At 64.3% G+C, this 57,671-nt stretch carries 53 protein-coding genes and 1 tRNA gene (2 of these 54 cut by a window edge); 16 read left to right on the plus strand and 38 right to left on the minus strand.

The window, feature by feature from the left end; translation table 11 throughout:
• The 8 genes from ACLL97_RS09560 to ACLL97_RS09595 form a co-directional block, all read right to left on the minus strand.
• On the minus strand, nucleotides 1–644 hold the 5' portion of the coding sequence (locus tag ACLL97_RS09560; RefSeq protein ID WP_411280239.1) for an aminotransferase class I/II-fold pyridoxal phosphate-dependent enzyme. Its footprint begins 541 nt before the window's first position; only the first 644 of its 1,185 coding nucleotides appear in the window; the start codon lies at nucleotides 642–644; the stop codon falls past the left edge of the window.
• A gap of 28 nt (nucleotides 645–672) precedes the next feature.
• The gene (locus ACLL97_RS09565; protein ID WP_411280240.1) at nucleotides 673–1,866 is read right to left on the minus strand and encodes a homogentisate 1,2-dioxygenase; all 1,194 of its coding nucleotides are present in this window, start codon (nucleotides 1,864–1,866) and stop codon (nucleotides 673–675) included.
• A 173-nt stretch (nucleotides 1,867–2,039) separates the two neighbouring features.
• On the minus strand, nucleotides 2,040–2,519 hold the full coding sequence (locus tag ACLL97_RS09570; protein WP_411280241.1) for a PEP-CTERM sorting domain-containing protein: 480 nt from the start codon (nucleotides 2,517–2,519) through the stop codon (nucleotides 2,040–2,042).
• 380 nt (nucleotides 2,520–2,899) lie between these two features.
• On the minus strand, nucleotides 2,900–4,024 hold the full coding sequence (gene hppD, locus ACLL97_RS09575; RefSeq protein ID WP_411280242.1) for a 4-hydroxyphenylpyruvate dioxygenase: 1,125 nt from the start codon (nucleotides 4,022–4,024) through the stop codon (nucleotides 2,900–2,902).
• 222 nt (nucleotides 4,025–4,246) lie between these two features.
• The gene (locus tag ACLL97_RS09580) at nucleotides 4,247–6,274 is read right to left on the minus strand and encodes an acetoacetate--CoA ligase (protein WP_411280243.1); all 2,028 of its coding nucleotides are present in this window, start codon (nucleotides 6,272–6,274) and stop codon (nucleotides 4,247–4,249) included.
• Nucleotides 6,271–6,570 (minus strand): hypothetical protein, encoded by a 300-nt coding sequence (locus ACLL97_RS09585; protein ID WP_411280244.1) that lies wholly within the window; start codon nucleotides 6,568–6,570, stop codon nucleotides 6,271–6,273. Before ACLL97_RS09585 ends, ACLL97_RS09580 begins: the two co-directional genes overlap by 4 nt.
• Nucleotides 6,571–6,608: 38 nt before the next feature.
• Nucleotides 6,609–7,220: a hypothetical protein gene (locus ACLL97_RS09590; RefSeq protein ID WP_411280245.1), complete on the minus strand. Its 612-nt coding sequence runs from the start codon at nucleotides 7,218–7,220 to the stop codon at nucleotides 6,609–6,611.
• Between the two features lie 8 nt (nucleotides 7,221–7,228).
• Nucleotides 7,229–8,758, minus strand: coding sequence for a class I adenylate-forming enzyme family protein (locus ACLL97_RS09595; protein WP_411280246.1), 1,530 nt, complete (start codon nucleotides 8,756–8,758; stop codon nucleotides 7,229–7,231).
• A gap of 127 nt (nucleotides 8,759–8,885) precedes the next feature.
• On the opposite strand from ACLL97_RS09595, the gene ACLL97_RS09600 reads away from it, so the two are divergent.
• On the plus strand, nucleotides 8,886–9,095 hold the full coding sequence (locus ACLL97_RS09600; protein WP_411280247.1) for a hypothetical protein: 210 nt from the start codon (nucleotides 8,886–8,888) through the stop codon (nucleotides 9,093–9,095).
• 18 nt (nucleotides 9,096–9,113) lie between these two features.
• Nucleotides 9,114–10,031, plus strand: coding sequence for a LysM peptidoglycan-binding domain-containing protein (locus ACLL97_RS09605; RefSeq protein WP_411280248.1), 918 nt, complete (start codon nucleotides 9,114–9,116; stop codon nucleotides 10,029–10,031).
• A 9-nt stretch (nucleotides 10,032–10,040) separates the two neighbouring features.
• Here ACLL97_RS09605 and ACLL97_RS09610 read toward each other — a convergent pair whose 3' ends face one another.
• The 5 genes from ACLL97_RS09610 to ACLL97_RS09630 form a co-directional block, all read right to left on the minus strand.
• Nucleotides 10,041–11,027 (minus strand): deoxyhypusine synthase family protein, encoded by a 987-nt coding sequence (locus tag ACLL97_RS09610; protein WP_411280249.1) that lies wholly within the window; start codon nucleotides 11,025–11,027, stop codon nucleotides 10,041–10,043.
• A gap of 64 nt (nucleotides 11,028–11,091) precedes the next feature.
• Nucleotides 11,092–12,939: a tetratricopeptide repeat protein gene (locus ACLL97_RS09615; RefSeq protein WP_411280250.1), complete on the minus strand. Its 1,848-nt coding sequence runs from the start codon at nucleotides 12,937–12,939 to the stop codon at nucleotides 11,092–11,094.
• Nucleotides 12,940–12,994: 55 nt separating this feature from the next.
• Complete coding sequence (locus ACLL97_RS09620; RefSeq protein ID WP_411280251.1) at nucleotides 12,995–13,285, minus strand: hypothetical protein; 291 nt, start codon at nucleotides 13,283–13,285, stop codon at nucleotides 12,995–12,997.
• A 140-nt stretch (nucleotides 13,286–13,425) separates the two neighbouring features.
• Nucleotides 13,426–14,367 carry an alpha/beta hydrolase gene (locus tag ACLL97_RS09625; RefSeq protein ID WP_411280252.1) on the minus strand — a complete coding sequence of 314 codons (942 nt, stop codon included), beginning with the start codon at nucleotides 14,365–14,367 and terminating at the stop codon, nucleotides 13,426–13,428.
• Nucleotides 14,368–14,488: 121 nt separating this feature from the next.
• Nucleotides 14,489–15,343, minus strand: coding sequence for a LytR/AlgR family response regulator transcription factor (locus ACLL97_RS09630; RefSeq protein WP_411280253.1), 855 nt, complete (start codon nucleotides 15,341–15,343; stop codon nucleotides 14,489–14,491).
• A 285-nt stretch (nucleotides 15,344–15,628) separates the two neighbouring features.
• Here ACLL97_RS09630 and ACLL97_RS09635 point away from each other — a divergent pair, with 285 nt between their 5' ends.
• Together ACLL97_RS09635 and ACLL97_RS09640 are read left to right on the plus strand one after the other, a co-directional pair.
• Nucleotides 15,629–16,777 carry a sensor histidine kinase gene (locus ACLL97_RS09635; RefSeq protein WP_411280254.1) on the plus strand — a complete coding sequence of 383 codons (1,149 nt, stop codon included), beginning with the start codon at nucleotides 15,629–15,631 and terminating at the stop codon, nucleotides 16,775–16,777.
• Nucleotides 16,778–16,803: 26 nt separating this feature from the next.
• The gene (locus ACLL97_RS09640) at nucleotides 16,804–17,559 is read left to right on the plus strand and encodes an SIMPL domain-containing protein (protein WP_411280255.1); all 756 of its coding nucleotides are present in this window, start codon (nucleotides 16,804–16,806) and stop codon (nucleotides 17,557–17,559) included.
• A 212-nt stretch (nucleotides 17,560–17,771) separates the two neighbouring features.
• On the opposite strand, the gene ACLL97_RS09645 is transcribed toward ACLL97_RS09640, so the two are convergent.
• Nucleotides 17,772–17,960, minus strand: coding sequence for a hypothetical protein (locus ACLL97_RS09645; RefSeq protein ID WP_411280256.1), 189 nt, complete (start codon nucleotides 17,958–17,960; stop codon nucleotides 17,772–17,774).
• Between the two features lie 324 nt (nucleotides 17,961–18,284).
• Nucleotides 18,285–19,481: an acyl-CoA dehydrogenase family protein gene (locus ACLL97_RS09650; protein ID WP_411280257.1), complete on the minus strand. Its 1,197-nt coding sequence runs from the start codon at nucleotides 19,479–19,481 to the stop codon at nucleotides 18,285–18,287.
• Nucleotides 19,482–19,562: 81 nt separating this feature from the next.
• Here ACLL97_RS09650 and ACLL97_RS09655 point away from each other — a divergent pair, with 81 nt between their 5' ends.
• Entirely contained in the window at nucleotides 19,563–20,303 is a 741-nt protein-coding gene (locus ACLL97_RS09655; protein WP_411280258.1) for a pseudouridine synthase, read from the plus strand.
• A gap of 18 nt (nucleotides 20,304–20,321) precedes the next feature.
• On the opposite strand, the gene ACLL97_RS09660 is transcribed toward ACLL97_RS09655, so the two are convergent.
• The 19 genes from ACLL97_RS09660 to ACLL97_RS09750 all read right to left on the minus strand — a co-directional run bounded on the left by ACLL97_RS09660 (nucleotide 20,322) and on the right by ACLL97_RS09750 (nucleotide 39,792).
• Nucleotides 20,322–21,524 (minus strand): methyltransferase, encoded by a 1,203-nt coding sequence (locus tag ACLL97_RS09660; RefSeq protein WP_411280259.1) that lies wholly within the window; start codon nucleotides 21,522–21,524, stop codon nucleotides 20,322–20,324.
• 32 nt (nucleotides 21,525–21,556) lie between these two features.
• The gene (locus ACLL97_RS09665) at nucleotides 21,557–22,000 is read right to left on the minus strand and encodes a hypothetical protein (RefSeq protein ID WP_411280260.1); all 444 of its coding nucleotides are present in this window, start codon (nucleotides 21,998–22,000) and stop codon (nucleotides 21,557–21,559) included.
• Nucleotides 22,001–22,600: a transmembrane anchor protein gene (locus ACLL97_RS09670; RefSeq protein WP_411280261.1), complete on the minus strand. Its 600-nt coding sequence runs from the start codon at nucleotides 22,598–22,600 to the stop codon at nucleotides 22,001–22,003.
• Between the two features lie 9 nt (nucleotides 22,601–22,609).
• Complete coding sequence (locus ACLL97_RS09675) at nucleotides 22,610–23,263, minus strand: HupE/UreJ family protein (RefSeq protein WP_411280305.1); 654 nt, start codon at nucleotides 23,261–23,263, stop codon at nucleotides 22,610–22,612.
• 230 nt (nucleotides 23,264–23,493) lie between these two features.
• Nucleotides 23,494–24,030 carry an arsenate reductase ArsC gene (locus tag ACLL97_RS09680; protein WP_411280262.1) on the minus strand — a complete coding sequence of 179 codons (537 nt, stop codon included), beginning with the start codon at nucleotides 24,028–24,030 and terminating at the stop codon, nucleotides 23,494–23,496.
• Nucleotides 24,027–25,145, minus strand: a complete 1,119-nt coding sequence (arsB, locus tag ACLL97_RS09685; RefSeq protein ID WP_411280263.1) for an ACR3 family arsenite efflux transporter — start codon at nucleotides 25,143–25,145, stop codon at nucleotides 24,027–24,029. The genes ACLL97_RS09680 and arsB overlap by 4 nt, the downstream gene beginning before the upstream one ends.
• A gap of 5 nt (nucleotides 25,146–25,150) precedes the next feature.
• Nucleotides 25,151–25,552 carry an ArsR/SmtB family transcription factor gene (locus tag ACLL97_RS09690; RefSeq protein WP_411280264.1) on the minus strand — a complete coding sequence of 134 codons (402 nt, stop codon included), beginning with the start codon at nucleotides 25,550–25,552 and terminating at the stop codon, nucleotides 25,151–25,153.
• 101 nt (nucleotides 25,553–25,653) lie between these two features.
• Nucleotides 25,654–25,899: a hypothetical protein gene (locus ACLL97_RS09695; protein ID WP_411280265.1), complete on the minus strand. Its 246-nt coding sequence runs from the start codon at nucleotides 25,897–25,899 to the stop codon at nucleotides 25,654–25,656.
• A gap of 266 nt (nucleotides 25,900–26,165) precedes the next feature.
• Nucleotides 26,166–26,378: a hypothetical protein gene (locus ACLL97_RS09700; protein ID WP_411280266.1), complete on the minus strand. Its 213-nt coding sequence runs from the start codon at nucleotides 26,376–26,378 to the stop codon at nucleotides 26,166–26,168.
• Between the two features lie 495 nt (nucleotides 26,379–26,873).
• Nucleotides 26,874–27,047 carry a hypothetical protein gene (locus ACLL97_RS09705; protein WP_411280267.1) on the minus strand — a complete coding sequence of 58 codons (174 nt, stop codon included), beginning with the start codon at nucleotides 27,045–27,047 and terminating at the stop codon, nucleotides 26,874–26,876.
• 61 nt (nucleotides 27,048–27,108) lie between these two features.
• A tRNA-Ile gene (locus ACLL97_RS09710) sits at nucleotides 27,109–27,182 on the minus strand.
• Between the two features lie 144 nt (nucleotides 27,183–27,326).
• Complete coding sequence (locus ACLL97_RS09715) at nucleotides 27,327–27,647, minus strand: hypothetical protein (RefSeq protein ID WP_411280268.1); 321 nt, start codon at nucleotides 27,645–27,647, stop codon at nucleotides 27,327–27,329.
• A 166-nt stretch (nucleotides 27,648–27,813) separates the two neighbouring features.
• Complete coding sequence (gene typA / locus ACLL97_RS09720; protein WP_411280269.1) at nucleotides 27,814–29,649, minus strand: translational GTPase TypA; 1,836 nt, start codon at nucleotides 29,647–29,649, stop codon at nucleotides 27,814–27,816.
• A 69-nt stretch (nucleotides 29,650–29,718) separates the two neighbouring features.
• Nucleotides 29,719–30,618 (minus strand): 4-hydroxythreonine-4-phosphate dehydrogenase PdxA, encoded by a 900-nt coding sequence (pdxA, locus tag ACLL97_RS09725; protein ID WP_411280270.1) that lies wholly within the window; start codon nucleotides 30,616–30,618, stop codon nucleotides 29,719–29,721.
• A gap of 10 nt (nucleotides 30,619–30,628) precedes the next feature.
• On the minus strand, nucleotides 30,629–32,032 hold the full coding sequence (locus ACLL97_RS09730) for a peptidylprolyl isomerase (RefSeq protein WP_411280271.1): 1,404 nt from the start codon (nucleotides 32,030–32,032) through the stop codon (nucleotides 30,629–30,631).
• Nucleotides 32,033–32,083: 51 nt separating this feature from the next.
• Nucleotides 32,084–33,523: a peptidylprolyl isomerase gene (locus ACLL97_RS09735; protein ID WP_411280272.1), complete on the minus strand. Its 1,440-nt coding sequence runs from the start codon at nucleotides 33,521–33,523 to the stop codon at nucleotides 32,084–32,086.
• Nucleotides 33,524–33,593: 70 nt separating this feature from the next.
• Entirely contained in the window at nucleotides 33,594–36,905 is a 3,312-nt protein-coding gene (mfd, locus tag ACLL97_RS09740; protein WP_411280273.1) for a transcription-repair coupling factor, read from the minus strand.
• Nucleotides 36,905–38,827: a BatA domain-containing protein gene (locus ACLL97_RS09745; RefSeq protein ID WP_411280274.1), complete on the minus strand. Its 1,923-nt coding sequence runs from the start codon at nucleotides 38,825–38,827 to the stop codon at nucleotides 36,905–36,907. Before ACLL97_RS09745 ends, mfd begins: the two co-directional genes overlap by 1 nt.
• Nucleotides 38,828–38,883: 56 nt before the next feature.
• A complete protein-coding gene (locus ACLL97_RS09750) occupies nucleotides 38,884–39,792 on the minus strand; it encodes a DUF58 domain-containing protein (protein ID WP_411280275.1) in 909 nt (302 codons plus the stop codon).
• 135 nt (nucleotides 39,793–39,927) lie between these two features.
• Here ACLL97_RS09750 and ACLL97_RS09755 point away from each other — a divergent pair, with 135 nt between their 5' ends.
• Entirely contained in the window at nucleotides 39,928–40,812 is an 885-nt protein-coding gene (locus tag ACLL97_RS09755; protein WP_411280276.1) for a hypothetical protein, read from the plus strand.
• Between the two features lie 45 nt (nucleotides 40,813–40,857).
• Nucleotides 40,858–42,378 (plus strand): alpha/beta hydrolase-fold protein, encoded by a 1,521-nt coding sequence (locus tag ACLL97_RS09760; RefSeq protein WP_411280277.1) that lies wholly within the window; start codon nucleotides 40,858–40,860, stop codon nucleotides 42,376–42,378.
• 11 nt (nucleotides 42,379–42,389) lie between these two features.
• Here ACLL97_RS09760 and ACLL97_RS09765 read toward each other — a convergent pair whose 3' ends face one another.
• Genes ACLL97_RS09765 through ACLL97_RS09780 form a run of 4 tightly spaced genes read right to left on the minus strand, consistent with a single transcriptional unit; the run spans nucleotide 42,390 to nucleotide 43,784 of the window.
• Nucleotides 42,390–42,917, minus strand: coding sequence for a nucleoside deaminase (locus ACLL97_RS09765; protein WP_411280278.1), 528 nt, complete (start codon nucleotides 42,915–42,917; stop codon nucleotides 42,390–42,392).
• 17 nt (nucleotides 42,918–42,934) lie between these two features.
• Entirely contained in the window at nucleotides 42,935–43,222 is a 288-nt protein-coding gene (locus tag ACLL97_RS09770; protein WP_411280279.1) for a hypothetical protein, read from the minus strand.
• 59 nt (nucleotides 43,223–43,281) lie between these two features.
• Complete coding sequence (locus ACLL97_RS09775) at nucleotides 43,282–43,440, minus strand: hypothetical protein (protein WP_411280280.1); 159 nt, start codon at nucleotides 43,438–43,440, stop codon at nucleotides 43,282–43,284.
• 8 nt (nucleotides 43,441–43,448) lie between these two features.
• Nucleotides 43,449–43,784, minus strand: a complete 336-nt coding sequence (locus tag ACLL97_RS09780) for a hypothetical protein (RefSeq protein WP_411280281.1) — start codon at nucleotides 43,782–43,784, stop codon at nucleotides 43,449–43,451.
• A gap of 456 nt (nucleotides 43,785–44,240) precedes the next feature.
• Here ACLL97_RS09780 and ACLL97_RS09785 point away from each other — a divergent pair, with 456 nt between their 5' ends.
• The 9 genes from ACLL97_RS09785 to ACLL97_RS09825 form a co-directional block, all read left to right on the plus strand.
• A complete protein-coding gene (locus ACLL97_RS09785) occupies nucleotides 44,241–45,380 on the plus strand; it encodes a glycosyltransferase family 87 protein (RefSeq protein ID WP_411280282.1) in 1,140 nt (379 codons plus the stop codon).
• A gap of 188 nt (nucleotides 45,381–45,568) precedes the next feature.
• A complete protein-coding gene (locus ACLL97_RS09790; protein ID WP_411280283.1) occupies nucleotides 45,569–47,917 on the plus strand; it encodes an outer membrane protein assembly factor in 2,349 nt (782 codons plus the stop codon).
• A complete protein-coding gene (locus ACLL97_RS09795) occupies nucleotides 47,917–52,533 on the plus strand; it encodes a translocation/assembly module TamB domain-containing protein (RefSeq protein ID WP_411280284.1) in 4,617 nt (1,538 codons plus the stop codon). Before ACLL97_RS09790 ends, ACLL97_RS09795 begins: the two co-directional genes overlap by 1 nt.
• An 85-nt stretch (nucleotides 52,534–52,618) precedes the next feature.
• A complete protein-coding gene (locus ACLL97_RS09800; protein ID WP_411280285.1) occupies nucleotides 52,619–52,825 on the plus strand; it encodes a hypothetical protein in 207 nt (68 codons plus the stop codon).
• Nucleotides 52,826–52,829: 4 nt separating this feature from the next.
• On the plus strand, nucleotides 52,830–53,309 hold the full coding sequence (locus ACLL97_RS09805; RefSeq protein WP_411280286.1) for a phage holin family protein: 480 nt from the start codon (nucleotides 52,830–52,832) through the stop codon (nucleotides 53,307–53,309).
• Between the two features lie 11 nt (nucleotides 53,310–53,320).
• On the plus strand, nucleotides 53,321–54,043 hold the full coding sequence (locus ACLL97_RS09810; RefSeq protein WP_411280287.1) for a hypothetical protein: 723 nt from the start codon (nucleotides 53,321–53,323) through the stop codon (nucleotides 54,041–54,043).
• Entirely contained in the window at nucleotides 54,040–54,990 is a 951-nt protein-coding gene (locus ACLL97_RS09815; RefSeq protein ID WP_411280288.1) for a DUF3618 domain-containing protein, read from the plus strand. Before ACLL97_RS09810 ends, ACLL97_RS09815 begins: the two co-directional genes overlap by 4 nt.
• Before the next feature lie 170 nt (nucleotides 54,991–55,160).
• The gene (gene lepA / locus ACLL97_RS09820; RefSeq protein ID WP_411280289.1) at nucleotides 55,161–56,957 is read left to right on the plus strand and encodes a translation elongation factor 4; all 1,797 of its coding nucleotides are present in this window, start codon (nucleotides 55,161–55,163) and stop codon (nucleotides 56,955–56,957) included.
• 80 nt (nucleotides 56,958–57,037) lie between these two features.
• Nucleotides 57,038–57,671, plus strand: partial view of a glycosyltransferase family 9 protein gene (locus ACLL97_RS09825; protein ID WP_411280290.1) — the 5' portion only. 401 nt of this gene lie beyond the right edge of the window; the window shows 634 of its 1,035 coding nt (coding positions 1–634); its start codon is at nucleotides 57,038–57,040; the stop codon falls past the right edge of the window.

Raw genomic sequence — 57,671 nt, forward strand, 5'->3', positions numbered from 1 at the left:
CCGTCGAAGCCCATTTCCGAGTATGCGTTGTCGTACACCAGCAGGATATCGCGTTCCCTACACACTTCCACCACCCGTTCGAGGTAGTCGCGGGGGGCGATCGCCGCGGTCGGATTGTTGGGATAATTCAGGTACAGAATGCGCGCGCGCGACAGCACGTTCTCCGGGATCTCGTCGACGTCCACCAGGAAGTTCGTGCGTGGCCGTAGCGCGTACACATAGGGAGTGGCATCGCTGAGCAACGTGCCACCCAGATATGCTTGATACGCCGGATCCGGGATGATGGCCACATCGCCCGGGCCCGCGAAAGCAAAGGCGATATGCGCCAATCCCTCTTTGCTGCCGAGGAGCGGCACGATCTCGGTCATCGGATCGACGCGCTGTCCGAACCGGGTGTACATCCACGCCGCCACTGCCTCGCGGTAGCGCACGAGCCCCAGACCGAATCCGTACCGCTGCATCGCGGGCACCTCAGCCGCCCGCTGCAAGGCGGACACTGCGGCCGCGGGGGGCGCGAGATCCGCGTCGCCCGCACCGAGATCGATGACATCGACCCCGGCTTCGAGCAGCGCCTTCTTCCGCGCCGGAATGTGTGCGAGCGGATAGGCAGGAAAAGATGAAAAGCGTGTGGACAGGCGCGGCATGACAGTGAGGCGGAAGGTCGGAACGGAATTACGACGTGGGCGGACTGTACTGCGCGTGCTGCGCGTCAATCCAACTCTTGTGATACGCCGGATCCTCGATGGCCATCGCGAGTTTGGCGATCTTGAGTGGCTTGAAGCTATCCATCATCACGGCGAGTTCATTGGTATACTTGGCGCCGATCGACGCCTCCGTACGGCCCGGATGCGGGCCGTGGGCCAATCCATCCGGGTGATGCGTGATCGAGCCGTACTCGATGCCTTTCCGGCTCATGAACTCACTCGACGCGTAGAACAGCACTTCGTCAGAATCGACGTTGCTGTGGTTGTACGGCGCCGGAATGGCTTCAGGATCGAAATCGTACGGTCGTGGACAGAATGAGCAGATGACGAACCCGTCTCCCTGGAACGTCTGGTGCACCGGGGGCGGCTGGTGAATGCGTCCAACGATCGGCTCGAAATCGTGAATGCTGAAAATCCACGGATAGTAATAACCGTCCCATCCCACGACATCGAACGGATGGTGATCGAGCACGAGTTCGTTCAGCGCGTCGTACTGCTTCACGAGAATCGAGAAATCACCCAGCTCGTCGTGCGCCGCGAGCTGCAGGGGTCGGCGGATATCGCGCTCAGAGAACGGCGCGCCCTCCAGCATCTGTCCGAAGTCATTGCGGTAGCGTGAGGGCACGCGGATATGTCCACGACTCTCCATGACCAACAACTTCGTGGTGCCCGCGGCGAGATCATGACGCCAACGATGCGTGATGTTTCGATGAATAACCACGTAGTCGCCGGACTTGTATGGCAGTTCACCAAAGACCGATTCCAGCACGCCAGAGCCCTCGACGACGTACACCACTTCATCCGCCTGCGAGTTGCGGAAGAAATGCGTATCGTTCGTGTCGGGCTCGACGTAGAGCATCACGATGTCACTGTTGAACAACATCGGAAGGCGATCGAGCGTGGCCGACCCGCCGGTCTTTGTGCGCGACGTGAGGAAGTGTCGATGACGCAGCGACGTGTCCAGATCGGCCTCGAGAACGAAGTCGCGCACTTTGCGCGCCGACTTGTACGTGGTAGGCGGATGCGTGTGATAGAGCAGCGACGAGGTTCCGACGAACCCCTCGTGCCCCATCAACTCCTCGGCGTACAGTCCGCCGTCGGGACGCCGAAAGACGATGTGTCGCTTGCGCGGCACGGAGCCCAGCTGGTGGTAGAACGGCATGAAGGACGGCCTCTGGTGCGGGCGGCCGACGCGACACCGGATGGCAGTCGTGCGCCGACGAATGAATGCCTTCAATCTGGCCGAATAGGCGAAGCGGCGGGAGGGTTATCCCCCCGCCGCCGGCACATTGCACATATCTCGGATTTACCAGCGCCAGCCAAACTCGGAGCGACTCAGCGGCGGCGCACAGTCCGCCGACGCAAAAACAGCAACGACGACAACCCGACTGCCAGCAGCGCGACCGTACTCGGCTCGGGCACGGTGGTCACGAGAGGCGCCGCAAGGTCGACCGACGCCGCGCGCGCCGAGATCGCATTTTCGGGACCGATCGTCTGTCGCGGCGGCATCAACCGTGAGGCCTCTGCCGCTGCCGCCGGAATACCCGCTTGGTCGGCGTACTCGGCACTCCACGACGCCGCCATCGCTGCCGCAACAGAGCTGCTCCCCGGTGCAACCCAAGGCGGTGCTTGGCCCGCGCCGTCTCGTGCAGGAGGCACCAGTGGCACAATCGCAGACACGTCGGCCGCAGGGGTCGCCTCATCCTGATCGGCCTTCGGAACGCGCCGGCCTTTTAACGGGGCGAGCGGGACGCCATCCGTGCCCACCCGTCGCGACCAGCCATAGTCACTGAGGTCGGTTTGCTCAGTGGCCATTCCCACCGAGCGTGCATCCGCTAAAACGAATGAAGTCGATGGGCGAAGCGCCGAACCCGACCGGCCAAATCGCGAAAGGTCTGACCGACGAATTCCGAATGCGGCGCAGCCACCGGCACAATTCCAGGCGGTCGCCGGCGACGCATTCTCGCTGGCCGACCCGAAGCCAACGAAACTGCCGCCGAGCCCGAGCAGCGATACGACGGCACCTGTGGTGGAGGTCGAATCGTCCCGTTCCTGCGCTCCAGCGGGCGCCACAGTAACAAGCGCCGCTATGGCAATAAACGGTATGGTGCGATGCAACAGCTGCATCATCGGTGATCTCCTTGAGTACAGGTTCACCGGCCATACATAGCACAACTCATGCCGAGCGCAGCACGCTAGAGGTTGCCGCGCAGTTCCTGCTCGCGCTCGATGGCTTCAAACAATGCCTTGAAATTGCCCTTTCCGAAACTCTTGGCGCCCTTTCGCTGGATGATTTCGTAGAACAACGTCGGACGATCCTCGACCGGTTTCGTGAAGATCTGCAGCAGGTAGCCATCGGGATCACGATCCACCAGGATCCCCAACGCCGCCAGGGCGTCGATATCCTCGTCGATCTGTCCGACGCGCTCCCGCAACTCGGCATAGTACGAGGTGGGCACCGAGAGAAACTCCACGCCGCGATCACGCAGCGCGGTCACCGTGGCCAGAATGTCGTCGGTGGCGAGCGCCAGGTGCTGCGCGCCCGGTCCTCCGTAAAAATCGAGATACTCCTCGATCTGCGATTTCTTCTTGCCCGACGCCGGCTCGTTGATCGGGAATTTGATCTTGTCGTCGCCGTTCGCCATCACCTTGGACATCAGCGACGAATACTCAGTGCTGATGTCGTCGTCGTCGAAGGTAATGAGATTGCGGAAGCCCATCACGTTGGCGTAGTAGTCGACCCACCGATTCATCTGGCCAAGTTCGACGTTGCCGACGCAATGATCGACGTACTTGAGGCCCACACTTGCGGGCTGAAAGCGCGCCGACAACTCCCGGAATCCGGGCAGAAAAAAGCCACGATAATTGCGTCGCTCCACGAACGAGTGAATCGTGTCACCGTAGGTGCCGATGGCCGCGACGACCACGTCGCCGTGTTCGTCGGAGAACTGCTGCGGCTCCTGAACCGCGATAGCCCCTCGTGCGATTGCGGTCGCGTAGGCGGCGCGTGCGTCGTCCACCCACAGCGCGTAGTCGCGGATGCCGTCGCCATGCTTGTGCACGTGCGCCGCGATTGCCGAGGTGGGGTCGAGCGCCGTCGTCAGCACGAGGCGGATCTTCCCCTGCTGCATCAGATAGCTGCAGCGATCGCGCACACCGGTTTCCGGGCCGCGATAGCCTACCAGCTGATAGCCGAACGCCGCGCGGTAATAGTGGCTCGCCTGCTTTGCGTTGCCAACATAGAACTCGACATAGTCGGTGCCGTTGATCGGGAACGCATCATGCTCAATCCCCTGTTCAGGGATAGTCATCGTCGCCATGGGGCACACCTCAGTAGTGATGGATGGACAGTCGGACACGCGAAATCGCGCCGACCGAGGGCAGCCATCACCGACTCAGATATGCGAACGAGGCAGCGCGCCGATCCAGGCGCGTTGCCGTTGGTCTTCCGAAAGCGGATTCTTGCACATGGGACGATGCTCCACGAACAGGGCTGGTCCGGCAGTATTCTGCAAAGATAACCCGCCGCGGCGCGCAGGGGCCTAAAACCGGAGTTCGGGGAGGTCGGCAAAGAGCGACAGCGCGGCCGGGTTCGCCAGCGCGTCGGCGTTTTTGACCGGTCGGCCATGCACAACATCGCGGACGGCCAGTTCGGTGATCTTACCGCTGATCGTGCGGGGAATATCCGCCACCGCCACGATCACCTTCGGGACGTGGTGTGGGCTGGCGTGCTCGCGTATGCGTAGACGGATCGCCCGCTGCAGGTCGTCCGTGAGGTGCTCACCTTCGCGCAGGCGCACGAACAGCACCACGCGCGAGTGGTCGCCATCGACGCCGACGCGCTGCTCGATAACGAGCGATTCGAGTATGGACGGAATCTGCTCGACTTGGCGATAGATCTCCGCGGTGCCGATTCGCACACCGCCGGGATTGAGTGTCGCGTCGCTGCGTCCGTGAATGATCACGCCGTCGTGCGCCGTGATTTCCGCCCAATCACCATGGCGCCAGACACCGGAGAAATGTTCGAAGTACGCGGCGCGGTACAAGGCGCCGTCCGGATCGTTCCAGAAGGCCACGGGCATACTTGGGAACGGACGCGTGCACACGAGCTCCCCGGGCGTTTCACGCACCGGCGTGCCCTCGTCGCCGAACACCTCGACCGCCATGCCGAGTCCACGCATCTGCAGCTCACCGCGGTACACCGGTCCCGTGGGATCGCCGAGCGCGAAGCAGCTCACGATGTCGGTGCCGCCACTGATGCTGGCCAGACGCAGGTCCGACTTGACCTGCGCGTACACAAAATCGTAGCTATGCGCCGCCAGCGGGCTCCCGGTGGAAAGAATCGCCCGCAGCGACGAGAGGTCAAACTGCGCACGCGGTTGCGCACCTGCTTTTTCGAGCACCGCGAGATACTTGGCGCTCGTGCCGAACACCGATACGCGTTCCGCGGCCGCCATCTGCCATAGAATGTCCGCCGACGGCGACAATGGTGCGCCGTCGTACAGCACAATGGTGCTCCCGATTGCCAGCGCCGACACCAGCCAGTTCCACATCATCCAGCCACAGGTGGTGAAGTAGAAAATGACGTCCTCCGGCCCGAGGTCAGTGTGCAACGCGAGCTCCTTCCAATGCTGCAGCAGCGTGCCACCTGCGCTATGCACCATGCACTTGGGTAGTCCTGTCGTGCCTGACGAGTACATGATGTACAATGGATGATCGAACGGCAGGCGCGTAAAGGTCGGCTCGCGCTCCGACGAATACCGCGCCAGCATGTCGGTGAACGTGACTGCACCGGGCACCGATGCGATCGCCGGCGTGCCGCTTACATACGGTACCACCCACACCGCCGCGAGCGACGGGAGCGACGCCACGATCTCACGCACTCGGGGCAAGCAGTCGATCACCTTCCCGGCGTACCAGTAACCGTCGGCGACGATCAGCACCTTGGGTGCAATCTGTCCGAATCGATCGAGCGCGCCCTTCGGGCCGAAGTCCGGCGAACAGGACGACCAGACCGCGCCGAGCGACGTGGCCGCCAACATCGCGATCACCGCCTGTGGCAGATTCGGCAGATAGCCGACCACGCGATCGCCCGCGCCCACACCGGCGGCGGCGAGCGCGGCCGCGGTGGCTGCCACCTGCTCCGCTAAGTCGGCGAAGGAGACCCGCTGCTGCGCTCCCTGCTCATTCCAGGACACGATCGCCGTCCCGCCGTCGCGACGACGCAACAGATGCTCCGCGAAATTGAGACGCGTGTCGGTGAACCAGCGCGGGCCGCCCTGCGAGTCTGGTGGCGCCATGCGTTCACCGCCAATCAGCACCGCACTCCAAGGCGCATCAGGCGAACCCGGTCCGTCGGCCATAATGTCGGCCGCGCGCCAGATCTCGGCCCAGAACGACGCGGGGTGCTGCACCGACCAGCGCTGCAACGCGTGCGCATCATGCACCGATGCGTCGATAATCCCGCGAGCTCGGAGATCGAGACGGAATTGTGTGACCCGCGCACGCTGCACAGCCTCCGCCGACGGCGTCCAGATCGGCGTGCCTTCAACTGCCTTGTGGCCCGTCATTTGACGGCGTCGCGCGCTAGCTGCACGGTGTGGCAGGTGGGCCCATGCGACTCACAATACCACCCGTGCCGGTCGTGAAAGATCAGATGCGGCGCATCGTTGGGTCGTAGACGCACACGCACCAGATGCTCGACGCCAGTCTGTGCTCCGACGACGAGGCGCGGATCGAGCACATCGACGACCGGGCGTACCGGGAACAAGTCGAGTTGTGGCGGCGCGATCGCGGCCTTCGCATCGGCGGACGCGCGCGCGCGCTTGGTACGCTTGGGGGCGGGAGCCCGCTCGGAGCGCGTCATGGAGCTGTTCGGACCAGCGGAAGCATACCCAATGCTCGCTAGGTCGTGCTCCGTGCGCCAGCCGTTGCGCTCTCGACCTGCCATGAGAGTTCCCATTCACAGAATGCATCCCCGTCGATGGAGCAACGCACGTGACGCACCCGGGCACTCTCCCCGCCGGCCAGCGCGACCGCCTGGCGCAATCCTCCCGTTTGGCGCCGACAAAAGATAGTCGTCACGGGATCGAAACCCACCAACCGCAGCACGGCACGTCCGAGCACATCTTCCACCACTTCCATGTCGCCGGGCTGGTAGTACAGTCGAAAGAGCGAAATGCTCTGGGTGAGAAACTCACGAGGCGTCGGCTTCCGAAGAATGCCGCCGTACAAGTGCACGCCCAGCGATCCGATCGACGCCTCGCCCGCCTGCTCCGCCCAATCGCGTAGCACGGGACGATACTGCAAAATCCAGCGATCCGCCGCCAGCCACAGGGTGACCAGTACGTCGTACGGCAGCTCGTGCGTCGACGTAGCGCCGATGACGGCCGCGCGCGTATCGGCGTCGAGTTCAGCCATCAGCTGCGCCGGCATTTCCTCCCCGGCCGTCGCGGCCAGGAACGCCAGCGTACTCTGGACGGCGGAACCCTTGGCGCGCGCGGACGGACTCGTCATCGGGCGCCTCAGCATTCCGCAATGAGCATGGCCGCAGCGCGCCGATCGATTTTCCCCGATCCAAGCCGCGGTATCGCGTCTACGAACACCACTCGCTTCGGCACCTTGTATCCGGCCAACCGCAGTCGCGCTTCGCTGGTGACTTTGCCTTCGTCGAGCGCGGCATCACGACGTACGATAAGCGCACATCCCACTTCACCCCAACGGACGTCGGGCACGCCGATCACAATGGCTTCGATGACGCCAGGGCAGTCGAGCAGCACGGCTTCCACTTCCCCCGGGAATACATTCTCCCCACCCGAAATGAACATCTCTTTGCGACGACCTCGGATTCGGTGGACCCCTTCCGCATCACGACTCGCGAGATCACCCGTACGGAGCCAGCCGTCCGCCGTCATGACGTCCGCCGTTTTGTCGGGCGATCGAAAGTACCCGCTAAACATCTGCGGCCCGCGCAGTTCCAGTTCACCGATGTCGTCGGTGCCCGCAAGCGATCCATCGTCGGCGCGCAGTCGCATCTGCAGAAACGGAATCGGCCACCCGGTGGAGCCGTCCTTCTCAAATGCGGTTTGCTCGTTGGTGGCAAAACAGTTGGGACCGCATTCCGTGAGACCGTAACCCTCACGAAATCCGTATCCCGCCGCACGCACCAAATCCTTCGTCCCCTGCGGACAGGGCGCGCCGCCAGAGAAAAACCACCGCAACTTCGGCAATGATCGACCCCAACCGGCACAATCACGCATCATCGCAAACTGCGTGGGGACGCCAAAGGTCACCGTGACGCCGTAACGATCGAGCACGTCGAGATACGCGGCGGGTTCGAACGCCCCCATGAGCACGATGGCACCGCCACGCGACAGCAGCGTGGTCGTGAACACGTGCCAACCGCCGGTGTGAAAGAACGGCGTGGCCGCCGGGCCGATATCGTCGGCGCCGAGTCGCCAGCCGATCGTGGTGGCCATCGCATTCCACAGCAGTTGGCGATGCGGCAGCATCACGCCCTTGGGGACGCCGGTGCTGCCCGAGGTGTATAGCAGCATCGTCGTATCATCCTGACTACGGTCCGGACAGCGCGGTGCGACCTCGTCGGCAACGGCGCGCTGCATCGTCGGGACGTCATGATCGAGATCGAACACCCGTGGCGCGGCACCGCCGTCGACATGCGCGAGCGACTCTTCCAACAACGCCCGCGACGCATCCTCACAAAACACGACGTCCGGCTCGGCGTCGCCGAGGACGCGCGCAAGCTCGACGCCCGACAGTCGCCAATTGAGCGGGACCAAGATCGCGCCCAACCGGATGCAGCCGAAGAACATCGGGATGAAGTCGTAGCGATTCTGCGCGAGAATACCCACGCGATCGCCGACCTGCACGCGCTGACGCGCGAGCAGCGCATGCCAGCGATCTGCATCGCGATCGACCTCGCGATAGCTGTAGCGTCGTGCGGTGGCCGAGTCGATGATGGCCGTTCGCGTACCGTCCACCGTAGACCACCAGGCGACAGGATCGAACAGATCGGGCAGCTGCGGATACGTCATCGGAGCGAAAAAGGGCGTACCGGGCAGCAGGACGCGCGTGCTGCGCGATGAAGGCGGCGATCAGGTGACTCGCGTGAGGACCGGCACTGTCGGTGAAGGTACCGCTGGGCGAACCGCCCGACCATGCGTGTCCGAGTTCATCGACACGCACACGGGTGACCACCACCCGTCCATCGGCCGCACGCCACTGTCGTTCTCGTACGGTATAGCCGTGGTCAACCCGTACCGGGAGGTCGGCTTCAACGAGAGGCGACTGCCCCGCCTCGTGCCGCAGCACGTCATGCAGCGCCGCAAACTGACGCGCCGTCTCGTCGCCGTTACGCACACGGACCCCTAGTGGGGTATTCTTTACCCAATGGCCACCCACGACCCGTCTCCGAACACACGGTCGAACTCGACTGCGACTGACGATCTGAGCGTGCCGGCCGAGCGCGCTACGGCGTCCGCTACGGCGTCCGATCCGGCGTCCAAACTGTCGACGAGCAGCGCACGCGGGCGAGGCTGGTTCCGGGCTGGCGACGCCGCGCCGCCAACGCGACGTCAACGCAGTGCTTGGGTGCGGTTGCTGGTGGCGCTGACGAGCAGCACGGCGCTGCTGGGCACGGCTGGCTTGGTGGCTGCCGCCGCTATCGTTCCCCCGATCGGCGCCCGCCGTACCGCTCGCGAGGCCGCGCAGCAGGAGGTCGTGTCGCAGCTGGGTCCCGAAGAGCGCGTGGTGGCGCGCGCCTTCGCCTCACAACGGCGCTGGACGGACATGTGGCGCGAGTCATTCGGTGTGGTCGTCGCGACCGACCGTCGGCTGCTGTACGTGGGCGCCCCGCCCACCCCGCTGCTGCGTCCTCGCGAAGACGGGCCCATGGAGCTGCTGGTGGAGAGCTATCCGTACGACGCAGCCTTCACGTTTGAGCCGCGCACCCTCTTTCGCGGATACGGGCGGGGACTCACGTTGCGCACCCCGTCAGCTCAGGTCAACTTCATCGTCGACGACGGCTCGTGGACGTCGGCGCTTCGGGTGTCCAATGCGAGCGCAGCGGCGCGCAAAGCGGTTACGCGCGACGAAGAAGTGCTCACCGCCACGACGCGCGCTCCCGCTCCGCCGGCCGCGCTGTACGTGCCGTATATCGTACGGCGCGGCGAAACACTCACCGGCCTCGCGCGCCGCTTCCGGTCATCGCCGGAGGTCCTCCGTCAGCTGAATCAGCTTGCCACCGACGACATCAAAGTGGGACAGCGACTGCGGGTGCCCAAGGTCGAGGTGGACACCCCTCCGTAGCGCGGCCGCTTACTGACCGAGCACGATCGCGAACACCAATGGCGCCACGATGCTCGCGTCGCTCTCGATAATGTACTTGGGCGTTTCGATGCCGAGCTTGCCCCACGTGATCTTCTCGTTCGGCACGGCACCCGAGTACGAACCGTACGACGTCGTCGAATCGCTGATCTGACAGAAGTAGCCCCACAGCGGCACTTCGGTTCGCTGCAGGTCCTGATGCAGCATCGGAACGACACAGATCGGGAAGTCACCGGCGATGCCGCCGCCGATCTGGAAGAAGCCCATCGTCGAATCCTTTGTGACTTCGGTGTAGTGCTCGGCCAGATACATCATGTACTGAATGCCGCCCTTCACCGTATGCACGTTTTTGATGTTGCCGTCGATCACGTGCGACGCAAAGATGTTGCCCGTTGTCGAGTCTTCCCAGCCCGGCACGATAATCGGCAGGTTCTTCTGGGCGGCAGCCAACATCCACGAGTTCTTCGGATCGATCTGATAGAATTCCTCGAGCTTGCCGCTGAGCAGAATGCGGTACATGAACTCGTGCGGGAAGAAACTCTCGCCGGCCTGGTCGGCGGCGGTCCACTCGTCGAGAATCGCCTTCTCGATCCGACGAATCGCTTCCGCCTCCGGAATGCAGGTGTCGGTCACGCGATTGAAGTGCTTCTCGAGCAACTTCTGCTCGTCTGCCGGCGTGAGGTCGCGATAGTTCGGCACGCGCTCGTAGTGATCGTGCGCGACCAGATTGTAAATGTCTTCTTCGAGATTCGCGCCCGTGCACGTGATCGCGTGGACTTTGTCCTGCCGGATCATTTCGGCCAATGACAGCCCCAGTTCCGCCGTGCTCATCGCACCGGCGAGCGTAATCATCATTTTGTTGCCGGCCTCGAGATGGCGTATGTAGCCATCGGCGGCATCAATGAGAGCGGCCGCGTTGAAGTGGCGGTAGTGATGACGGAGAAACGCCGTGACGGGCGCGGACGTGGACTGGGTCATGAGATGAACGACTCTGTTCGGAATGGGACAGCGCCGCCCGGAGGCGGACGGCGCCGGTCGCAATCTAATCGGCCCCGGTCGTGTGGCGTGCGCCGACCGCGATCGGGCCGTTGGCCGATCGCCCGCTGCGACGGAGCCCCAACCACGCTGCCCCGAGGCCGAAGGCGATCGCGACGACGCCCGAGCCGGACATCGCCGAACCGGCGGCAATGATGACGCACAGCAGCGCAGCGATGCGCATACCCGCCCCCTCGTCGCGCGGCGGCGGAAGGTAGGCGCTGGCCGCGCTCGCCACGTCCCAGCCTCGACCGTCCGGCTCCATCGGCCCGACCGCCGCCGCCAATGGCGTCACGCGACTCGACGTCATGTGACTCGGTGTGGAGTGACTCGGTGTGGAGTGACTCGGTGTCAATTCGCGAGGACGCTCGATCCAGCCATGCATCGCACGCTCCGCCGTCCGATCGGGACAACGCTCCTCGAGCAGCGCAAGGCCGAGTCGCACCGGAATGAGCGGTCCCTTGACTGGCTCGCCCTGCACCAGCGCCTCGTAATCCCCCGTGCCGAAACGCATCACCGGTGAATCGCGATCGTCTCGTGGTAGCGTCTCCACGGGGCGTTGCGCGCACGCCTCGAGCAGGCGCCGCTGAGCGTCCGGAATGCTCGTTCCAAGCCGACGCAGGACACGCGCGGCGTCGTCGTACCGCTCGGCCTGCATCGGCGGCAGCCACTGGGAGAGTAGGACGTCCAGCGGCGAGGCGCCGTCGGTGGCGCGCGCGGACGGCGCCGCGTTGTTGTTGAGTGTGAAGATGATTGCCGTGAGCAGCCCGCGGGCCGCATGCGCCTGCTCCGGGGCGCAAACGCCGGTCATCGAGCCGCCGGCACTGAACGCGCGGATCAGCATACGCCCCTCGCGCACCGTTTCCGACAGCGACAACGTCGCGAACTGGGCGCCGAGACGTGCGATTGCCCGCTCGGCTGCATTGCCAATCACATCCCCGGCCGGAATACGTGCGTCAGTCCCGGCCAACTCCATTTCGGACGCCGCGTGCTCCACGGTCCAATCGCCGTCGTCCAACGTCGTGTCTCGCGCTACCGCGCTGAACGCTTCGAATGCCTCGTGGTCGCCGGTCGTGAATGGTGACGATTCAGTTACGAGACCGCCGAAAGCAGTGCGCGACGCACTCCGGGTATGATCGGCCGCGATCGACCGCAACGTCGTGCGCGCGAACTCTACGGCGGGATGATCCGGGAATGCCCGCATGACCTGCTGCAGCAAACGTTCCGCCTCGCGTTGGTTGCTCTGTCGCGCAAGCACGATAATCTGCTGCACCAGCAGGACCGGGTGCGTTGTGTGCGGTTCGATGGCCGCCGCAATCGCGCCGCGGGCGCCGGACACGTCGCCGCTGGCCAGCCGCGCCAGCGATTGCATGAAGCGCAGGGCGACCGACGACGGCTTGAGCTGCAACGCCTCGGTGGAGACCCTCTCCGCTTCGCCGGGAAGCCCCAGCACGACCAGCGCGCCGCAGCGGAGATACCAGCCCTCCTCGGTCAGCTGCGCGCGCTCCCACACGCCATCCAACGTCGCCAGCGACTCGGCGGCCAGGCCGCGAAGGAGCGCGCCGCGCGCCGTCTCGAGGCCGACGTCGAGCGCCACCGGCGCCACCGTTCGGCGTTCCACCAACAGATCGGTCGTGCCAACGAGGTCGAGGAGGTCGAGGCCGCTGCGTGCCAGCGGCGACGGCAGCGTAGACGCGCCGCGCGTGCCGGTGGGAGCCACGGGCGCCAGCGCCGTCGAGGGCGTGACCGAGCCTACGGGCCCAAGGGTCATCGCCCTTGGAGGCACGGCCGGGCCGATCGGCGACGACGGCGATAGGCGCGGCGTACCGCCTATGCCAGGGAGATCCGGGGGCATGTGGAAGAAGTATCGGCTGCGTCGCCCCGGAATTTCATAAACTTCGCGCTTCGGATCACAGGAGGGCTCCGATCAGGGCTTCCTCATGATCCACCCGGCTGTAGCCATGGATCTCCTCGAACCATCGATACGCGCCCCCGTTGCGGTCGAGGGCAATCCGTCGCCCGGTCGCGCTGTACTGGTACCGCCGCAACTCTCCCACATCGGCGGGTCCGTCGACGAACCCGATGAACCAGAAGGAGGCGGTGGCGTCGATCGCGGCGGTCCCGAACACCAGCGCGAGGGCGCGCTGTAGTGGGTACCAATCCGGGGGACGATATAGCGGAAAAATGTCGGCGTTGCTCACGGTCGTTGCACGCTGGACGCCTCGTGCCGTGCGGCGTCACGATCCGTCACAGCGAGGGACGCCGCTATTCCAACGCTTGAGCCCGTGGTGGTGCGCGGCACACGAACATGAAGCGGCGTTCGTGTCGTACGACACGTGAGCTACGTTCGCGCGCGTACGAAGCGTGTCGTGGCGTCGAGCGAGGCGCGCGCCTCCGGCAGCACCGCCGCGAAGAATTGCCAGACATGCGGCACGTGCGGCCAGAGCTGCAGCTCGACATCCACGCCGGCATCACGCGCGGCGGTGGCGACACGAATCGCGTCGTCACGAAGCACTTCGTCTTCGCTGGCGTGCACCAGCATCGGCGGCAGCCCGCGAAAGTCGCCATACAACGGTGAAATCAACGGCGAAGTCGGATCGGCGTCGCCGACATAGAAACGGGCAGCGCGACGAATCGTCTCGCCGGCGAACATCGCGCACCGTTCAGAGTTCTCGTCGAGCGAACGGCCGGTCGCGGCCAGATCGGTCCACGGACTAAAGGTCACGAGACCGGCGGGATTCGGCCACTGCTCGTCGCGGATCGACAGCGCGAGCGACAGCGCGAGCCCGCCGCCGGCCGAGTCGCCGGCAATTATGATCTGCGCCGGCGCGATGCGCTCCACGTCGAGCAGATATCGGTAAGCGGCCCTGGCGTCGTCGAGCGCCGCCGGAAATGGGTGTTCAGGAGCCAGACGATAGCGTGGTACGAACGCCCGCCCACGCACGCGACGCACGAGCGACGACACGAGGGGGCGGTGCGTTTCCGGTGAACAGGCAATGAACCCGCCGCCGTGCAGATACAGCAGCACCGGGGCACTATCGGCGTGTCCGGGCCATGACACGATCTCCCCGCCCGGCCATCCCTGCACTGCCGCGCGCAGTTCAACGGAGGCGCCGGTGGCACGCGCCATCCAGCGACGCGCCGCCCGCGGCCGGCCCATTTCGCGCCGCACCCACAACGGGTCGATCGGCGCGAAGGCGTGCCGACGCATGCGCGCGCGCACGAGCACGTAAACGATTCTGGACTGCCAACTGATCGGGGCGGCGGACGGAACGGTCGACATCAGTCTCACTCGAGCTCGCATGAACCCTGCAAACGATGATAGGCATCGCGTCGCACCATCGAGGGGCTGTCGAATGATACTCGTGACTGGCGCGTCGGGTCGCAGCGACGTCGCGAACAGCTTACACGCCGACTTGTTTCTCCACGCGATCGCGGTAGTGGCGACTGAGCCGGAGACGGGTGCCATCTTCGAGGATGACCACGTAGTCACCGGAGAACCACTGCTGCATTTCGCGCACGCGATTCAGATTCACGATCGTAGAGCGATGAATCCGCGCGAACAGGCGCGGGTCCAGCGTTTCTTCAAGATGGCTGATGCGTTCGCGGATCGTGTGCGCGGTTTTACTCACGTGCAGTCGCACGTAATTGCGATCGGCTTCGATCCAGTCAATCTCGGTCGTCTTCACGAAGAACATGCGACCATCCTGCTTCACCAGAATGCGGCTGGCATATCGTCCGCCATTCGCGGCGGCCGCGCCGCTGGCGCCCGCCCACGCATGGCCCGGCGCAGCTCCGTTGCCCGCCGCACCGGCAACGCCCGCGGCGAGATCCCCCCGCGCGTCGGCGAGTCGTCGCACCGTTTCCAGCAGTTCGCCGAGACGTTCAGCCGCAACCGCATTTGCGCGCTGCTTCCGCGCCTTGTCGAACGCGGCTTTGAATCGCTCTTCATCGACCGGCTTCAGGACATAATCCACCGCGTGCACGTCGAAGGCACGCTGCGCATGCTCGTCGTACGCGGTGATGAACAAGACCATCGGCACGTGGCCGCCGTCGAGTTCGCGGAGGACGCCAAACCCGTCGAGCCCCGGCATCTGGACGTCGAGACAGACCAGATCCGGTTGCAGCTCGCGAATCATCGCGACGGCCTCGTGTCCGCTCTCGGCCTCGCCGACCACCTCGACATCCGCTTCCGTCTGCACGAGTCGGCGAACACGCTGCCGCGCCAGACTTTCATCGTCAACGATCAGAACTCGCACGTGCACCGTCTCCACCTCCGTTCCACAGGCCGACGGCGCTCGTTCGGCGCGCCGGGAGGAGCAGCGCACATGACGTCGATCGATTGATCCGGCGAAACGGCCTCAGCGACAAATCCCGTTTCGGGAATGAACGGATGGTTGCACCAAGTACCGCGAAAGGAAAGTGCAGCCTCAAAGCTGCACGGCCCTGCCGATCGGGTATACTACGTTCTGTTGCCCGTGAAGTTCCAGTCGATCGCAGCGCATCCATTGGGTGGATGGCGAAAACACTCCAGCCGCCGTTTCATGGTGTCCTCGATTCAGCCCGTCACGATCGCCGATGAAGGCGTGCGCCTGCGACGTGTCACGCGCCTCCTGTGTGCCGTCGTGTGGGTCATTCCAGCCGTTCTGGCGGCCCTACAGCTCGCGCTGATCGGTGATGCGTCTGGAACCCAGTACAACGTCACCACCGCCCTGCTCTGGCAGGGGGCATCCTGGATGTTGTGGGGGCTGTGGTCGCAGGTAGTGCTCACTCTCGTGGAACGGGTCAAACTGGACACCGCGCGAATCCTGCCCTGGATCGCCATGCACGTGGCCGTGAGCGCCGTGATTTGCGCGGTGAACGTCCTCGCTATCGCCTGGCTCGATCATGTGTTCGGGGCCATCGGTCAGGTTACCAGTTATGCGTTCGCGGTCCGGGTGGTGCTGGTGAACCATCTCGACTTTCAGGTCGTGCTGTACTGGGCGGTCGTGGGCGCCGCGTACATGGTGGAGTTTGTACGGCGCTATCGCGAACGCGACCGCGCGGCCACCGCCCTCGAGCAGAAGCTGGCGAGCACCCAACTCGAAGCGCTCCGCATGCAACTCAACCCGCATTTTCTATTCAACGCGCTCAATTCAGTGGCCGAACTGATGGAGATGGACGTCCGCGAAGCGCAACGGACGCTGACTCGCGTGGCCGATCTCCTACGCCTGTCGCTCCGCAGTGCGGGCTCGTCGCTGATCCCGGTGTGGCAGGAAATCGAATTGGTCGAGCTCTATCTCCAGATTGCCCGCGTCCGCTACGGGCAAGGGCTTGACGCCGACATCACCGTCGATCCGTCGGCGGTGGACGACATGCTCCCCAGCTTTCTCCTGCAACCGCTGGTCGAGAACGCCCTCAAGCACGGCCTCGCGCCCGGCCATCCGGATCAGACGATCGAAGTGCATGTGAAACGCCATGGCGTCATGCTGGAGATCATCGTCGAAGACAACGGCCGTGGTCTCGACGGACTGCTGACTACTAGCGGGCGCTTTCTCGCGGCCACGCCATCGGTGGACGGTCTTGGCATTGGCCTCACCAACACGCGGATGCGACTCACGATGCTGTACGGCGACCGGTACGCCTTTCGCATGAGCAATCACGCCTCGGGCGGCTGCCGCGTAGAAATTCGCATTCCTGTCCACGATCGCTGACGCTCCATTCCCAGGCTTCCCACGGCATGCATACCACCACGTCCGCCTCGTCCGCCTCGTCCGGCCGCATCATCGCGGCCCTGTTGCTCGCCACCGGTGTCGCCGTCGGCGGTTTCCTCGTCGGCAGCGGCGTCGCGCGCATGCGCACCTCCGATCGCACGGTGTCCGTGAAGGGTGTTGCCGAGCGCGAGGCCAAGGCCGATCTCGCGATCTGGCCGCTTCGGCTCGTCGTCACCGACGATGATCTCGTACGGGCCAACACGGCGCTCGAGCGCAACGTGCAGCAGGTGCGCGCCTTTCTCACTGCGCAGGGACTGGACTCCATCGGCACCGAAGTGAGCGTGCAGGAGTTCTCCGTGCAGGATGCACGCACGGTGGGCGGCTACCAGAACACGGGCCGCTATGTCATCCGGCAGACGCTCGTGGTGCGCTCGACTCGCGTGGACCTCGTGCAGACGGCCAGCCAGCGCGTGCCGGACCTGGTGCGCAACGGCGTCGTGTTGTCATCGGGGCAGGAATACGGCGGTGGCGGTCCGACGTTTGTCTTTACGAAGCTCAACGATCTCAAGAACCCGATGATCGCCGAAGCCACGTCACGAGCGCGCGAATCAGCGCAGCAGTTCGCGCGCGACTCCAAGAGCATCCTCTCCGGCATTCGCAGCGCCAATCAGGGGGTATTCGAGATTCTCCCGCGCGATCAGGCGATGGGAATCTCCGAGGAGAGTCAGATCACGAAGCGTGTCCGCGTGGTGACCACCGTCGTGTACGGACTCGCGAACTGAAATCGAGCTGAACGGTCGCGCCCTGAACCACCGATCGGCCGAAGAATCGCTGAAGGTACCGCCACGACAACAGATCGTTGTTCGCGAGGATCCGTGGTGAATCAGTGCGCTGCTACCGCAGCACGACAGCCTCGCGGGCGAGCCGTGCGGCGTTCGAGCCGATCTGCGGCAGCGTCGTGCGTGTCGAACGTTGGCATAGCCGCGCCGCCGTCTCACTCAACATCATTCGAGCGACGCCAGCGTGAGCGCGGCGACGCGGCGGTCGGCTCCCCCGACGACGCCGGGGGAACGATGCGAACGCGCGTGCCGCCGCCGACGCGCGAGTCGAGGGTGATCAACCCTCCCGCGCTGTGAACGATCCCGAACACGGTAGACAGTCCGCGCCCGGTGCCGGTGCCCACGTCCTTGGTAGTGAAGAACGGTTCTTGGATTCTCGAACACGAGGAATTGGACGCGGGCGTCTTCGATCGACCGCACTGCGCCCGTCATCACGACGTGCTTGCAGTACGAGTGCGACAGCGGCGTAACGCGACACACGGCGATTTCACCCAGCACTCCGCTCGCGTCTGGAAAGAATTGCCCTTGATCATCCACCAGCGACACGAGCACGACGGCCACGTCGAGCGCCTGCGCGGCCACGCGCGTCAGGCTGTCGTACGCGGATTCCGGATACTTTCGCGGACGGGTGGCGTCCCGCAACAGATGACGTCGCGAGATCACGCGCTTCAGACAAACGCCGAATAGCCGGTGACCGCCCGTCCCACGATCATCGCGTTGATCTCGTTCGACCCCTCGTAGGAGTAGATCGCCTCGGCGTCGGCGAACAACCGCGCCACGTGGAACTCGAGGAGAATCCCGTTGCCACCCATCGACTCGCGCGCCAGCTGCACCACCTCGCGGCACTTGGCCGCACAGAACTGCTTGGCCAGCGCCGACATCTCGTCTTTAGGCCCCAGCCGATCCTGCAACTCCGACGCGCGCAGCGCGAGGCCGATCATCGCGGTGAGATTCCCCAGCATCTTGACCATCATCATCTGTATCAGCTGAAAGCTGCCGATCGGCTTCCCGAACTGTGTGCGCTCTTGCGCGTAGCGGAGCGAGTGCTCGTAGGCGCCCATCGCGCATCCGACGCCCTGCCATGCCGTGCCGCACCGCGCTGTCACCAACACCCGCTGCGTGTCGGCGAAACTGTTGGCGCGCTGCAAGCGGTCGTGCTCGGCCACCCGGACGTTGGTGAGCGTGATCAATCCGTTCAGCACCGTGCGCTGGGCAATCTTGCCCTGCATGGTGGCGGCCGAGTATCCGGGCAGCGACGTGCGCACGATGAAACCCTTTACGGACTGATCGGCCTCGTCACGCGCCCAGACGATGACGATGTCGCACCACGTGGAGTTGCCAATCCACTTTTTCTGACCATTCAATACCCACGTGTTGCCGTCGCGACGGCAGGTGGTGGTGAGGCCTCGCGCCACACCCGAGCCGACGTCGGGTTCAGTGAGCCCGAACGCCCCCACCATGTCCCATCGGCGTAGGGGCGGCAACCACTCGGCCTGCTGTTCGGCCGATCCACAGAGCGCGATCGATCCCATGCACAACCCGGCGTGGACCCCGAAAAACGTGGCCAGCGACGGGTCGACCCGCGCAAATTCCATCGACAGCAGACCGTCCATCACTGTGGCCGTGCCGGCACGCTCCGGCGTGTACGCGTCGCTCAGCAGATCGAGCTCTTGCATCTTGCCCACCAAATACTCGCGCGGAAATTCCGCCCGCTCCCAGTAGCCGTTCGCTTGTGGCTCCCATTCGCCGCTCATGAACTCGCGGAGCCGCAGGCGCGCCGTGTTCACCTCATCAGGCAGGGTCGAAAACCAGTCGTAGAAATCGCCGTTGATCGGCGGTCGCGGGCGGGAGGACGATGTGCTCATTGGGCGCTGGGAAAGAGGAGACCGCGGTGCATTATACTCCCTTGTACACCCTCATCGCCGCATGCCCCTGAACCCTACGTCATGACGCTGTCCCGCTACCTTGTTGCTCTTGGCTATGGCACCCGCAAGGAGGCTGAGCGGATCGTGCGGCAGCGGCGCGTGACCACGTTGGCCGGCGCGGTGCTTCGTGACGCGGATGTGTACGCCCACGACGATGTGTTCGTGGACGGTACGCCGCTCGACGCTCCACCGGGCTCGGTCATTCTGCTGCACAAGCCGATGGGCTACGTGTGCTCGCTGAACGATCGGCCGCCGATGATTTACGAGCTGCTCCCAGCGAACTATCCGAAGCGGACGCCGGTGATGGCGTCGATCGGTCGGCTCGATGCGGACACGTCCGGACTGCTGCTGATTACCGACGACGGCCCGCTCAATCACCTGTTGGCGTCACCGAAGTCTCACGTGCCGAAGCGCTACGCGATGACGCTGGCGGAGCCGGTGCGCGGCGACGAGGCCGATTTACTGGCCAGTGGCACACTGTTGCTGAAGGGCGAGAACGCGCCGTTGCTCCCGGCGGTATTCACCGCGACGGGCGAGAGGAGCGCCGAGGTCACGATCAGCGAGGGGCGCTACCACCAGGTGCGGCGCATGATGGCCGCGATCGGCAATCATGTGCATGCGCTGCAGCGGGTGTCGATCGGTCCGCTCGCCTTAGGCGAGCTGACCGTGGGGCAGTGGCGCCTGCTCGGCGCCGGTGAGATTCACACGCTTCGCGCCGCAGCGCTCGAGTGCAAGGCGTTGGCGAAGTCAGCGAAGTCGTAAAGCGTCGCTCACGCGCCCTTATCGGGTGGCGCCCAGCACCTTGAACCGTCGTCCATCGTGCAGGGTGCGTACGTGGCCGAAGCGGTCGGCGATCACCTTCTCGTACGGGAGTGTGCGATTCGCCACCAGGTACAAGCGACCACCCACGTTCAGGTGAGCATGGGCATCGGCGATGAACTGCTGCGGCACCATGAGATCAGTCGCCTTGCCTTGGTGAAAGGGCGGATTGGACACCACCACGTCGAACCGCTCATCGCCTACCGCTCCCCCCACGTCGCTTGCCCGGACCTCGGCGTTGACGAGGTCGGCCCTCGCAATGCCACGCGCCGCGCAGCGCGCGGCTTCCGCATCAGCATCTACCATCAGCACGCGACCCGTCCGCGACAGCGCGGCGGCCGTGAGCCCCAGCGCGCCGGCGCCGCAGCCCAGATCGAGCACCGATTCGCCGGCACCAATGTCCATCAGATCCCCCAGAATCTGCGTAGCCTCGTCGAGATGCTCCCACGAGAAGACCCCGGGACGCGAGAACAGCGTGTGGTCGATTCCCTTCAGCGTTACCGACACCTCACGGAAGTGGTCGGGATCGAGATACGGCGACGTCCCTTCGGCAATCGACGCCGGCGCGACCTGCACTTTCGTGGCAACCGCCATTCGGTGCCCGCTGTGCTGCGCTTCCAAACGGGCCGCTCCAAAGATCGACTCCAGTAGACGCACCGCCGGCTTCGCCCCTTCGTCATTCGCACCGGCGAGGTAGCACTTGCCGCCAATACGGAGCGCGTGGAACGCCTCCCAGATGAGCTGCTGCAGCGCGAGCCTGTCGGTGGACACGCGAATCGTGACCACGTCCGCGGCCAGCGCGAGCGGAAATGCGTGCGTGCCATGGGCGTGCACCACATGGGAGCCGGCGATGCCATTGACGGCCATGGTCCGCTCGGTGGCCTGCACCGACGGCAGCGAACGATCAGAACACCAGAGCACCGACGCCCCGCCGGCCACCGCGGCCGCCGCCGGCACCATGCCGTTGCCGCAGTTCAGATGGACAGACGTGTTCCGTGCCAACGACGCCATTTGTTCGGCCAGCATCATCGACGCGGGATCGACCGTGCCATGCGCGAAGACCCCAGGCTTGGTGGCCACCAGCACCCGGGTCCCCGCGATCGAGAGCGGGGCGTTCTGCCAAAATGCGTAGCGGTCGGGGGCGGTTTCGGTCGGTGTCGTCATCCCTGCATTCTAGCGACTTCTGATCGCGGCCCCTACTCCTCCAACAACAGATCCCCGCAGGCCACGATCTTACTCATCGCGGCCGCCGACTCATGGACATTCACGTAGAAGCTCCCGCTATCCGGGAGCACCAGGCGCAATGTCGCCTTGCTCTTGGCGGCGCCTTTGCCATCGACGCGCAACGCCCGATATGCCGACGCGGCGCCCAGCACCGGGCCGCCTTTCGCGCAGCTGCCCACGTGGACATGCCACGGACGGACTGCCCCCGCCGCATCGCGGGCGTAGGTGACTTCAACCGCCGTGGTGCCGGTCGCCTTTCCGGCGACCATCTCGATTTCGCCGCGGATTTTGGAACCACCGAGACCCTGCACCACGCCGTCCCATGCGATATGTCGGCGAACGGCGCCATTGGCCGGCGTCGGCGATACCGCCATCAGGAGCGCTCCAGCCGCCAAAGTGATTTGTTTTACGTTCATCTACTTCATCTCCTTGAGCAACAGGTACTCGCCACCTGTCTTGAGCGTGATGGTAATCGATTGGGCGGTCCGATTGCGCCAGAACCAGCCATGCACACCGTCGAAGGCGGCTACCAACTCTCCCGACTCTGCCTTCGACGTTCCCTTCCCGTACCGATGCGCGGCGTAATCCTTCGGTGCATTGGGCGGTTCACCATGCATGTTGAAATACACCTCGCCGCCGTCAGTCGACCACTCAAAGAACGCCTTCTCCGACGTCCTCATCGACATCTTGAGTTCGATGCCCTGATTGGGCCGCAACGTCACCGTCATCGAGTCGCGCCAACGCGACGCGCCCGGTGAGGTAGCCGTCGAGAGAGCGGCCCGCTCCACCCCCGCCGCGCCAACGTCGGCCGCAGCCTCCTTTGCGAGCGCCACCTTGATCCGTCCCATTTCGGAGAGACCGAGCACCCGGCCAAGTCCGCTCGGATCACGGGCCGTCTCGGCGGGCATGACGACGGCCACTCCAAGGAAGGCCGCAAGCAGGAGGGCAGCCAGGGAAAGCCCGATCAGCACCCGCACCGAAGGCAGGCTGTCGGGACGATCGGATTGACGCTGCATAAAAGCCTCCTACGCCGGTGAGCGGGTAAAGTAGCCGTTCAGCTGATAGACCACGAGCGCCGCACCGCTCAGCAGCAGCAGCACATTGGCCGCCGTGGCATATCGCGCGAAGGTGGCGCTTCGGCGCCAGAAGCTCATCGCGATCAGTATGACGCACAGGGCGAGAAACTGCCCAATCTCCACGCCCACGTTGAAGGCGAGCAGATTCGCCATCAGGCCGTCCTTGGCCAACTCGAAATCGAGCATCTTGGTGGCCAATCCGAGCCCGTGAACGAGCCCGAACAGCATGGTGGCGGTGCGCGGATCGGGCTGATACCTCAGCCCGCGGGAGAACAGCTCGAGGTTGTCCAAGGCCTTGTAGATCACCGACGCGCCGATCACGGCATCGATAAGGTACGCGTTGACGTGCACACCCATCAGCACGCCCGCGAGAAGCGTGATCGAATGGCCGAGTGCAAAGAGCGTGACGTACACGCCGATGTCTTTCAGTCGATACAAATAGAAAATGACGCCGACCAGAAACAGCAGGTGGTCATAGCCGGTGACCATGTGCTTCGCGCCGAGATACATGAAGGGCACGATGCGCGTGCCGAACGTCTCCATGATGTAGCCCTTGTCGCCGGCGGTCACGCCATGCGCATAGGCGGCCGCCGGACATGCCATGCCGAGCAGCAACTGAACCGCCAAGCGGTCGCGCGCGCGCGCAACGGGCCGTGCATTGATCGCCCGGACGGCGTCACGATCAGGGGCGATGAACTCGGTCGGCGCTGTCATCCGACAATACTAGTGGTCGCGACGTCGCCCCGCCGGTGCGCAGGAGCGCGAGCGCTCCTGACATGGCGTGTTGTGCGTAGCGCATCATGCGAAGGGATTGGATTGCTCGTCAGGAAGCTTCAGGCCATTGGCGCCGACTCCCTGAGCCGGCGCCCTCCGGCGAGCAGCGCTTCCTGTACGGAGATCTCGTCTCCGACGGCGCGCGCTCGACCGATGACATCGAGGAATACCGAGATGGCGTCGCCCAGCCGGTCGCGTGTGTGGCGAAAGGCGTCGAGCTGCGCCTCGTGGCTTGCACTCGCTGCGGCAGGATCCTCCATGCCCCAATGCGCCGTGACGCCGGCCGTTGGCAAATAGGGACAGGCATCGCGAGCCGCGTCGCACACGGTAATGACCACATCCCACGGTTCGTCGATGACCACATCGATTGCACGAGATGGGCGACCCTGCCAGTCGATACCGATCTCGGCGAGCACCTCGACCGCGATTGGATGCACGCCGGCTCCGGGATCAGAACCCGCGCTGGCCGCCGCGATGCGTTCGCGGCCGAGCGTCTTGAACAGTGCCTCCGCGATCTGACTGCGTGCCGAGTTCCGCGTACACAACACCAGGACACGAAGCACGTCCGCGGGCCGAAGGTCGTCAGGGATGCTCATACTCGCCCTCTCCGTGCGTTGACGACTGGAGATGGAAAGTACCGACGCCGCGCCCAGAGCGAGGCATACACGAGTCCCACCAACGCCGGGACCTCGATGAGCGGACCGATGACGGCCGCCAACGCTTCGCCGGATGCAATACCGAACGTCGCGACGGCGACGGCGATCGCCAGCTCGAAGTTGTTGCCGGCGGCCGTGAACGACAGCGACGCGGTGGTTTCGTAGTCGAACCCCAGCCGCTTCGACAACCAGAACGAGACGCCGAACATCACGCCGAAATACACCAGCATCGGAATCGCAATACGCACCACATCGAGCGGCAGCGACAAAATGCGATTGCCCTGCATCGCGAACATGAGCACGATGGTGTACAACAGCCCGAGCAGTGCGGTGGGACCGAACGTGGGCATGAAGACGGTGTCGTACCACACGCTGCCCTTCAACGCCACGAGTGTCTTGCGTGTGAGGTAGCCGGCCACGAGCGGCACACCGAGAAAAATCGCCACGCTGGTCGCGATCTGTCCCATCGACACGTTCAAGGTCGTGGTGTCGGCGCCGAACCACGCCGGTACCACGGTAAGAAAGAGCCAGCCGAGTACGGAGTACGTGAGAATCTGAAACACCGAGTTGAGGGCGACGAGCACCGCCGCCAGCTCCCCGGAACCACACGCCAGCGAGTTCCAGATCAGCACCATCGCGATGCAGCGCGCGAGCCCGATCAGCACGAGGCCGTTGCGATAGGCCGGCAGATCGGGAAGGAATAGCCACGCCAATGCCAGCATGAGCAGGGGGCCGATCACCCAGTTCAACAGCAGCGACGTGCCCAGCAACTTCGTGTCACCGAGATGGGCGCCGATGGTTTCGTAGCGCACTTTGGCGAGGACGGGGTACATCATCCACAGCAACCCGACCGCGATCGGCACCGACACGCCGGCCAGTTGTACCCGATCGAGCGCGGCGCCCAGATCGGGATACACGCGCCCTAGGAGCAGACCGAGCGCCATCGCGGCGAAAATCCACACGGGAAGGAATCGATCCAGCGTGGAGAGCCGCGTGAGGACTGGGGCGTGGGCGGTGAGTGCGCGCGCCACGGTCGGCGGCGGCGAAGCGGACACCGGCACTAACAGGGCGCCTGTGCACGTTCACGCACGCGCACTGCGGCAGCGGCGCGTTCGGCATCGAGCGACGGAACACCAGTGAAACAGCCACGCACGCAAGCGATCAGGTTGCGATGCACCGCGTTCGACGGCTCGGCCAGCCGATAATGGGCGAATTTCCACTCACGCGTGGCCTCAACCAGCCCCATGCGCCGGAGATACGCGAGATGCCGAGAGACCGCCGGCTGCGGCAGTTCCAAGAGATCAACCAAGTCGCACACGCACAGCTCCCCGGCAGCTAGCGCATTCATCACGCGCAGCCGCGTGGGATCCGCGAACCCCTTGAACAGGGCGTCAAGGTCATCGAGATCGACCAACGACGCGTTGAGCGAGCTGTCGGTGTGCGGGACGGTGCAGGCGGTCATTCAGCGCGGGTTCGAGAAGCTCATATTCGGATAAGCATATGAAACATGCTTGTCCGAATATGAGCTGTCAAGCGGACAAACGTCCGACGCCGGGTTGGTGATCAGCCGTGCAGCCAGCCGTACAACAGCTGTGCTGCGGCGCGCCACCACGGCGCGTCGAACGCCAGCAGCTCCAACGTCTGCTCGGCGATCACGGCGGCGCCTCCGTAGAGGAGCACTGGATGCACGGCGCCGCGCGACCGTTGGTCGCGAAGCATGGCGACCAGCACCCAACCGAACGACAGCACCACCCCGAACCCGATGCGGGGCGCGGCACCTGCGGGAAGTGATGCCGGAAGCGAAACCATGCCGGCCAGATCACCACCAGGGTGGCCAGCAACAGCCAGCGCGGAGGCGCCTCGCGATCACGGCGCGCGGCGATACCGGCGAGGAGCATGGCGTATCTCGGCGATGTCGATCACCTGTTTCGATCCAACGCGGTAACCTCCGTTGCTGGAGTGGGAGCCATCCTCTGTCCGAGACCCGCTGCGCAGGGGTCGATTCCCATGAGATGGCAATCGACCCCCGTTGCGAAGCAGCGTTCCCGCACCTCGCGCGCGATGAAAAGACTCTGCTACTCGTCCCGTTTGGTCTGCGCGTGTTGCTTGTCTCGTTCCGAGTGGTTCGAGAGCAATGCGGTTGCGAAGGCGAGGAGACCACCGGCCACGACGCTAAAGCTCAAATGAACCAGATACTGAGCCGCCGTGATCAGCTCCAGCGCCCTCGAGCCGGCGAGCCCAATCGAGAAAAGCACTCCCGTGAGAAACACCAAAACAATGCTGGCCACATATCTGGGAATGCCTCGCGATAAGTGCCAAGTCCAACCGCAAGCGACTCGAGCGCCGATGCGCACGATGAGTGAGGAGATCAGATACGCACCCAACTGAGCCGGCCACAGGAACGCCGCGAAGCTGATCGGCGCAAAGTTTCTGGTGGGATCGTGACGCACGGTGTCCAACAGCCAAAGCTCGACTGGGAGGAGCACGAAGGCCACGATGAGACACCTGTATACCCAACCACCTATTCGTGTCATGCTCACCCCGGAAGCGTCATGCAGAATGCGCGATTAGGTGCTGCAGCAAACAGATACCACGACTTGCCCTCTTTAAGAAAGATGCCGCTGTTCTCCCAACCGCCGTTACCGTTGCCTCGAACGATGTACATCGAGGGGAAGCCGTCGCCAACGCCTCGGACGTCCATTGCGCCGTTCAACCCTTTGGTGAACGTCAGCGTCTGATCGATATGCGGAGCGGCCGGCCCGAACCTCGTGAATAGAGACAGCCTACAAGAACAGCAACATCCACGTCAGCGCGAACGCGCCGTGGAGATGGACCACCCAGAGTGCCGAGAACGTGCCGCGGGATATCGGGAGTAGATACGTGCGTCCGAAGGCGAGCAGGACGGCGGAGAGCGCCACCACTGCCATTGTCACGAAGAACCCAGAGCAAGTGATCATGCCAGACGACACAACAAAGCGGCGACCGTATCGAGAGTTCGACACGGTCGCCGCTATTCAGTGGGCCTTGTAGGAGTTGAACCTACGACCTCACGCTTATCAGGCGTGCGCTCTAACCACCTGAGCTAAAGGCCCGAAAGAGGACTCGACGACCTCGAACTACACGAGAGACCGTCACCTCCGCCAGAGCCGCATAATGTATCCCGAGGTGGCACTCGAGGCAAGGGCGACCCGAAGGCAAACGAGCGACACCAACCACGTGTCGCTCGTTTGTCTTACTCACGCGTCGGGATCATCCTCATCGAGGCCATCGACGTCGTCATCCAGATCATCGTCGTCATCGTCGTCATCATCGTCTTCATCATCGTCATCGTCATCATCGTCGTCGTCGTCGTCGTCATCGAAGTCGACGTCATCATCTTCATCGTCGTCCTCGTCGAGATCGTCGTCGAGACTTTCGTCGTCGAAATCCTCGTCGTCGGCGGCCAGCGTAAAAACCGAAGACGGAAACTTCTCCTCGAGCGCGTCCAGCGACGACGCCCCGAACTGCTCCAACATGGGACGATTCTCCTGCGAGTGGTGATGGTATTCCGCGCGCATGTTCTGCGGATGGCCGAACGGCAACGAGGTCTTGGAGACGGCTTGAACGGGAGTATCGGCAGACGCTCGCCGGAGCGCAACCCGAAAGTGTGCGCGCCCTTTCAAGAAATTGTACGAACTCGAGCGGAACGGTCCGATAGCGAACCGTTCACGCCACGCCAGTCGCTTAGACCGACGTCCGTTCCCGCTTCGATTCGCGGCTCGTGCGCTTGCGGTCGCTGGTGGAGAGTAGGCGCTTGCGAAGCCGGATGCTGAGCGGGGTGATCTCGATGAGCTCGTCGTCTTCGATGTACTCGAGTGCGCCTTCGAGGGTGATCTCCCGGGGCGGCTCGAGCGTGATGTTTTCGTCGGTCGACTTGGTGCGGATGTTCGAGAGCTTCTTTTCCTTCGTCGGGTTCACGTCCATGTCGCCCGGACGCGAGTTCTCGCCGATCAGCATGCCCTCGTACACCCCAGCGCCAGGCTGCACGAACAGCGTGGAGCGCTCCTGCAAGCTGAACAACGCGAAGGCGATGATCGTCCCGTTTTCCATCGACACGAGCACACCGCGCGAGCGACCCGACAGGTAACCTGCCCACGGCCCGTACTCGAGGAACCGGTGGTGCATGATGCCGGTGCCGCGCGTGTCCGTGAGGAATTCGCTGCGGAACCCGAATAGACCACGCGCCGGCACGCGATACAGCAAACGCACCAACCCCTGACCCGGGTTCTTCATCTCGATCATTTCGGCCTTACGGGGTCCAAGCTTCTCGATCACGGTGCCCAAGTATGCCTCGGGGACGTCGATCGCGAGCTCTTCGAACGGCTCGAGCTTCTCGCCGTTCTCACCGGTGCGCAGAATCACGCGCGGACGCGACACCTGAAACTCGAAGCCTTCGCGGCGCATCGTCTCCATGAGAATGGAAAGGTGCAATTCACCACGTCCCGATACGGTCCAGGCATCGGTGGACTCACTGTCTTCGACCTTGAGCGCCACGTTGCGCTCGAGCTCCTTGTACAGGCGCTCGCGCAACTGACGCGACGTCACGAACTTGCCCTCCTTCCCGGCGAACGGTGAATTGTTCACCACGAAGTCGACGCTGATCGTGGGCGACTCTACGCTGATGCCGGGGAGCGGCTCCTGGTGATCGGGATCGGTGAGCGTGCTGCCGATATCGACGTCTGCGAAGCCGGCCAGCAACACGATCTCGCCCGCCGACGCTTCCTGGATCTCCACGCGCTCGAGGCCTTCGTATCCGTACAGCTTGGACACGCGACCGCGCTGAATCGGCTTGTTGCTCTCGAACGGTAACAGCGTGACCGAGTCGCCGAGGTGGATAATGCCACGCTCCACGCGGCCGATCGCCATACGACCGAGGTAGGCCGAATACTCGATGGTGGACACGAGCATCTGGAACGTCCCGTCGGCATCCGACGGCGGCGGCGGCACGGTGTCGACGATCGTCTGATACAACGGCGTCAGATCGACTGGCGTGACATCCATGTCCATCGTGGCGAGCCCCAGCTTGGCGCTGGCATATACCACCGGCGCATTGAGCTGCTCTTCCGTGGCTTCGAGCGCGATGAACAGCGACAGCACTTCGTCATGGACGCGCATCGGATCGGCGCCGGGGCGGTCGATCTTGTTGATCACAATAATCGGGGTGCATCCGAGTTCGAGCGCCTTACGGAGCACGAAGCGCGTCTGCGGCATCGGGCCGTCGAATGCGTCCACGACGAGCAGTACGCCTTCGACCATGCGCAGAATGCGCTCCACTTCGCCACCGAAATCGGCGTGGCCGGGCGTGTCGACGATGTTGATCTTCGTGTCGTTCCAGCGGATCGACGTATTCTTGGCGAGAATGGTGATTCCGCGCTCTTTTTCAAGCGGGTTGGAATCCATCACGCGTTCTTCTACGACCTGATTTTCGCGGAAGGCTCCCGCTTGGCGGAGCATCTTGTCGACGAGGGTGGTCTTCCCGTGGTCGACGTGCGCGATGATGGCGATGTTACGAATCTGCATAGCCTTAAAAGTTAGTGGGCCCATGCAGTGCGAGACAATGGGGGCTCCGTCACGGAACCGTGACGAAGCTCAGCCCGCGCGCCGTCGCCCCACCAGTTCCACCGCCAACCGCATGGCCGCCACCAGACTCTCAGCGCTGGCGATCCCCTGCCCCGCGATATCGAGCGCCGTCCCGTGGTCCGGACTCGTGCGCACAAACGGCAGCCCGAGCGTGACATTCACGGCGCTGCCGAAGCTCGCCACTTTGATGGCCGTCATGCCGACATCGTGATACGGCGCGATCACCGCGTCGAACTCGCCGCGCATGGCCCGCACGAACACCGTGTCCGCCGGGAACGGCCCCGCGATGCCCACCTCCCGGGCCACGGGAGCCAGCAGTTCGTCGTCTTCACACCCGAACCGCCCGCTGTCGCCGGCGTGTGGATTAAGGGCACAGAGTGCCAATCTGGGCTCCGCGATGCCGAAGTCTGCACGCAGCCCCTCCCGGGTGGCATGTATCGCCTGCAACAGCGCCTCACGGGTCACCGCGGCCGGTACGTCACGGAGCGCGAGGTGGGTGGTGGCCAGCACCACCCGCAGCCGGTCGGAGGCCAGCATCATGGTGGCTGGCACGCCCGCGATGTCGGCCAGCATTTCGGTGTGCCCCGGGAAATCGAAGCCGCCGGCCTGCAGCGCAGCCTTGTCGAGCGGGGCAGTCACGATGCCGTCTACCTCACCGGCCAGGGCCATTCTGGCCGCCCGGTCCACCGCCAGGCCAGCCAGTTGCCCGGCCTGGGCGATGTCCACGTCACGTTGACCAATAGGCGCCCACACGCCAATCGGCTCGTGAACCGGCACCTCGGTACCGGTCGGACCGATCAGATGCCACGAAGCGCCCAGCACCGCGATCCGCGGGTCACTGAGCGCCTTGGCCACGATCTCCGGGCCGATGCCACGGGGATCGCCGAGGGTGAGCGCGAGGCGCATCATGCTCGTCGCCTTACGGCGTCACCGTTTGTTTGGTGGGATCGTAGCGCACCGACACGTACGTCTGCTTCTTGAGGGCGTCGATGAGGCGACGCATGCTGCGCTCTTCGGACAGCTGCGAACGCAGACGCTCCCGCACTTCCTTGAGCGTAAACTCGCCGGCCTCGTCGAGAAAGGTGACCTGAGCGACGATGAATTTGTTCACGCCGGCCGACGGATCGGGCATCGGGAACGGATCGATGATATCGCCCAGCTTCTTTCCTTCAAGAGCGTTGCGGTACGGCTCGGGCAGCTCGCTGCGCGGATACTCGGGGATCGCCTTGTCCTCGCCTCCGGCGGCGTCGTGATATTTCACGCTGAGCGAATCAAAGCTGCCGCCGGCACGCCACGCGGTCGCGATGCTGTCCGCCAATGCCTTCGCGCGGCGCTCATCAGCGGTGTCGAGCGACGGCCGAATAAGGATGTGTCGCGCCTTCACTTCCGCCGGCTGCACGCGATCTACGCGAATGATGTGATAGCCGAACGCCGTCTCGATGACCGGACTGATGATGCCAGGATTGAGGGCGAACATCATGCGATCGAACTCCGGCACCATACGACCACGACGATTCCAGCCGAGGTCACCACCGAGCTCCTTCGTGCCGTCCATCGACTCCTTCTTGGCGATGTTTTCGAAGTCTTCTGGGTGCTTGTCGAGCTCCGCACGCAACGAATCGATCTTGGTGCGGGCTTTCTTCTTCGATTCTTCCGACGGCTTCGTAGCAACGACCACCTGCCGCAAGCCCACGCGTGCCTCCTTGCGCGGCAGCTTGGCGCGGTTCGACTCGAACGCCTCGCTGATCTCGGCTTCCGTGACGTTGATTGCGGTCATCTTACCGTCGCGCTTCAGCTTGCTCACGACCTCCTGCTGCAGGTTGCGACGCTTGAGCTGATCGTTCTGCAGTTTGCGCCACTCGTCGACCGTCCCGAACCCCGCTTCCTTGAGTGCGGCTTTGAACTCAGGTTCGGTCTTGAACTGCGAGCGGATCTGCTTCTCGTTGTCATCAACGGAGCGCTGCAATTCGGCCTCATTAGGCTCGACCTTGAGCTCCTTGGCCTTCTGCACGAGTAGTTCCGCCTCAACCAGCTGCTGCAAAATTTCCTGCTCGAGCTTCACGAGATCCTGCGGTGAGGCGATCTTCGCCCCCGCCGAGCGAGCCGAGTTGACCGCGGCCAGCACTTCGGACACCAGCACCACCTGATCACCCACCACGGCGGCGATACCGTCCACCGGCAGACCCTTGGGCGGAACAGTGTCGGCAGCCGCGTTGGCGGCCGATTTCGGGGCGGCTTTGGGCGCATCCTGCGCCAGCGTAACCGACAACGGCGCCGCGATGATCGCGGCGCCGGTCAGCAGAAAAAGCAGTCTGGGCATCATTCCGTATAGTACCCGGTCGGGTGACCAGGGGTTCGTTTAAAAACGACGGGCCTACTTCTTGGTCGTGTCAGGCATCGGCATCGGCATCGGCATCGGAGCACCGCCCGGGGCGGGAACGCCAGGCGCGCCCTTGCCAGCCTTCAGCGAGTCGGACGTCGCGCGGACCGTCTTCGCCTTCTCGACGACCTTGTCGAGACCCGCGTCGTTGATCGAGAACTCGTACTTTTTCTGCAGCGCGCGGGCGACCGGGTACGGCACGTCCACGAACGGCACTTCATTCTTGATCAGCTTGTTGAAGAACGTTTCGATCCGGGCGGCCGCGATCTTCGCTTTGTCGCCACCGGCCTTCGCGCTGTCGGCCAGCTTCGACGGCTCGACGTTGAGCGAGCTCCACGTCTGCGTCACGGCCTGCTTGAAGTTCAGATACAGGTTCGACAGCTCCGCGGTGTCGAGCACCGACTTGGCACTGTCGGCCTGATGGAGCACAAGCTCGTTGCGCACGATCTGACGGACGAACTTCTCGACCAGCGAATCCGGCGCGTTCAACAGCTGCGGACGGATCTGCGAGTTCGGCGGGTAGGCCGCGACCCAATCGGCGAATTCCGACGCCGTGAGCTCTCCGCTCTTGTATGAGGCGAGCTTGCCGTTGTCCTTGGCATACCCGAGCGGGTTCCGCGCAATGGCCTTGGCCTTCACCGCCACGCCGGAGGTGAGCTCAACACCGTTCGACGACTCGACCTTCGCGAGATAGGTGCTCTCGGCGATCTGCACGTTCCGCTGCTTGGCCATCGGCGCAAATTTCGCGGCGACATCGGCATACGGGGAGCGGTAGATCACGTGGAAACCGAACGAGGTGGCGCACACGGGCGAGATCTCGCCCGGCTTGATGGCCATCACGCACTTCTCGAACTCGGGCACCATCATGCCCTTGCCGAACAGGCCCAGGTCACCGCCACGCTCGCCCGCGCCCGGCTCGTCGCTCTTGGCGGCCAGCTTGGCGAAATTGGCCGGCGTGGCCTCGGCACGAATGCCTTCGGCCTTCTTCTGCGCGGCGGCTTTCTGCTCGGGCGTTGCGTTGGCGTCGACCTTCACCAGGATGTGACGGGCGGCCATCGCCTCGCCATTCATGTAGCGCTGCTCATCCGGTCCGGGAGTCTGATCAGCCCAGCCCTTCGACACGTTGTCGTAGAACTTCTTGACGCGGATGTTGTCGATGTTCGACCACAGGGCCTCGTCCATCGTTTTCTTGACGGCGAGCGAATCGCCCTTGGCGGCCGAGATACCGACGAGCTGGTAATTCACCCAGAGCTCGGCAATGGAACGGGCGACGTCTTTCTCGAGCGGGGCCTGCGAAGTGCCCAGGATGTCCGCCAGGCGCGTCACGGAGAGCTGCTGGTCACCGGCCGAGGCGGCGACGTCCGGATTGGACGAGGCACCACAGGCGACGGCGAACGCGACGGCAGCGAGCACGGACAAACGATACGATTTCATCAGGTCGAACTCCGGCACCGGAGTGAAGAGAAGTGTTGGTGAGACCCTAACGGCAACCAGGCGGCTGCCATCAGGGAGCGAGGGCACGCAGCGCGCGCACCAAGCCCTCGAGCATTTCCGCCCCGCCCAATCGAGTCAGCTTGAGTGCCAACGGCTGTGTCCGACGGACGTCCACCTGGAACTGGACCCCGTGGAACGCCGCGGACAGACCCTTCAGGCGAGGAACTGCATCAGCCCTGAAACTAACACGGGCTTCAGAGGCCCGCACAAGCACCCCCTCCACACCGAGGGCCGCACCGAGGACCCGAAGCATGGCACTGGCGAAGAGGGCGTGCGCCGCCGACGGCATGGGTCCGAACCGATCGCGCACCTCCAGCTGGAGCGCCTCGATGTCCTTCGGCTCGCGCAACGCCGTGAGTCGGCGGTACACGTCCAGTTTGGCTTCCTGGGAGGTGATGTAGTCGTCGGGCAGGAATGACGGGAAATCGAGCGACACGTCGGCTGGGATCCAGGATTTCTGGCCACCGGCGTCCGACAGCTGCCGCACGGTTTCATCGAGCAACCGCAGGTACAGATCGAATCCCACGGAATGCACGAAACCGGATTGCTCCGATCCCAACAGATTACCCGCGCCGCGCAGCTCAAGGTCCTTGAGGGCGATACGGTACCCGGCGCCGAGCTCGGTATGGTGCTCCAGCACGGCCAACCGGCGCTCGGCGTCTTCATCCACCCGATCGGGCACCAGCAGATAGCAGTAGGCCCGGCGGTGCGAGCGCCCCACGCGACCGCGGAGCTGGTAGAGCTGAGCCAGCCCCAGATGGTCGGCCCGGTTCACGAACATGGTGTTGGCGTTCGGCACGTCGAGCCCGCTCTCCACGATCAGGGTGGACACCAGAATGTCCACCTCGTGATCGACAAACTGGCGCATGACGGCCTCGAGCGCGCGCTCCTTCATCTGGCCATGTCCCACTGCCACCTTGGCGCGGGGCACGATGCGTCGCAGATGATCCGCGATCGCTTCGATGGTCTCGATGCGATTGTGCACGAAGAACACCTGACCGCCGCGGTCGAGCTCGCGCGACACCGCTTCCTCGATCAACGCGTCGTCGAACGGCTCGACAAAGGTGAGCACCGGCGAGCGATCGCGCGGCGGTGTCTGCATGAGTGTCAGATCGCGCAGTCCCGCCAGCGACTGATGCAACGTGCGCGGAATCGGCGTCGCGGTCAGCGTGAGCACGTCGGTTTGCAGCTTGAGCTGCTTGAGCCGTTCCTTGTGCTTCACGCCGAAGCGGTGCTCTTCATCGACTACGATGAGACCGAGATCAGCGAACTCGACATCAGGGCTGAGCAGGCGATGCGTCCCGATCACAATGTCGATCTGTTTCTTCTTGAGCTTCTCCACCACGACGGCCTGTTCCTTGGCGGTCTGGAATCGGCTCATCACTTCCACGGTGACGGGGAAGTCGGCCAACCGATCGCCGAAGCTACGCGCATGCTGTTCGGCCAGAATGGTAGTCGGCACCAACACCGCCACCTGACGACCGCCCTGCACGGCTTTGAATGCCGCGCGAATGGCAATCTCGGTTTTACCGTACCCTACGTCGCCCACCAGCAGGCGATCCATGGGGCGGTCACTCTCGAGGTCGCGCTTCACGTCTTCGGTGGCTTTGCGCTGGTCAGGCGTGTCTTCGAACAAGAACGAGCTCTCGAGCTGTCGCTGCCACGCCGTATCCACGCCATGCGTGGGACGCGTGGCCACTTTGCGTCGGGCGTAGAGATCGAGCAGTTCCTGCGTCATCTCGAGAATCGCCATGCGCGTTTTCTCGCGCTGCTGCTTCCACCGATTGCCGCCCAGTTTGTGCAACCGCGGTGCCGGTGCGTCATCGGACACATCGCTGGCGCTGCGGTACCGCTCGATCTGATCGATGCGATACAGCGGCACATTCAGGCGATCGCCGCCTTCGTACTCAATGACGGCGGCTTCGATCGTGCTCTCGCGCACGAAGATTTTCTCGATGCCGCGATAGATGCCGATGCCGTGCTCCAGATGCACGACGTAATCACCCGGCTTGAGCGCCCCGATGGTATCGAGGGGCGCCCCGGTGCTGTATTTGCGCGTGCGGCGCAACCGGCGATCACGTCGGAAAATCTCGTGATCGGTGAGTACGCGCACGACGTTCGGAATGATGAAGCCGCCGCCGAGCACGCCGATGGCGAGCGACGCGGACAACGGTCCATCTTCGCCGAGCAGTTCGTCGAGACGTTCCACCTGTCCGGCGTTGTCGCACAGAATGAGCGTGTGTAATCCATCGCGCTGCAGCTTGCGCAGCACACGCAGATCACGCGAGATCGGTTCCGGCGGACGCGTGGCGAACGCGATATCGGGCTCAGGGCCCTGCGGCTGGAGGTCCGCCAACGAGGCACTGACGGCGCGCTGCGGCGGTGGGGCAATGCGAATGGTGCCAAAGCGCGCCAACGTGGAGGCCATCTCGGGCGGCGGCACGAACAGCTGTTCGCGACGCACCCACTCTTCCCCTCGACGACGCGCCAACTCGAGATGGTGCGCCGCTTCGTCCCACGTGCGCACCAACTCCGGCAGCACCGACGTCCCCGCCGGCATCACGACGATGGCATCGGGCGGCCACAACGACGGCAACGACACGCGCTCGGCTTCCCCGTCGTCGTCGCGCACGCGACCATCGACCGGAAGAATCAGTGCCAGCTCGGCGTCGCGCGTACTGCGCTGCGTGTTGAGATCAAAGTGACGCAGCTCGACGATGTCGTCACCCCAGAACTCGAGGCGTACCGGCTCGGCCATACCGAACGAGTAGATGTCGATAATGCCGCCGCGCACCGAGAACTGCGCGACGTCCTCCACCATCGGCACGCGCTCGAAGCCGATCGAATCGAGATGCGCCGTGAGATCTTCCAGGCGACGCACATCGCCCTTGCGCAGTTCAAGTCGCGCCCCGGCCAGCGCCCGGGGCAACGCGGTCTGTTCGAGCACCGCGCGCGCCGTCGTGAGCAACAGTCGCACACCGCTGCGGCCAAGCTTCTCGAGCGTTTCGACGCGTTCACCGGCTACTTCCGCATGCGGTTCGACTTCGCCAAAGCCCTCGCGGGGCGGATACAACGCCACGGGGATGTCGTCCACCAGCGACTGCAGGTCAGCCAGCCAGCGTTCGGCATCACCCACTTGGTCGGTGATGACCACCACCAGTCGTTGCGGCAGTGCCCGGGCGAGTGCCGCCACAAACACCGCGTCGGCCGACCCAGCGAGTCCGCCGACGCGGAGGCTCTGACCCGGACCGGGAATCGCTTTGTGAACTCGTGCGAACGCCGGCAGTTTCTCGATCGCATCGAGAAGTCGAGGAAGTCCCATTAGTGTCTCGCCACCCAGGCTTCGGCCAACAGGGCAGCCAGTGCCAGCGCGACCAGCGGCAGTAACAATCCGTGACCGGCGGCGCGCTCGAACACCAACTGTCGCCATGCGCTTGCACTGGCGGCCGGGGACACATCGCGCCCGGAAATGTGGGTGCGCATCATGGCCACCGCGCTATCGGCTACTCCCTTCCCCATGCCCACCACGTCCGACTCCTCTGGCTCCGGATTCACCACCAGCGCACCGATGCGTGCGGCGTGCCGGCGGAGGTAGTACACCCCCGCCTCATTGGGAACGGTGAGACGGTCGCTATTCGTGCCCACCACTTTGCCATCGGGACCTTCAAGGCCTGTCACGCCACGCAGTCCGGCAATGTGTTGACCGGGCACCGCGTCGATGATCCGACCGTCTTCGCCCAACCGGCGCGACAGCGCCTCCAACAACCATGGCACAAAGGCCGCGCGCAGCGGCAACTCCGTGGCCTCGGGCTCGAGCGGTGAACCGATCAGCACGAAGCCATCGCCCGCCACCGCCCAGGCTGATCCTCCGGCGGTGGCCAAGGTGTCGGGCATGGCGAGCGCGCTGGCGCCGTTCGCCGCTTGGTTGCTTCCCGGTGAATACACCAGCGGATAGCGCAGGCGCACGGGCGTTCCTTCGAATACGCGAACTGCCGCCGCGTTGGTATCGAGCGGCGCGCCGTCGCTGCTGGCGGCGCGGGCCAGCACGAGGTTGCGGGCAATCGCCCCGAAACGCCACGGGATGCCCAGCCGCGTGAGAGTGCGATTCGCTTCACCGATCCGCACGGGATCGAGCGGCGCGGTGAGCAGCACCGGCAGTCGAAGGCCAGCCGCATCGGCTCCGGATACGGTCACGCTGCGCGCTGCGCTTTCAGCACCGCGCTCGAGTCGCTTCTCTTCCACCAGGGTGGAGAGCGCGGCCGTCAGGAATGGGCCGCCCTCACCGCGTACGGCCACCGTTGGCGGTGGTGCTACGCGCACGGCGAACCAACGCGTGTCGTCAGCGCGCAGGGCGTCGGCATCGACTTCCACCCTGCCACGAACCCAACCGCTGCTGTTGCTGGCCAGCCGCTGCGTGAGCCGCACCGGCGCGCCAACCGGCGCACTCGCCACCGCTCCGCGCGCCACCGTGCGGCCATCCAACAGCAGGCGCCAATCGGCCGAATCGGGCGCACTGATCGCGAAGTGCACGGTGCCCGACGGGGTCCAGCGCGCGGGCTCGGCTCGCGCCGCCAACACCGCGCGATTTCGAACAGCCGTGGCGCCATGCGCCAGTATCACCACGGGTACCGCGCCCGCATTCACGACGCTGTCGGTGGCGAACGCATTGCGCTGTCCATCACTTACGATCGCAACCACCGGGGCGCGTGGAGTCCCGCTGCGCGCGAGCCCCACCGCACGGCGCGTCGCGGCCGCGAGGTCGCCACGCCCACCCAACGGCGCGAGACCGTTCAACGCCTCCCGCAACGACTTCGCACTGCCTCCGATCACGCGTGAATCGGCGGTCACGATCCAGGCCCGATCGTCGTTCGAGAGGTCCGACAGCAATGCGCGCACATCCGCCCGCAAGCTGTCGAACACCGAGCGCTCATGGCCGATGATCCCGGTGCTCATGGAATTGTCGAGCACGATCGCCAGCGCGACCGGCGCGTGCCCGAGGCCAGCGAGCTTGGCGATCGGACGCGCGGCCGCCAGCGCCAGCGCCAGCACGGCGAGGATGCGCAGCAGCAGCAGGAGGCGGTGACGGAGCTTGAGATCGCGGCTGTGTTCCTGTTCCATGCGCGTGAGGTAGCGCACGGCGGGGAAATCCACCGTACGGCCGACCTTTCGACGCAACAGATGCACCAGCAACGGCACGCCAACCAGAGTGGCCAGCGTCAGAAACAGCGGAGCGAGAAACGCCATCGAGAGGCTGCGAGAGGACTACGACAAAGTCGAAAACTTCGAGAGTGGCAGATGGATCAGATCATGGCGCCGCGACCGTTCACGCCCACCAGATGGCGCAACGGTCGGCCGAACGGTTCATCGGTCATGGCCACGGCATACCGCGCGCCGGCCCGACCGAGTGCGGCACGCCATTCGGCGAGCGCCTCCTGCACTGTGGCCTGATACGTGGTGCGCACGTCGGCCGGCGAGGCTGGCACTTCAATCTTCGATTCGGGATCGCGATAGCGCGCCTCGCCGGAATCGGGGAAGTCGCGTTCGGCCGGGTCCATCACCTGCAGAACCAGCACTTCGTGTCCGCGTGCCCGTAGCGTGCGCGCGGCATCGGCCACCGGTTCGGGGTCGGTGAGCAGATCGGACAGCAGCACCACGAACCCTGGGCGACGCACGAGCTGGCCGGCCTGCAGCAGCGCGCCGGCCACGTCGGAGCTGGTGCCACCGCCGGGCTCGGAGAAGGCGGCCATGAGCCGACGCCACTGCGTGCGCTGCGACCGGGGCGGCACCACGTTGCGAAGCGTGGCATCGAAGCGTACGAGCCCCACGGCATCACGCTGGCGTAGCAGCAACAGCGCTACCGCTGCGGCCAGGCGCTCGGCGTACGCCAACTTGGTGAGTCGAGCCGGATCGCTGGTCCACTGCATGGAGGCGCTCACGTCGAGTACCAGCATCGCCCGGGCGTTCGTCTCTTCCTCGAATTGCTTGACCACCCAGCGATCGGCGCGACCCGCGATCCGCCAATCGAGATAACGCAGGTCGTCGCCCGGCATATATGGCCGATGCTCGGCGAACTCGACACTGAACCCCTTTCGCGGCGACCGGTGCATGCCCGTGACGAACCCGTCGACGACCCAACGGGCGACGAGTTCCAAGTGGCCTAGGGCCGCTAGGACGGTGGGATCGAGTTGATCGGCGCGTGGCTGGGACATGTGCGAGAAGGATAGTGCGATGACCGTGATCTGGGCTGCCCCCCCCGGCGATCGCGTGTTGTTTGACATCTACGGCCGAGACCCCAAGTTTAGTTGAGAATGGACCAATTATTCCCCTTGTGGAGGAGAGCAGTCATGACCAGACCGTTTGGCTTGCTGGCGGCCGTCGCGACATTGACCTACGGTGGGTCGCTGCTCGCTCAGGGCGCGACGAGGAGTGCGTCGACCGCCGAGTCGGCACCGCAGGTGACCATCAGGGCCGTTTCCGCCGTAACCTCACTGGCGAACTGGCCCGGTTTGTCATTGTCGGTGAATAAGGACGCCTACGTGACCGTGTTCGCCGTCACTCGGACGAACGGATCGGCGCTGCCGATTCAGATCCTTTCGCCCGCTCGACCGAAGGCCGCCGGTCGAATCAAGGCGGGCAAGACCGTGACGCCTCGTCTCTTACTTGGCGACGAAGCACTGCATCTGCTGAGCTACGGAGAGTCGCCGTTGATCGTGGCGTTCGCGTCGACCGTGAAGCCGGAGCTGTCGGCCTTCAAGGCCGGTGGGAGATGGGGCCGCGACCTGCTGATGGATACGCTGGCCGGCTCCGACCAGCAGATGGTGGAAATTCTGGCGAAGACGATCTACGCGTCCGGAGTGCCGTTCGACGCTGCCGTCAGCGCTCCCAGTACCATCCCGTTGGCACACACGGTCCCGAGTGCGTTCGCCTTTGGCGATACACCGGTCGAGGTAACTGCTTTCGGCCAGCGCGTGGGCGCCCCGATCCTGGAGAAGGTCGATCCCGAAATCATGTCGGCCGATGTCTATCAGCAAACCGGCATGCTACCGTATGGCGCGTACAATGGCGTGCCATTCACCTTGAAAGACGGTATGAAAGTGTCGATCACGAGGGCGGTAGATGGAAACGGTTATCGGCTGACCTATTGGGGAACGGAGAATCGACCGCCTACGGCCGGTCAGAAAGCCGGCCAGGCTGGAGCGGGCTCCACCACGTCTCCGCCAGTGCGATAGGCACAACTGTCTAAGCCGGAGATGTTTCCTCACCTGTGTCCCCTCGTGGCCGTCGCCCTTCTGGCGCTGACTGTAGCCCCGCGAGCCAGCGCGCAGGCGCCCATTGGCATCCTGTCGCTCGGCGTTCGTCACTCGACGCTCAAGAATACCGCTCGCCCAATGGGCGAGCTCAAGTCGCTGGTGGACTCACTCGACGTGCAGATCGCCGCAGCCGCCAAACTCGGGCGCACGTCGGAGATCCGACGCCTGTACGCGCACGCCGCGACGGTACTGGCCCGCCGACCGTGGACACCAGAGGCGGAGTTCGCGAGCTCGCTCATTTCGCGCACCGACCGGCAGGTCGCGGACCCAGCTCGACGCTGGTCGATGCGGGTGGAGCAAATATACGCACCGACGATCCAACTCGATCGCCCGCTGGTGGCTCGCGCAACACTCCGTCAGCGCGCGGCGGGCAGCCCCCCGAGTGAACCGATGGCCGTCGTCAAGCAGCTGGGCGCGTTCGACGGCGTGCCACGCGACCTGCGCGATACACCGTTCACCCTCGAGGCCGACCTGCACGATGTGGTCGACGGCTCGTACGTGGTTGCGGTCGAACTGCTCGACAGCGCCCGAACCCTCGGCACGACCACGCTGAGCATCGTCGTGCGCACCGGACTGGAGGCGTCGATCGCGCGGCTCGAAGCCGCCGCCGCCAAGGCACCTGAGCCTGTGCGCTCCGACCTCCTCTTCCCTGTCGATCGCCTGCGCAACGTGAATCTCAATCGCATCGCCCTGGGCACGTTCAATCCCGCGCGCGATTTTGCCGCCGCCGAATCACTGCTGGTGGCGGCGAATGCGCGTAAGGACCCATGGTCAGGACGGACCGGCGACCTCAAGCAGCATTACCTGCTCGAGGCGGCGGCCGAAGTGATGCCGTATCGCGTGTATGTCCCTAAGGGGTACACGCCAGCGAAACCCTTGCCGCTGATCATCGCACTGCACGGCCTTGGCGCCACCGAGGACAGCTTCTTCGATCAGTACGGCAGGCGGCTGCCAGCGCTGGCCGAGGAGCGCGGCTACATACTGGCCGCACCGCTCGGATATCGGGTCGACGGCGGCTACGGGGTAGCACTCGGCGGACCTAGTGGCGACCCTGCCGCAAGCCGCGCGCGCGCGCTGAGCGAGCAGGATGTGATGCAGGTGCTGCAATCGGTGCGATCGCGATACAAGGTGGACGATCGCCGCGTTTACCTGATGGGCCACTCAATGGGCGCCATCGGCACTTGGGCGATCGCGGCGAAGACGCCGAGCCAATGGACGGCGCTCGGCGTCTTCTCCGGCTTCGGCCTCGCGTCGACGGCCAAGACAATTGGCGGCATTCCACAGTTCGTGGTACACGGAGACGCGGATCCGACGGTGCCGGTGGGGGGCTCACGCGTAATGGTTGCGGCGTTGAAGAGCGTAGGTGCCGACGTACAGTATCTCGAAGTGCCGGGCGGCGATCACTCCAATGTGGTGGAACCCAACTTCGCAGCGATGTTCGACTTTTTCGATCGGCACGCGACACGTCCCATCGTCAAGCCGTAGCCGGGCGCCGCTCACTCGTTGCGTGGCTCGGTGGCCGTCAGCGCCAGCAGTTGATCGACGAAGCGTCGTTGCACGGCGCGCGACTCATCGCCCGCGTGGCGCTCCATCCAGTCTGTGAAGAGCTTTCGGCTGGAGCCGGCACGCACGTCACCGACGACCTCCGGCAAAGTCGAGTCCGGGCTCTCTGGCGGCTTGACCCGTGAGGTGCCCGAATCGGCGGGCGCCTTCAGTGCGTACACGATCCTGACCACGCCCGCTTGCATGGCCGCTCCGGTGCACATGACGCACGGTTCAAGGGTTGAGACCATGATCAACGATTCACCTTCGGCCGTTTTTCCGGCGGCGGAGATCAAGGCATTGATCTCGGCGTGCGCGACGAGATTTCCGGTTGCCACCATGGTGTTGTAGCCGACGGAAAGCAGTGATCCGTCGGCACGCAACAGTACGCAGCCGATCGGCGCCTCGCCCGCAGAGAGCGCCAGCTCGGCCTGCTCAAGCGCGAGAAGCATCCACGCCGACGCGTCGTCCCGAGATTTCACGATGCTTGGCGTTGTGCTCACGTGTGTTCTTGCGCGGCCTCGTCGTCCGGGTGATCGTGTTTCGCGACGTCCTTCTCCAGGCGCGAGCGCTCACTCGCTTTTTCCGCATCGTCGTGTTGCTCGCGATGCTCGAACAGTCGATCTTTTCCGGCGTCGTCATGTCGCGCGATTTTAGCCGGGTTGTGTGAGGGACCATCGCCATGCTTCGCGTCGGCAGCCTTCGCCGCCGCCTTTTCAGCATCGGCCGCGTGGTCGAGCTTCTTGTCGCTCGCGTCGTGCTTGTAGTCGCTGGTACCATCGCTCATTACTGACTCGCGTGTTAAAGGTTGGAATACGAAAGCGCAAAGGGCGTGCCAAGTTCGGCTTACGCCAGTGCCTGCATTTGCTCGAGAAGCGTGTAAAGTGTGAGGGGATCATCCCGCACGCCCGTGGCGCTGTACACCGCGTTGGCCAGCGACGCCGCCACCCCGCAGCTACCGAACTCGCCGATACGCAGATCTCCCCCGGTGTGCAGGTGCCGCACTGATATCCCTAGTGCTCAATGAAGGCGACCTGCATCGGGACCAGTTTCTCCAGCGTGCCCACGCCTGCAATGGTGGTGATCCTCTCGCGGTCGTGCATCATGGCGAGCGTCAGGCAGGAGTTGAGCCGTCGCGAGCGGTCCATGCACTTACAGGCGCCGCACACGGCTATGGAAACCTTCTCCAGCAAGGACTTCGCGGTGCCTTCGTGCAATGACTCGTAGCTGCCGCGCGGCCGCCGCGCGACCGCCGTCGACGCGGCACCACGCACGAGGAAACTACAAACGTTCAGTTCGCCATTATCATCATCTTCCATGGCGCAATCTTCTGCGGTGGTGTGCCGCATGAGCAATGATCGCATTGCCGTTCGCGCTCATCGCCCGGACACTGATCCGGATCCCGCGTGCGTTCGTCATTTTCGACGTACAGCCGACCCACGGTCGGAGCGGGAGCTCACCGCACGCACCGAGGAGGAACGAGGCCTCGTAGCTGGTCATCCGCCCGTTTGGCGACTCGAGTACTTTAACGGTGTTTCCTGCATGAACGCTTGAGGAAGGCCATTCCGTTGGAAGTCTGTCACATCCGCATTTTTACATGAGCGCGCAATCCGACCACGGCGGGTCCAACGTTGTGGACCGCCTGATCGCCGGTATCGGCGTGCGTCAGACTTTTCGGTTTCGGGTCGACGTTCTGTGTATACCGCCGCTCGCTCGTGCACCTATTCAGCGCACGGACGTCGCAGCTGAGAGGCGTGACCGCCGTGAATGAGTTGCACCAGCGCTTGCGTTCAGTGAGATGGCCGATGGGCTCGTCTTGGATGGTGGCGCTCTATCTGCTCGTCGCGTCTGCTATCACGGCGCAGCAAACACTCGGAAAGGCGCGCAGCAACAACTTTGCGATTTTCCGATCGAGCTTCTGGCATCTCGTGCGCGATCAGGATCTCTACGCGTGGTACCGCGCCGAGCACTGGGACCTGTTCAAGTACTCGCCGACGTGCGCGCTGCTCTTCGCACCGTTCGCCGTGTTACCGTACGGATTCGGATTGCTCTGCTGGAACCTGCTGAACGCCGCCGTGCTCAGCATCGCGGTCGTGATGCTATTACCGGGACGCGCCGGTGTTGCGGCGCTGCTCATCGTGCTGCTTGAAGCAGTTGGCGCGTTGCAGAACACGCAGAGCAATGCGCTGGTCGCGGGGTTGATCATCCTCTCGGTTGTCGCCATCGAACGCGACTGTGTCGGCGGCGGGGCGGCGGCGGTCATCACCGGTGCCGCGATCAAGCTCTTTCCGCTGAGCGCCGGATTGTTCGGGCTCATGACGCCGATGCGATGGCGTCATGTCGCATGGTGCGCCGGGCTAGGGGTGCTTTTTGTGGCCCTCCCTTTGCTGGTTACCTCGCCGGCCACGTTGGCGCAGCAGTACCAATCGTGGGGAACGCTTTCCAGTCAGGATGCCACCAAGGTTGGCATGGCATGGCTCGGCGGCGTGATCGAACTCGCACTGGGGCGCCCTATTCCCCACGCGCCAGTACAGCTGTTCGGGATTGTCGTGCTGCTTGGCAGCGCATATCTGGCGCGCGACCGCTGGATCGATGCGATCGTGCGGCGCCTACTGCTGTCGTCGATGCTGATGTTCTCCGTCGTCTTCAATCATATGGCGGAATCGCCCACGTTCGTGATCGCTTATGCGGGCATCGGCATATGGTGGGCGGCGACGCCGCGCGCACGCTGGCGCGACCTGCTGGTACTGACCATCGTGCTGCTCGGATCGGTTGGCGGGTCCGATCTCGTGCCGCGCGACATCCGGCTCCAGTGGCACGGACGCATTCAGCTTAAGGCGATCGTCACGCTCGTTGGCTGGTTCGCGCTGCAGGCGGATCTGTGGCGATATCTGCGGGCGCCGCAGGCACACGCCGTAGCGACTCGATCGCCGAACGCGGAATGAGACATGCGTTGGTAGCGTCGCCGTCCGTCAGGTTGTCAGCGCGGCATGGATTCTGCCGCGCGGCCACTCCTTGCGCGCGCAACGCGTCACTCTGACTGCTGGTGATCTACGGCACGTACAGGCCAGCCGGGTCGTCCTCCGTAGCTGTGAACGTCGGACGTGGTTCACGGCTTGCGTAGCGGGCGCCCATGTACCGCTTGCCACTCGTTGACGCCCGCCGTCGACTCTCACTACGTCGTGGTGCGGCGGCAGTCTCTGCCGTTGCCTCCTCGCTGCTCTTCGCCACACGACCGGTTCTCGCGCAACGCGACAGTCTCCAGCAAGCGCGACCGGAGGTGCGGGAGCTTCGCTTCCGGGGCATTCGCTCCGTTAGCGGCAGCGAGCTGCGCGCCAGTCTGGCCACGCAGCCGTCAAGCTGCCGCAGCCTCCTCCTGCGGCCTTTTTGCGTGCTTACCAAGTCACGCTACATCTTTGCGCGAAAGTACCTTGACCGCGACGAGTTCAAGATTGACGTGCTGCGAACACTGGTCTTCTATTTCAAGCGCGGTTATCGCGATGCGCAGGTGGACACCAGCGTCACGCGGATGGGCGGCAACACCGTGCGCGTCACGTTCACCATCACCGAAGGCCCGGCCACACGGCTGACCGTCTCGGAAATCTATGACTCCGCGCATGTCATCCCGCCCCGCGACAGTTCGCGCGAACTGCGTCCCGTGGTGGGCGAGCCGCTCAACTTGCTCGCGGTGGACTCCACCATCGTGCGACTGAGGCAGGCGCTCTGGGAGCGTGGCTTCGCCGACGCGGTGATCACGCCCCGCACCACCGTCGACACATCCGCCAACGCGGGCACGCTGCGCATCACGGTAGACCCCAAACGCCGTGTGACGATCGGTGACATCAGCATTGCCGGGAACCAGCGAATCTCCGAGAAAACCATACGCCGCTCCATGCGCGTGCAGTCCGGCGACGTGTTCCGTAGTTCGCGGATTGGGTTGAGCCAGCGCGCACTGTACGAGTCGGCGCTGTTCCGCCGGGCCATCATCGACACGGTGCCGCGCGCGTCCGGGACTACCGATTCGGTCAAGTCATTGGTGGTGCGCGTGCAGGAGGCACCGCCTCGTGAGGCAAGCACGAGCATCGGCTTCACCACTGCCGATTTTGTCCAGGCGGAAGCGCGCTTCGTTCACAACTATTTTCTCAACGGGCCGCGCCGTCTGGACGCGTCGCTGACCGTCGGCAACCTGGTGGCGCAACAGCTTACGCGCAGCCGCTTCTTCGTGGACTTCGCGAACATCGCGCAGGACAACGACATCGGCCGATACTACGCGCCCACGTACCAGGCGAGTGTCGACCTGCGGCAACGCTGGTTCGGATCTCCCCGCAACACCGTCGGCGCCGGCCTTTTCACGCATCGTCGCAGCTCGCCTGGCGTATTCGTCGATCGCGGGTATGGCGCCAGCGCCACGTTCACGCGCGAGCTCACTGTTCGCACGCCGCTGAGTGCCACCTACCGTTTTGAGATCAGCTCGGTGGAAGCGGGCGACGTGTACTTCTGCGTGAACTATGGCGTGTGTGATGCGTCGACCATTCAAGCGCTCAAGGGTGAACAGCGTATGTCACCGCTCGCCGTGGCGCTGAATTTCGACCGCAGCAATTCCCCCCTTTCGCCTACGAAGGGCATTCGCTTGCGCGCGGAGGGCGAACACGCATCGCAGTTCACCGCGTCCGACTTCCGCTATAACCGCGCAGTGTTGGACCTGGCGGGCTACCTGCCCCTCCCGTTCCGCCGTAGCGTCGGCGCCGCCCACCTGCGTGCCGGCTGGGTACGCCCCTTGCCGGGAACAGCCGAAGCGGTGGGGTTGAGTAACCTCGGCCAAACATTCGAGTCCTCCCAGATCCTACATCCCCGCAAGCGCTTCTATGCCGGCGGCTCGCAGAGCGTGCGTGGATTCGGCGAGAACCAGCTGGGTCCGCGTGTGCTGACCATCGCGCCCGACAAGCTGCGCGGACGCGCGATCGCGGGCGGCGACACTACGTGGGTCTGCGCCCCCACGGTGGGCATCACGCAGTGCGACCCCAGCGCGGTACAACTGCGCGACCGTGATTTCCAGGTACGGCCGCTCGGCGGGACCACGCTGCTGGAGGGCAGCATCGAGTTGCGCCTGCCTGTCTGGCGCTCGGTAGTGGCGGCCGTGTTCGTCGACGGCGCCATTCTGGGTGAAGGGTCCCTTGGCATGATCACGAGGGGCACTGGTGCTGTCACCCCCGGGTTCGGCGTGCGATACGAATCACCGGTGGGACCGATACGCGTGGACCTCGGTGTTCGGCCCTCCCTACGTCGCGCGTTGCCGGTGATTACCCAGACCACAGACAGCGCCGGACGCCGAGTCCTGGTTTCGTTGAGTCCGGAAACCGGATGCGTAAACGGGAGTACCGTCGGCTGTCGCACGTTCCCGGATCCAGCGGAAAAGCTGAGCTTTTTCCGCGCACTCACTAGCCGGCTCACGCTTCACCTCAGCATCGGTCAGGCTTTCTGATGTCAGTCTCTGTCAAGCGCGTGCTCCTTATTGGCGCCGGACTCGTGGGGGCGCTCGTGGCGCTCGGTGTTGGCGTGGTCCTCGTCGTCTCGAACACCGACTGGGGGCGCGCTCAGGTGCGCACTCGCGCGCTGAGCGCGTTGAATGGTGCGGCGCACGGCGTGGTACGCATCGGAGGGGTCACGGGCAACCTGCTGCAGGGCCTCACGCTGCACGACCTGCTCATCACCGACAGCACTGGAGCGCCGTTCGTGTCGGCCGAGGAGGTGCACGCCAACTATGGCCTGCGTTCGCTCCTCTCGAAGAAGATCGCGCTGAACGATGTTCGCCTGGTGAAACCGGTGATTGTGCTCGACCGTCCGCCCGACGGTGTGTGGAATTACGAGCGCATCTTTCCGTCCGATACGGCCGCGCAGGTGGACAATGGTCCTGGCTTCGGCTCATGGATCACGCTAACTGACGTGGTGTTGGTTGGAGGACAGCTGCTGGTGCGCACGCCGTGGCAGCCCGACACCTCGCTCGCGTTGCGGGCACGCGACAGTGTGGCGGCATCGGCCGTGCGCGGCGAGAGTCGCACCATCGTGGTGCGTGCGCCGGGGCGGCCGGACAAGTATCAGCAAGTACAGGAGTTTCGGGACATCGACGCGCGACTGCCTCTGGTGCGTCTGGCCGACCCCGAACGACCGACACGACTCATCCGGGTCGATAGCATGCGCATGAAGGCGTTTGCTTTTGCGCCGCCGGGTGCCGAAGTGCGGCAGATGTCCGGCACGTTCGAGCTCGACACCGATTCGCTCTGGTTTGCGCAGGTGGCAATCGAGCTGCCGCGTTCGCGGGCACAGTTGCGCGGTCAATACGTCTTTGACAGTGGCGACCTGCTGCTGCACACCACCGGCGCACCGGTGGCGCTGGCCGATGTCCAGTTCCTGTATCCGGCGCTCCCCGACGAGGGTGAGGCAGTGTTTGACCTCGACCTTGCGCTGGTGGGCGAGACGCAGCGCGTGATAGTGAAGCAGCTCGAACTGCGGACGGGCACGGCCCGGATGCAGGGCGACCTTGGCGTCACCATCGGCGACACGCTGTTCATCCACGACACGAAGCTCGAATTCAGCAAGGTGCCCACCGCGCTGCTCGAGAAGATGCTGCCCGGACTCAATGTGCCGCGGGAAGGGCTGCTCTCCGGACGCGCGATCGTGGACGGTTCGCTGAACGCGATGCGACTGGACGGCGACGTCACATTCGACGATAGCAAGGCGGGGCGCAGTCGTGTGCTCGCGGCGGGCCACCTTGGCGCTAGCAACGGCGTGTTCCGCGCGCAGGGGCTGCGGGTGACGGTCGCGCCGTTGCAAGTGGCGTTGGCGCAGGACGCGATGCCGTCACTGCCCATTGGTGGTACCGTCAACGGGAGCGCGATCCTCGACGGTCGCACCGATCAAAGAATGACGGCGCGAGCGGTGGACCTCACGCATCGTGACCGCGGCGAACGCTCGCGGCTCACCGGGAGCGGCGCCGTGCGCCTTGCCGATGCCGCACGCGGCACCGACACCCGACTGGAGGCACGGCTCACGGCGCGTCCGCTGTCGCTCGTGACCATCGGCCGGTTTGCACCGGCGGCCTCGTTGCGCGGCGCGGTGAGTGGTCCCATCGAGCTGGTGGGCCCGTTGTCTGACTTGGCCGTCAACAGCTCGCTTCACACGTCGGACGGTGGCCGACTCACCGCCCGCGGTCGCATCGATCTGGCAAGCAGGGAGCTGGGATATGCGCTCGACGTTACCACGAAGCTTTTCAACGCCAACGAGCTCGTGGCGAAAGCGCCGGTCACGTCCGTGAGCGCCAGCCTGTCCGCGCGCGGGCGCGGCGTCGATGCGGGGACGATGCGTGGCGCGTTCGCGGCGAACGTGAGTACCTCCACGTTCGATACCGTGGCCGTCGACTCGTCCCGTATACGGGTACGTATTGCTGATGGCATCGCAACTCTGGACACGCTCGCGGTGCGGGCGCCGGGTGCGGCTGCCGACGCCACCGGCACCTTTGGTCTCTCGCGCACGACGCAGGGCAAGATCGACTACCGCGTGCAGGTGGACTCGCTGGCGAAACTGGCGCGCTACTTCCCGCGTGACACCGGCACCGTGCCGATGCGCCCGCTGCTCACCGCCGAGCGACTGGCGCGCGCCCGGTCCGACTCGACGCTGACGGCGATGAAACTGGCGGTGGCGCGCGCAGCAGGAGCGGAGGCACCGGCGCTGCCCGTCGTGATCGACACCGCGCCTGACATACCACGCGACAGCCTTGCCGGTTCGATCAACACCCGCGGCGTCATTGCAGGCGGTCTCAAAGCGTTCGACCTTCGCGGAACACTGGACGCCTATAACATCCTGGCGCAGGGGAGCGTGGTACCGCGGGCGCGAGCCACCTACTCGTGGTCGGATGCGCTCACCGACAGCGCCACTGCCCGAGTCGACCTCTCCGCCGACTCGGTCACGGCGGCCGGCTTTGCGCTGGACAGCGTGAGCGTGACCGGTAGCTATCGCTCGCCCGGCGGGACTATTCTGGCCACGGTCTACCAGAACAGTGCACGCGACTATCTCGTGGGGGCGGACTACGCGGTCTATCCCGACCGCAAGGAGGTGCGCTTCAACGACTTGCGGCTGCGCTTCGACAGCACACGATGGGCATCCACGCACGCCGGTGCGGTGCGGTGGGGACAGCCAGGCATCGAGGTGGACAGCATCGACCTGAGAAACGCCACCAACGGGCGCATTTTCGTGCATGGTCGCGTTCCCACCGAAGGCGATGCGGACCTGCGCGCCATCGTGCAGAACTTCCAAATCGGTGACCTGCTCGGACTGTTGCAAAGTGATGTCGACGCGCGCGGCCTCATCGGTGTGGACGGCCGCATCACCGGATCCGGTCGCGCACCGCTGATCGCCGCAACGGTGAGCGTCACGGAGGCGCGCTACGGCGCCACAGCCGTGCCAAACGTCGCCAGCCGTTTCGACTACGTGCAACAGCGACTCCGCATTGACGGCACGCTCACCGATAGTGCACTCGGTGGGGCACGCCCACTGGCGTCGGTGCAAGCCGTCGTGCCGGTAAACCTTGCGCTCTTCGACGCGACGGGTGACCGACTGCTCGACGCGCCCGCCACGGCTGTGTTGCGCGCGGATAGTCTGCCGTTGGATATCGCATCGCGGTTCACCGACGTACTGGCCAACACACGCGGATTCGCGCACGGCAACGCCGAGCTGACAGGGACCGTGCGCAAGCCGAAGCTTGCCGGCGCTCTCGCGTTGCGGAATATCTCCGGCGAGGTGGTGCCGCTTGGTATCACGGTTCAGCGCATGAACGGCGCGTTGCGGCTGCAGGGCGACACCGTGCTCATCGACTCGCTGGTGGCATACAGCGGGGGCCGGTTCGCACTTTCGGGTGGCATCGGCATCGACAGCATTATGGCGCCCAGCTTCAACCTCCGCGTGACGGCGGACAACGTGCGCGTGCTCGACAACGATCATGGCCGAGCACGCGCCGATGCCGCCATGACGATCACTGGACCATATTCAAGTCTGTACGTCGAGGGTCGAGCCCGTGTTCGCGAGGGAGTTTTCTACATTCCGGAGCCGGATACCCGGCAGGTGCTCAACGCCGGTGATCCGGCCGTCTTTGCCGTCATCGACACCACCGACATCAACGAGCGTGCACTCCTTCCGGGCCGGTCGGCCTTGCTCGACAACCTGCGGATGGATGTAGTCGTCGCTGTCGACCGGGACACCTGGGTGCGCTCCAAGGAAGCCAACATCGAGATCTACAGCGATGGCGACCTACGCGTGATCGTGGATCGGCGACACCAGTCGCTTGCCCTCGAGGGCGTGGTCAACACTGATCGCGGTGAATACGAGTTTCTCAGCAAGCGCTTCCAAGTCAAGCGCGGCGCGGTGCAGTTCATCGGGACGCAGGATCTCAACCCGCTGCTGCAAATCACCGGTGAGTACGAGGTGAAACAGCCGGGACAGCAGGCGCTCAGTGTCCGCATCCTCATCGGTGGCACCCTACTTTCGCCACGGCTCACGCTCGAGAGCGATGCGCAGCCGCCGATCTCACAGAGTGACCTCCTCAGTTACCTCGCGTTCGGCAACGAAAGCGGATCACTCCTGCAGTTCGGCGGCTCGAGTCTCTCCGGGAGTTCGCCCGGTGGCAATCTCGTGGGCACCAGTGCAGCCCTTGCCACACGCCAGCTTACGGGTGTCGCATTGGGCGTGATGCTGGATGAACTCGAGGGACAGGCGGCGCGGTCACTCGGCGCCGACGTGCTCAAGATTACGCCCGCGTCGAATCTTCCTACCGAACTCGCCGGTGGAAATTTCGGATCGTTGAGCACACTCGCCAAAGGCACTCAGCTCGAGTTCGGCAAGTACCTCAACACGCACACCTTCGTGGGGCTGCAACTGCAGTCCACGCTTGGGTTCCGCATCGAGCGCCGCTTCAGCTCGAACCCCGGGCTGAGTCTCCAATCAACATTCCAGCCGCGCTTCTTCCTGCCGGAGCCGTCATTGTCCGTGCAGGAGATCACCAAATCGAACGCCTTCGGTCTGTTTCTGGTGAAACGCTGGCGGTTTTAAACGACGGGGAAGCGGAGAGCATTGCACGCGCCTCACCGTGTCTCCTGTCTTCATCTTGAACTGACGGCAGTTTCTGTTGTTGCTGATGCTGTTACTCGCGTTGTTGCTCGCCTCGTTGCTCGCCTCGTTGCTCGCCTCGTTGCTCACGTCGTTGCTCACGTCGTTGCTGATGCTGTTGTCGTTGTGTTGCCGCGACGGTGGCACCGATACTGCACTGTTGCAGACGACACGTCCGCAACGGAGCGTCGATGAGACCGAACGAGATCGAAGTGCGAGTCGAGCCACACGGTGAAGGAGTGTCAACTGTCACCCAAGTGCGCAGTGATGGCGGACATGAGTCGTCACTCGGCGAGTTGTTCAAGAGTTTGACGAGAGACTCGAGCGCCTTGCTGCAGAAGGAGGTGGAACTCGCGAAGGCGGAGGTGCGTGAAACAGGTGCGCGCTTGGCGCGCGACGGCGCCAAGGTCGGCGTGGCGGCTGGCCTCGCCTTCGTGGGTGTCCTCGCCATCACCGCGTTTCTCGTGATCGGCTTGGGTACTGCCTTGGGGGGACGCTATTGGCTGTCCTCGCTGCTGGTCGGCGTGGTCGCCACTGGCGTCGGCTACTCGATGGTGAAGAGCGCCACGCATGACCTCACGCAACGCGGCATCATGCCCCGCCAGACGCTCGACTCGCTGCGCGAGGACAAGGACTGGGCTGCCCAGCAGGCTCGGGCGCTCACGCACGATTTGACACGTGATCCCACCAATTCATCCGCGTCGTCTCCCAGACTCTGAAGGAGGAAGCAATGCAGGATCCACACGCATCAACAGGCATGGACACCGGCCACGTCGGTGACACGGCCAGCAACAGTGGCAACATGAGTGCCTCGGGTCGATACGCCGACTCGATGGAGCACGATCGCTCGTCGCTCGGCGACAAGGTCCGCGGCATTGCCTCGCAGGCGCAGGAGAAGACCGGCGCGCAGGTACGTTCGTCGGTCGACGCCGGAAAGACGCGTGCCGCCTCGGCCTTGCACGGCGTCGCACAATCGCTGCTCGGCGGTGCACAGGATCAGGAAGACGGTTTGGGCGGATATATTCGGCAGGCGGGTGAACAGGTGCGCCGCGCTGCCGACTTCCTCGAGAATACCGACGCACGTGAGCTGACTCGTCGCACTGAAGAGTACGCGCGACGCCAGCCCGCGCTCTTTCTGGGTGGTGCGTTCGCGCTGGGCCTCATCGCCGCGCGCTTTCTCAAGAGTTCGCACCGCCACGCGTCAACCGGGAGCTCGTCGGACGTCGAAGACATGTATGGCCGCTCAGGCGGCGCACGTCGTGCCCGTGCTGGTCGCTACAGTAGCGGCGTCGATGACGCCTCGCGGTTTGACAGCCAGATACCCGTGGCTTCGTATCGCGACCCTATGCCGTCGTACCCAGCCGGCGTAGTTGACGGCACCACCGGAAGCACCGGCGGCACGATCAGCCTGCGCGGCACTGAGAGCTCGTCGGGCGGAGGCGTGCAGCCATGACCTCCGACGCGTCGTGGACGGATGACGTCGCCAGCCTGCGCGTTGACCGTTCGGTTAATCGTCCTGATGATCACGTCGACGCCGCTTCGGTCAGCGCGGACACCAGCGCGATTCGCGCCGAAATCGAGGAGACGCGCGAGCGCATGAGCCACACGCTCGGCGAGATCGGCGAGCGGCTCAACCCGCGCGTGCTCAAGGAAAACGTCAAGGAAAGCATTCGTGAAGCCACCATTGGGAGGGTTAGTCAGATGGCACAGCACGCAGCGGATACCGTTAGCCGGAGCACGTCGGGAATCACGGACACGATCCGCGAGAACCCAATCCCCGCTGCCATGGTCGCTATCGGCCTCGGCTGGCTCCTCATGAACCGCCGACGCCCGGACGATAATGGTCGGGAGGTCTCGTCAATCCGCGCCGACGCTCGAAGCGGGGAGATGCGCCGTTCCGCCATGAGCGCTGGATATGGGGCTGTTCAGTACGGGCTCGAGGACGGATCAGAAGGTACTATCGATCGCGTGCGCGAGCGCGCGCACCATCTGGGCGACGTCGCGCGTGATCGCGCTCATGAACTGAGCGATGTCGCGCGTGAACGGGCCGGTCAACTCGCCGACCGGACGCGAGAGACTGCCGAGTCGGTGAAGCAGCGTGCGCAGGACCTGGCGGGCGGCGTCGCGCATGCCACGCGCCGCAGCGCGGGGCGCGTAGAGGACGCCTTCTACGAGAACCCGCTGGCCCTTGGGGCGGTCGCCGTGGCAATCGGACTCTCGACCGGCTTCGCCGCACCGGCCACCGATCGCGAGGTGCGCTTGATGGGCGATGCGCGCGACGAGGTTGTGGACCGCGTGAAGGACCTTGCCGAGGAAACCAAAGGCAAGGCGCAGCATGTGGTGGCGCGCGTGGTGCAAGAGACGAAGACGGCGGCACGTGAGGAAGGACTGACCGGCTGACACGCGTGATCGGACCGTGCTGATACGATAAAGCACGATATATCAACGCGTTACACGGCGACCGCCCCCTCGGGGCGGCCGCCGTGTCCGTATCCGTTCACCAGATTGCGGGGCGAATCGACTATCTTGAAAGGCTGTCCACGCATCGCCCCTTCTAGCAAGGCATTCCGTTGGAACTCAGTCACATCCGAAACTTCTGCATCGTCGCGCATATCGATCACGGCAAGTCCACCCTTGCGGACCGCCTGATCGAGAAAACCGGCACGTTGCAAAAGCGTGAAATGAAGTCTCAGGTGCTCGACACGCTCGACCTCGAGCGCGAACGCGGCATCACGATCAAGCTCAATGCCGTGCGCATGAGCTATAAAGCAGGCGATGGGCAGAATTACGAGCTCAACTTGATCGACACACCGGGCCACGTGGACTTCACGTACGAAGTCTCGCGCTCGCTCGCCGCCTGCGAGGGCGCGATCCTGGTGGTCGACGCGTCGCAAGGTATTCAGGCGCAAACGCTATCGAATCTGTTTCTCGCGATGGACGCCGGGCTCGAGATCATTCCCGTTCTCAACAAGATCGACTTGCCGGGCGCCGAGCCGGAGCGTCGCCGTCAGGAAGTAGTCGACTTGATCGGCTGCCGACCGGAAGACGTTTTGCAAGTGAGCGGGAAGGAAGGCACTGGTGTGCCCGAGTTGCTCGAAGAGATCGTGAAGCGGGTGCCGCCGCCGACCGGCGATGTGAAGGGGCCGCTGCGCGCGCTCATTTTCGATTCGTACTACGACAAGTATCGCGGTGCCATTCCCAGCGTTCGCGTGGTTGACGGCGAAATGCGCAAGGGCACCAAGATCACGTTCGGGGCGTCGGACAACGTGTACGAAGTGGCTGAAGTGGGCTACCTGCAGCTGCGTCAGGTACCGACCGAGGTGTTGCACGCCGGCGAAGTGGGTTACGTCCTCGCTGCCGTTCGGTCGGTGCGCGAGACGCGCGCCGGCGACACGATTTTCGATCAGGACAATCGCGCGACCGAAGCGCTGCCGGGCTATCAGGAAGTCAAGTCGTTCGTGTTCGCGGGCATTTATCCGACCGACACCACGCAGTACGAAACGCTGCGCGATGCACTCGAGAAGATGAAGCTGAACGACGCATCGCTGGCGTACGAACCGGAAACCTCGACGGCCCTCGGCTTCGGCTTCCGGTGCGGATTTCTGGGCCTCCTGCACATGGAGATCGTGCAAGAGCGTCTTGAGCGCGAGTACAATCTCGATCTCGTCACCACGGTGCCGAGTGTGGAGTACCACGTCACGAAAACCGACGGCACCGAAATGATGGTCGAGAATCCGGCGCTCCTGCCGCCAGCCGTGGTGATCTCGAAGGTCGAAGAGCCGTACGTGCGCGCGCGCATCATGTGCCCCACCGACTACATTGGGGCCATCATGACGCTCGGTATGGAGCGTCGTGGGGTATACAAGAACATGCGCTACCTCGACACGGTACGTGTGGAGCTCGATTGGGAATTCCCGCTCGGCGAAATCATTCTCGACTTCTTCGACAAGATGAAGACGGTGAGCCGCGGGTACGCTTCGCTCGACTACGAAATGTTGGAGTACCGCGAGAGTGATCTCGTACGCCTCGACATGTTGATCAACGGCGACGCGATCGACGCGTTCTCGGTGATCGTGCACAAGGACAAGGCATACGAGTGGGGCCGCAAAGTGGCCGAGAAGCTCAAGGAACTGATCCCGCGACAGATGTTCGAAGTGGTCATTCAAGCCACCATCGGGCAGAAGGTCATCGCACGGGAGACCGTAAAGCCACTCCGCAAAGACGTGACGGCCAAGTGCTACGGCGGCGACATCTCGCGGAAGCGCAAGCTGTTGGAAAAGCAGAAGGAAGGCAAAAAGCGCATGAAGCAGGTGGGCAGCGTGGAGATTCCGCAGGAAGCGTTTCTGGCCGTGCTCCAAGTGGATTGATGACTTGAAAGTAGGGAGCGTGGAGTCGAAGTCTGGAGTAGGCCTCCTTACTCCCGACTCCGTACTCCTTACTTTGTTCTATGATTTGCGCCGTCATCCAAACGTCATTCCTCGGCGACATGATCCTCACCACGCCACTCATCGAGCGGTTGTCGCGTGAGGGCGAGGTGCACGTGGTTGCCACACCCGTGAATGCGGCGCTGTTGGCGAATCATCCCGCGGTCACCTCAGTGATCGTGTACGACAAGCGAAAGACCGACTCGGGATTGGGCGGCCTGCGGCGCGTGGCGGCGCGGTTGCGCGCGACGGGCGCGACGACCGCGTACATGGCGCAGGGATCGTGGCGTACGGCGGCACTGGCGCGCCTGGCGGGCGTGCACAGCGTGGGCTTCAACCGCTCGGCGGGTCGGTGGTTGTACTCGCGCCGTGTGGAGTACAGGACAGACTGGCATCACGCGCAGCGGCTGTGGGCGCTGGCAAATGCGCCGCACGATGCCGAGCCCGCGGAGCCTGAGGCGCGGCGCCCGTCGCTGTATCCGGGAGCCGACGACAACGCGCGGGTGACCGCGCTGCTCGAGGCGGCCGGCATCGGCGCCGGTGAGGCGCTCATCGCGATGGCGCCAGGTAGTGTGTGGGCTACCAAACGCTGGCCGTCGTACGACGCGCTGGCCGGTGAGCTCACAGCGCGACTCCCTCATTCCCGTATCGTGGTGC

The sequence above is a fragment of the Gemmatimonas sp. genome (genome assembly GCF_046594945.1).
Classification (GTDB): Bacteria; Gemmatimonadota; Gemmatimonadetes; order Gemmatimonadales; family Gemmatimonadaceae; genus Gemmatimonas.

What these genes read in the sequence shown, in the direction of transcription:
- ACLL97_RS09665 (WP_411280260.1), bottom strand. Translation starts at nt 22,000, where the DNA reads ATGAACGTAAAACAAATCACTTTGGCGGCTGGAGCGCTCCTGATGGCG.
- ACLL97_RS09640 (WP_411280255.1), top strand. Translation starts at nt 16,804, where the DNA reads ATGCATACCACCACGTCCGCCTCGTCCGCCTCGTCCGGCCGCATCATC.
- hppD (WP_411280242.1), bottom strand. Translation starts at nt 4,024, where the DNA reads ATGGCGACGATGACTATCCCTGAACAGGGGATTGAGCATGATGCGTTC.
- ACLL97_RS09650 (WP_411280257.1), bottom strand. Translation starts at nt 19,481, where the DNA reads ATGAGCACATCGTCCTCCCGCCCGCGACCGCCGATCAACGGCGATTTC.
- ACLL97_RS09695 (WP_411280265.1), bottom strand. Translation starts at nt 25,899, where the DNA reads ATGGTTTCGCTTCCGGCATCACTTCCCGCAGGTGCCGCGCCCCGCATC.
- ACLL97_RS09810 (WP_411280287.1), top strand. Translation starts at nt 53,321, where the DNA reads ATGCAGGATCCACACGCATCAACAGGCATGGACACCGGCCACGTCGGT.
- ACLL97_RS09795 (WP_411280284.1), top strand. Translation starts at nt 47,917, where the DNA reads ATGTCAGTCTCTGTCAAGCGCGTGCTCCTTATTGGCGCCGGACTCGTG.
- ACLL97_RS09785 (WP_411280282.1), top strand. Translation starts at nt 44,241, where the DNA reads ATGGGCTCGTCTTGGATGGTGGCGCTCTATCTGCTCGTCGCGTCTGCT.
- ACLL97_RS09730 (WP_411280271.1), bottom strand. Translation starts at nt 32,032, where the DNA reads ATGATGCCCAGACTGCTTTTTCTGCTGACCGGCGCCGCGATCATCGCG.
- ACLL97_RS09660 (WP_411280259.1), bottom strand. Translation starts at nt 21,524, where the DNA reads ATGACGACACCGACCGAAACCGCCCCCGACCGCTACGCATTTTGGCAG.
- ACLL97_RS09670 (WP_411280261.1), bottom strand. Translation starts at nt 22,600, where the DNA reads ATGCAGCGTCAATCCGATCGTCCCGACAGCCTGCCTTCGGTGCGGGTG.
- ACLL97_RS09680 (WP_411280262.1), bottom strand. Translation starts at nt 24,030, where the DNA reads ATGAGCATCCCTGACGACCTTCGGCCCGCGGACGTGCTTCGTGTCCTG.
- ACLL97_RS09635 (WP_411280254.1), top strand. Translation starts at nt 15,629, where the DNA reads ATGGTGTCCTCGATTCAGCCCGTCACGATCGCCGATGAAGGCGTGCGC.
- ACLL97_RS09815 (WP_411280288.1), top strand. Translation starts at nt 54,040, where the DNA reads ATGACCTCCGACGCGTCGTGGACGGATGACGTCGCCAGCCTGCGCGTT.
- ACLL97_RS09605 (WP_411280248.1), top strand. Translation starts at nt 9,114, where the DNA reads ATGGCCACCCACGACCCGTCTCCGAACACACGGTCGAACTCGACTGCG.
- ACLL97_RS09655 (WP_411280258.1), top strand. Translation starts at nt 19,563, where the DNA reads ATGACGCTGTCCCGCTACCTTGTTGCTCTTGGCTATGGCACCCGCAAG.
- ACLL97_RS09625 (WP_411280252.1), bottom strand. Translation starts at nt 14,367, where the DNA reads ATGTCGACCGTTCCGTCCGCCGCCCCGATCAGTTGGCAGTCCAGAATC.
- ACLL97_RS09675 (WP_411280305.1), bottom strand. Translation starts at nt 23,263, where the DNA reads ATGGCATGTCCGGCGGCCGCCTATGCGCATGGCGTGACCGCCGGCGAC.
- ACLL97_RS09735 (WP_411280272.1), bottom strand. Translation starts at nt 33,523, where the DNA reads ATGAAATCGTATCGTTTGTCCGTGCTCGCTGCCGTCGCGTTCGCCGTC.
- ACLL97_RS09595 (WP_411280246.1), bottom strand. Translation starts at nt 8,758, where the DNA reads ATGACGTATCCGCAGCTGCCCGATCTGTTCGATCCTGTCGCCTGGTGG.
- ACLL97_RS09585 (WP_411280244.1), bottom strand. Translation starts at nt 6,570, where the DNA reads ATGACGCGCTCCGAGCGGGCTCCCGCCCCCAAGCGTACCAAGCGCGCG.
- ACLL97_RS09705 (WP_411280267.1), bottom strand. Translation starts at nt 27,047, where the DNA reads ATGATCACTTGCTCTGGGTTCTTCGTGACAATGGCAGTGGTGGCGCTC.
- ACLL97_RS09610 (WP_411280249.1), bottom strand. Translation starts at nt 11,027, where the DNA reads ATGACCCAGTCCACGTCCGCGCCCGTCACGGCGTTTCTCCGTCATCAC.
- ACLL97_RS09580 (WP_411280243.1), bottom strand. Translation starts at nt 6,274, where the DNA reads ATGACGGGCCACAAGGCAGTTGAAGGCACGCCGATCTGGACGCCGTCG.
- ACLL97_RS09780 (WP_411280281.1), bottom strand. Translation starts at nt 43,784, where the DNA reads ATGCGGCACACCACCGCAGAAGATTGCGCCATGGAAGATGATGATAAT.
- ACLL97_RS09690 (WP_411280264.1), bottom strand. Translation starts at nt 25,552, where the DNA reads ATGACCGCCTGCACCGTCCCGCACACCGACAGCTCGCTCAACGCGTCG.
- ACLL97_RS09615 (WP_411280250.1), bottom strand. Translation starts at nt 12,939, where the DNA reads ATGCCCCCGGATCTCCCTGGCATAGGCGGTACGCCGCGCCTATCGCCG.
- ACLL97_RS09800 (WP_411280285.1), top strand. Translation starts at nt 52,619, where the DNA reads ATGCTGTTACTCGCGTTGTTGCTCGCCTCGTTGCTCGCCTCGTTGCTC.
- ACLL97_RS09715 (WP_411280268.1), bottom strand. Translation starts at nt 27,647, where the DNA reads ATGCGCGCGGAATACCATCACCACTCGCAGGAGAATCGTCCCATGTTG.
- ACLL97_RS09570 (WP_411280241.1), bottom strand. Translation starts at nt 2,519, where the DNA reads ATGGCCACTGAGCAAACCGACCTCAGTGACTATGGCTGGTCGCGACGG.
- ACLL97_RS09770 (WP_411280279.1), bottom strand. Translation starts at nt 43,222, where the DNA reads ATGAGCGATGGTACCAGCGACTACAAGCACGACGCGAGCGACAAGAAG.
- typA (WP_411280269.1), bottom strand. Translation starts at nt 29,649, where the DNA reads ATGCAGATTCGTAACATCGCCATCATCGCGCACGTCGACCACGGGAAG.
- ACLL97_RS09755 (WP_411280276.1), top strand. Translation starts at nt 39,928, where the DNA reads ATGACCAGACCGTTTGGCTTGCTGGCGGCCGTCGCGACATTGACCTAC.
- ACLL97_RS09750 (WP_411280275.1), bottom strand. Translation starts at nt 39,792, where the DNA reads ATGTCCCAGCCACGCGCCGATCAACTCGATCCCACCGTCCTAGCGGCC.
- pdxA (WP_411280270.1), bottom strand. Translation starts at nt 30,618, where the DNA reads ATGATGCGCCTCGCGCTCACCCTCGGCGATCCCCGTGGCATCGGCCCG.
- mfd (WP_411280273.1), bottom strand. Translation starts at nt 36,905, where the DNA reads ATGGGACTTCCTCGACTTCTCGATGCGATCGAGAAACTGCCGGCGTTC.
- ACLL97_RS09565 (WP_411280240.1), bottom strand. Translation starts at nt 1,866, where the DNA reads ATGCCGTTCTACCACCAGCTGGGCTCCGTGCCGCGCAAGCGACACATC.
- ACLL97_RS09590 (WP_411280245.1), bottom strand. Translation starts at nt 7,220, where the DNA reads ATGACGAGTCCGTCCGCGCGCGCCAAGGGTTCCGCCGTCCAGAGTACG.
- ACLL97_RS09745 (WP_411280274.1), bottom strand. Translation starts at nt 38,827, where the DNA reads ATGGCGTTTCTCGCTCCGCTGTTTCTGACGCTGGCCACTCTGGTTGGC.
- ACLL97_RS09790 (WP_411280283.1), top strand. Translation starts at nt 45,569, where the DNA reads ATGTACCGCTTGCCACTCGTTGACGCCCGCCGTCGACTCTCACTACGT.